Source organism: Sphingomonas sp. TDK1, assembly GCF_001650735.1.
Classification (GTDB): Bacteria; Pseudomonadota; Alphaproteobacteria; order Sphingomonadales; family Sphingomonadaceae; genus Sphingomonas.
In genome coordinates, this window is sequence record NZ_LXVY01000016.1 from 56051 (window position 1) to 107761 (window position 51711).

General features: G+C 66.4%; 42 protein-coding genes, 2 tRNA genes and 1 riboswitch (1 of these 45 running past the window's edge). Of the genes, 17 read left to right on the forward strand and 27 right to left on the reverse strand.

All coding sequences use genetic code 11. The features are described 5' to 3' along the window. The 4 genes in view from A7X12_RS10320 to ccmC are tightly spaced (each overlapping or abutting the next) and all read right to left on the reverse strand, a layout consistent with a single transcriptional unit that may run on beyond the window. Positions 1–609, reverse strand: partial view of a heme lyase CcmF/NrfE family subunit gene (locus tag A7X12_RS10320; protein WP_064311547.1) — the 5' portion only. Its footprint begins 1320 nt before the window's first position; the window shows 609 of its 1929 coding nt (coding positions 1–609); it begins with the start codon at positions 607–609; the stop codon falls past the left edge of the window. Further along, positions 606–1040 (reverse strand): cytochrome c maturation protein CcmE, encoded by a 435-nt coding sequence (gene ccmE / locus A7X12_RS10325; RefSeq protein WP_064311548.1) that lies wholly within the window; start codon positions 1038–1040, stop codon positions 606–608. Before ccmE ends, A7X12_RS10320 begins: the two co-directional genes overlap by 4 nt. Beyond that, complete coding sequence (locus tag A7X12_RS26590) at positions 1037–1168, reverse strand: hypothetical protein (protein ID WP_269747813.1); 132 nt, start codon at positions 1166–1168, stop codon at positions 1037–1039. Before A7X12_RS26590 ends, ccmE begins: the two co-directional genes overlap by 4 nt. Beyond that, positions 1165–1884 (reverse strand): heme ABC transporter permease CcmC, encoded by a 720-nt coding sequence (ccmC, locus tag A7X12_RS10330; protein ID WP_198161990.1) that lies wholly within the window; start codon positions 1882–1884, stop codon positions 1165–1167. The genes A7X12_RS26590 and ccmC overlap by 4 nt, the downstream gene beginning before the upstream one ends. A 111-nt stretch (positions 1885–1995) precedes the next feature. Next, a riboswitch (yybP-ykoY riboswitch) is annotated at positions 1996–2179 on the forward strand. A 10-nt stretch (positions 2180–2189) separates the two neighbouring features. Between ccmC and A7X12_RS10335 the strand changes: the two genes are divergently transcribed. Continuing rightward, the gene (locus tag A7X12_RS10335; RefSeq protein ID WP_064311585.1) at positions 2190–2762 is read left to right on the forward strand and encodes a TMEM165/GDT1 family protein; all 573 of its coding nucleotides are present in this window, start codon (positions 2190–2192) and stop codon (positions 2760–2762) included. Between the two features lie 179 nt (positions 2763–2941). Here the strand turns inward: A7X12_RS10335 and A7X12_RS10340 are convergent, their stop codons facing one another. From A7X12_RS10340 to A7X12_RS10350, 3 genes are all read right to left on the reverse strand, one after another. Next, complete coding sequence (locus A7X12_RS10340; RefSeq protein WP_064311550.1) at positions 2942–3991, reverse strand: Glu/Leu/Phe/Val family dehydrogenase; 1050 nt, start codon at positions 3989–3991, stop codon at positions 2942–2944. 32 nt (positions 3992–4023) lie between these two features. Next, positions 4024–4100, reverse strand: a tRNA-His gene (locus tag A7X12_RS10345). A gap of 57 nt (positions 4101–4157) precedes the next feature. Further along, positions 4158–5333, reverse strand: a complete 1176-nt coding sequence (locus A7X12_RS10350; protein ID WP_232318452.1) for an ATPase, T2SS/T4P/T4SS family — start codon at positions 5331–5333, stop codon at positions 4158–4160. A gap of 117 nt (positions 5334–5450) precedes the next feature. Between A7X12_RS10350 and A7X12_RS10355 the strand changes: the two genes are divergently transcribed. After that, the gene (locus A7X12_RS10355) at positions 5451–6116 is read left to right on the forward strand and encodes a prolyl hydroxylase family protein (protein ID WP_064311551.1); all 666 of its coding nucleotides are present in this window, start codon (positions 5451–5453) and stop codon (positions 6114–6116) included. Between the two features lie 48 nt (positions 6117–6164). Here A7X12_RS10355 and A7X12_RS10360 read toward each other — a convergent pair whose 3' ends face one another. The 6 genes from A7X12_RS10360 to lon form a co-directional block, all read right to left on the reverse strand. After that, positions 6165–8852, reverse strand: coding sequence for a TonB-dependent receptor domain-containing protein (locus A7X12_RS10360; protein ID WP_064311552.1), 2688 nt, complete (start codon positions 8850–8852; stop codon positions 6165–6167). A gap of 86 nt (positions 8853–8938) precedes the next feature. After that, positions 8939–10591, reverse strand: a complete 1653-nt coding sequence (locus tag A7X12_RS10365) for a hypothetical protein (protein ID WP_064311553.1) — start codon at positions 10589–10591, stop codon at positions 8939–8941. 188 nt (positions 10592–10779) lie between these two features. Further along, positions 10780–11670 carry a DMT family transporter gene (locus tag A7X12_RS10370; protein ID WP_064311554.1) on the reverse strand — a complete coding sequence of 297 codons (891 nt, stop codon included), beginning with the start codon at positions 11668–11670 and terminating at the stop codon, positions 10780–10782. Positions 11671–11803: 133 nt separating this feature from the next. Further along, positions 11804–11878 (reverse strand) — tRNA-Val (locus tag A7X12_RS10375). A gap of 111 nt (positions 11879–11989) precedes the next feature. Beyond that, on the reverse strand, positions 11990–12262 hold the full coding sequence (locus A7X12_RS10380) for an HU family DNA-binding protein (RefSeq protein WP_064311555.1): 273 nt from the start codon (positions 12260–12262) through the stop codon (positions 11990–11992). A 160-nt stretch (positions 12263–12422) separates the two neighbouring features. Next, positions 12423–14879, reverse strand: coding sequence for an endopeptidase La (lon, locus tag A7X12_RS10385; RefSeq protein ID WP_064311556.1), 2457 nt, complete (start codon positions 14877–14879; stop codon positions 12423–12425). A 215-nt stretch (positions 14880–15094) separates the two neighbouring features. Between lon and A7X12_RS10390 the strand changes: the two genes are divergently transcribed. From A7X12_RS10390 to A7X12_RS10400, 3 genes are all read left to right on the forward strand, one after another. Then, the gene (locus A7X12_RS10390; protein WP_064311557.1) at positions 15095–16813 is read left to right on the forward strand and encodes a M1 family metallopeptidase; all 1719 of its coding nucleotides are present in this window, start codon (positions 15095–15097) and stop codon (positions 16811–16813) included. Beyond that, positions 16810–17412 (forward strand): methyltransferase family protein, encoded by a 603-nt coding sequence (locus tag A7X12_RS10395; protein WP_064311558.1) that lies wholly within the window; start codon positions 16810–16812, stop codon positions 17410–17412. The genes A7X12_RS10390 and A7X12_RS10395 overlap by 4 nt, the downstream gene beginning before the upstream one ends. Positions 17413–17517: 105 nt before the next feature. Further along, positions 17518–18114 carry a hypothetical protein gene (locus A7X12_RS10400; RefSeq protein WP_064311559.1) on the forward strand — a complete coding sequence of 199 codons (597 nt, stop codon included), beginning with the start codon at positions 17518–17520 and terminating at the stop codon, positions 18112–18114. A gap of 4 nt (positions 18115–18118) precedes the next feature. Here the strand turns inward: A7X12_RS10400 and A7X12_RS10405 are convergent, their stop codons facing one another. From A7X12_RS10405 to A7X12_RS10420, 4 genes are all read right to left on the reverse strand, one after another. Further along, complete coding sequence (locus tag A7X12_RS10405) at positions 18119–18712, reverse strand: GNAT family N-acetyltransferase (protein ID WP_064311560.1); 594 nt, start codon at positions 18710–18712, stop codon at positions 18119–18121. Positions 18713–18716: 4 nt separating this feature from the next. Next, complete coding sequence (clpX, locus tag A7X12_RS10410) at positions 18717–19982, reverse strand: ATP-dependent Clp protease ATP-binding subunit ClpX (protein WP_064311561.1); 1266 nt, start codon at positions 19980–19982, stop codon at positions 18717–18719. 144 nt (positions 19983–20126) lie between these two features. Beyond that, the gene (locus A7X12_RS10415; protein ID WP_010543021.1) at positions 20127–20783 is read right to left on the reverse strand and encodes an ATP-dependent Clp protease proteolytic subunit; all 657 of its coding nucleotides are present in this window, start codon (positions 20781–20783) and stop codon (positions 20127–20129) included. A 90-nt stretch (positions 20784–20873) separates the two neighbouring features. After that, positions 20874–23075 carry a family 1 glycosylhydrolase gene (locus A7X12_RS10420; RefSeq protein WP_064311562.1) on the reverse strand — a complete coding sequence of 734 codons (2202 nt, stop codon included), beginning with the start codon at positions 23073–23075 and terminating at the stop codon, positions 20874–20876. A 179-nt stretch (positions 23076–23254) separates the two neighbouring features. On the opposite strand from A7X12_RS10420, the gene A7X12_RS10425 reads away from it, so the two are divergent. Then, positions 23255–24427: a cellulase family glycosylhydrolase gene (locus A7X12_RS10425; RefSeq protein ID WP_232318453.1), complete on the forward strand. Its 1173-nt coding sequence runs from the start codon at positions 23255–23257 to the stop codon at positions 24425–24427. Positions 24428–24448: 21 nt separating this feature from the next. Here the strand turns inward: A7X12_RS10425 and glf are convergent, their stop codons facing one another. After that, positions 24449–26758, reverse strand: a complete 2310-nt coding sequence (gene glf / locus A7X12_RS10430) for a UDP-galactopyranose mutase (RefSeq protein WP_232318454.1) — start codon at positions 26756–26758, stop codon at positions 24449–24451. A 160-nt stretch (positions 26759–26918) separates the two neighbouring features. Beyond that, positions 26919–27617, reverse strand: coding sequence for a pirin family protein (locus A7X12_RS10435; RefSeq protein ID WP_064311563.1), 699 nt, complete (start codon positions 27615–27617; stop codon positions 26919–26921). Positions 27618–27737: 120 nt separating this feature from the next. Here A7X12_RS10435 and A7X12_RS10440 point away from each other — a divergent pair, with 120 nt between their 5' ends. Further along, entirely contained in the window at positions 27738–28667 is a 930-nt protein-coding gene (locus A7X12_RS10440; protein WP_064311564.1) for a LysR family transcriptional regulator, read from the forward strand. A gap of 46 nt (positions 28668–28713) precedes the next feature. Here the strand turns inward: A7X12_RS10440 and A7X12_RS10445 are convergent, their stop codons facing one another. The 5 genes from A7X12_RS10445 to A7X12_RS25505 all read right to left on the reverse strand — a co-directional run bounded on the left by A7X12_RS10445 (position 28714) and on the right by A7X12_RS25505 (position 31258). After that, positions 28714–29079: a nuclear transport factor 2 family protein gene (locus tag A7X12_RS10445; protein WP_064311565.1), complete on the reverse strand. Its 366-nt coding sequence runs from the start codon at positions 29077–29079 to the stop codon at positions 28714–28716. A gap of 106 nt (positions 29080–29185) precedes the next feature. After that, complete coding sequence (locus tag A7X12_RS10450; protein ID WP_064311566.1) at positions 29186–29992, reverse strand: transporter; 807 nt, start codon at positions 29990–29992, stop codon at positions 29186–29188. Positions 29993–30058: 66 nt separating this feature from the next. Then, a complete protein-coding gene (locus A7X12_RS10455) occupies positions 30059–30541 on the reverse strand; it encodes an OsmC family protein (RefSeq protein ID WP_064311567.1) in 483 nt (160 codons plus the stop codon). Then, positions 30538–30933: an OsmC family protein gene (locus tag A7X12_RS10460; protein ID WP_064311568.1), complete on the reverse strand. Its 396-nt coding sequence runs from the start codon at positions 30931–30933 to the stop codon at positions 30538–30540. Before A7X12_RS10460 ends, A7X12_RS10455 begins: the two co-directional genes overlap by 4 nt. Before the next feature lie 10 nt (positions 30934–30943). Beyond that, positions 30944–31258: a hypothetical protein gene (locus tag A7X12_RS25505; protein ID WP_064311569.1), complete on the reverse strand. Its 315-nt coding sequence runs from the start codon at positions 31256–31258 to the stop codon at positions 30944–30946. A 216-nt stretch (positions 31259–31474) separates the two neighbouring features. Between A7X12_RS25505 and A7X12_RS10470 the strand changes: the two genes are divergently transcribed. The 3 genes from A7X12_RS10470 to A7X12_RS10480 all read left to right on the forward strand — a co-directional run bounded on the left by A7X12_RS10470 (position 31475) and on the right by A7X12_RS10480 (position 33697). Continuing rightward, a complete protein-coding gene (locus A7X12_RS10470; protein ID WP_064311570.1) occupies positions 31475–31894 on the forward strand; it encodes a DoxX family protein in 420 nt (139 codons plus the stop codon). Between the two features lie 135 nt (positions 31895–32029). Beyond that, entirely contained in the window at positions 32030–32338 is a 309-nt protein-coding gene (locus A7X12_RS10475; RefSeq protein ID WP_064311571.1) for a UBP-type zinc finger domain-containing protein, read from the forward strand. Between the two features lie 66 nt (positions 32339–32404). Continuing rightward, positions 32405–33697 (forward strand): MFS transporter, encoded by a 1293-nt coding sequence (locus A7X12_RS10480; protein WP_064311572.1) that lies wholly within the window; start codon positions 32405–32407, stop codon positions 33695–33697. Positions 33698–33731: 34 nt separating this feature from the next. Here A7X12_RS10480 and A7X12_RS10485 read toward each other — a convergent pair whose 3' ends face one another. Further along, positions 33732–36020: a glycoside hydrolase family 3 N-terminal domain-containing protein gene (locus A7X12_RS10485; RefSeq protein WP_064311573.1), complete on the reverse strand. Its 2289-nt coding sequence runs from the start codon at positions 36018–36020 to the stop codon at positions 33732–33734. 155 nt (positions 36021–36175) lie between these two features. Between A7X12_RS10485 and A7X12_RS10490 the strand changes: the two genes are divergently transcribed. The 3 genes from A7X12_RS10490 (at position 36176) to A7X12_RS10500 (ending at position 41743) form a co-directional block, all read left to right on the forward strand. After that, the gene (locus tag A7X12_RS10490; RefSeq protein WP_064311589.1) at positions 36176–37210 is read left to right on the forward strand and encodes a LacI family DNA-binding transcriptional regulator; all 1035 of its coding nucleotides are present in this window, start codon (positions 36176–36178) and stop codon (positions 37208–37210) included. 2 nt (positions 37211–37212) lie between these two features. Then, positions 37213–40260 carry a TonB-dependent receptor gene (locus A7X12_RS10495; RefSeq protein WP_064311574.1) on the forward strand — a complete coding sequence of 1016 codons (3048 nt, stop codon included), beginning with the start codon at positions 37213–37215 and terminating at the stop codon, positions 40258–40260. Positions 40261–40324: 64 nt separating this feature from the next. After that, positions 40325–41743 carry a glucoamylase family protein gene (locus A7X12_RS10500; RefSeq protein ID WP_064311575.1) on the forward strand — a complete coding sequence of 473 codons (1419 nt, stop codon included), beginning with the start codon at positions 40325–40327 and terminating at the stop codon, positions 41741–41743. 11 nt (positions 41744–41754) lie between these two features. On the opposite strand, the gene A7X12_RS10505 is transcribed toward A7X12_RS10500, so the two are convergent. Then, entirely contained in the window at positions 41755–41973 is a 219-nt protein-coding gene (locus A7X12_RS10505) for a hypothetical protein (RefSeq protein WP_084445324.1), read from the reverse strand. 131 nt (positions 41974–42104) lie between these two features. On the opposite strand from A7X12_RS10505, the gene A7X12_RS10510 reads away from it, so the two are divergent. Then, a complete protein-coding gene (locus A7X12_RS10510) occupies positions 42105–42848 on the forward strand; it encodes a dienelactone hydrolase family protein (protein WP_064311577.1) in 744 nt (247 codons plus the stop codon). A 51-nt stretch (positions 42849–42899) separates the two neighbouring features. Here A7X12_RS10510 and A7X12_RS10515 read toward each other — a convergent pair whose 3' ends face one another. Beyond that, positions 42900–45062, reverse strand: a complete 2163-nt coding sequence (locus A7X12_RS10515; protein WP_198161989.1) for a M3 family metallopeptidase — start codon at positions 45060–45062, stop codon at positions 42900–42902. Positions 45063–45293: 231 nt separating this feature from the next. Here A7X12_RS10515 and A7X12_RS10520 point away from each other — a divergent pair, with 231 nt between their 5' ends. The 3 genes from A7X12_RS10520 to A7X12_RS10530 are packed head-to-tail and all read left to right on the forward strand — an operon-like array spanning position 45294 to position 51064. Next, a complete protein-coding gene (locus tag A7X12_RS10520; RefSeq protein WP_064311578.1) occupies positions 45294–48512 on the forward strand; it encodes an efflux RND transporter permease subunit in 3219 nt (1072 codons plus the stop codon). Continuing rightward, positions 48502–49665 (forward strand): efflux RND transporter periplasmic adaptor subunit, encoded by a 1164-nt coding sequence (locus tag A7X12_RS10525; RefSeq protein WP_064311579.1) that lies wholly within the window; start codon positions 48502–48504, stop codon positions 49663–49665. The genes A7X12_RS10520 and A7X12_RS10525 overlap by 11 nt, the downstream gene beginning before the upstream one ends. Beyond that, a complete protein-coding gene (locus A7X12_RS10530) occupies positions 49658–51064 on the forward strand; it encodes an efflux transporter outer membrane subunit (protein ID WP_064311580.1) in 1407 nt (468 codons plus the stop codon). The genes A7X12_RS10525 and A7X12_RS10530 overlap by 8 nt, the downstream gene beginning before the upstream one ends. Positions 51065–51711: the final 647 nt, after the last annotated feature.

Consider the following 51711-nt stretch of genomic DNA (forward strand, 5'->3'; position numbering starts at 1 on the left):
GGCGGGGCCGACGTCGCGCATCAGCAGCGCCGCGACCGCGAAACTGAACGCGACCGAAAGCCCGACATAGCCGAGATAGAGCGTCGGCGGATGGAAGGCGAGGCCGGGGTCCTGCAGCAGCGGGTTGAGCCCCTGCCCGTCCGCCGGCGCGGGGTTCAGCCGGGCAAACGGGTTCGAGGCGAACGCCAGAAAGGCGTAGAATCCGATCGCGATCGCCGCCTGCGCGGCGAGGGTCGCCGACAGCGTCGCCGCCACCAGCCGACGCTCGAACAGGGCGACGCCCGCACCGGCCACCGCCAGCACGGTGACCCAGAGCAGCATCGAGCCCTCGTGATTGCCCCAGGCGCCGGCCACCTTGTAGAGCATCGGCTTCTGCGAATGGCTGTTCTCCGCCACCAGCAGCACCGACATGTCCGAGGTGACGAACAGCCAGATCAGGAGCAGGAAGGCCAGCAGCGCGAACAGCGCCTGGACCAGCGCGATCTTGCGGACGCCGGGCAGCATCGCCGCGGGATCGGTCCCCCGTGCGGCAGCGGCGCCGAGCATCAGCTGCGCGATGGCAAAGGCAGTGGCGAGCCAGAGGGCCGCAAGCCCGGCTTCGGCGATCATTGCTCCAGCGACTCGCTCTTGTGCATCTTCCCCGCCATTTGCGGCGGCATGTAACGCTCGTCATGCTTGGCGAGCAGGTTGTCGGCGGCGAAGCTGCCGTCCGGCTGGAACTGGCCTTCGGCGACGACGCCCGATCCTTCGCGGAACAGGTCCGGCGTCACGCCGCGGAAACGCACCGGCACCACGTCCTTGCCATCGGTGACCTTGAAGGCAATCGACACGCCATCCTTGGCGCGAACGAGCGAGCCCTTCTCGACCATGCCGCCCAGCCGCACCGCCTTGCCCAGCGGCAGCGGCTTTCCGGCGACGTCGCCGGGGGCATAGAAAAAGGCCGCCTGGTCCTTCAGCGCGGAAAGCGCCAGCAGGGCCGCGCCGATGATCGCCGCCACCGCGAGCAACGCCAGCGTCAGTCGTTGATGCTTTGCCTTCACGGGCGACGCCCCAGCGCTTCGGCGGCGGCTTCCGCGCGGCGCATCGCCCACCAGCTCGCGGCGGCGACACCGCCGGTACCGATCGCCACCACCAGATAGGCGGCCGTCACGAAGCACCAATGGTTCATTGCGCCGCCCTCCGCCGCAGCCGGGCCTCGACCTTTTGCTGGGCGAGCAGTGCGCGCATCCGCATCAGCACGATCGCGCCGAACAACAAGCTGAACCCCGACAAGGTGAACCAAAGCGGCCAGAGCATCGAGGCGTCGATGCTGCTTCGGGTGAGCCCGATGCTTTCCCCCTGATGCAGCGTATTCCACCATATCACGGAATAGCGAATGATAGGCAATAGCACCGTTCCGGCGACGCCGAACAGCGCAGGGATGCGGCCGTCACCGCTCCGTTCGGCATCGGCGCGGGCGAGCGCGATCCAGGCGACATAGACGAAGAAGAGGAGCAGCATGCTCGTCAGCCGTCCGTCCCATTCCCACCAGGTGCCCCAGGTCGGACGTCCCCAGATCGAGCCGGTGATCAGGCAAAGCGCGGCGAAGATCGCCCCGACCGGCGCGATGGCGCGCGCGGCGACGATGGCCAGCGGGTGCCGCCAGATCAGATAGCTCAAACAGGCTACCGCCAGGCTGCTCCACCCGCCCATGCCCAGCCAGGCGGTCGGCACGTGAATATAGAGGATGCGGACGCTGTCCTTCTGCAGATAGTCGGCGGGCGTCTGGGTAAGACCGGCCCAGGCGCCGAACAGCGTCAGTGCAAGACCTACCCAGAACAGGGCAGGCGTCAGCGGCCGGGCGATCTTGAGGAAGCGCGCCGGATTGGCGAGGGCGTGAAGCATCGGCACACGCAGAGGATTAGCCGGGTTTCTCCCCCGATTCCAAGCAGCGATTGCATCGGTCCGCCCCTCCTTGCGCATAGGGTTGCAAAGCCGTGCAGCCTCCGCTACCCGGTCCCCGTCATCTGGGGAGTAGCCAGTCGGTGCCGCGCGCACCGGGCGCCCGCGTCAACATACTTGGTCGAGAGGCCATGGCGCAGGCGGAGCCGCAAGGTTCGGGCGAGACCAATGGCGTCGCATTTCCGCTCGTGCCGGGCGGGGAGATGCGATGTCGTTGGATTCGCATCCGCCCGGCCCCGGAGATTGCCTTGGAAGCCCTGCTCACCTCCACCGCGGTGGTTGCGCTCGCCGAAATCGGCGACAAGACCCAGCTGCTGGCGATCCTGCTCGCCACCCGCTTCAAAAAGCCGGTGCCGATCATCTGCGGCATCTTCGCCGCGACGATCGCCAACCACTTCCTGGCCGCGCTGGTGGGTGCCGAAGTCGCCGGTCTGCTCGACAGCATCTGGTTCCGCTATGCGATCGCCGCCTCGTTCGTCGCGATGGGCCTGTGGACGCTGATTCCGGACAAGCTCGACGAGGACGAAGCACCCAAGCCTGCCCGGTTCGGTGCGTTTCTCACCACCGCCATCGCCTTCTTCCTGGTCGAGATGGGCGACAAGACGCAGGTCGCCACGGTGGCGCTCGGCGCGCGCTTCCATGCGGTGCTGCCGGTGACGGCGGGCACGACGCTGGGGATGATGCTCGCCAATGTGCCGGCCGTATTCCTCGGCAAGGCGGTGATCGACCGCGTGCCGCTGACGACCGTGCACCGCATTGCGGCGCTGCTGTTCATCGCGATCGGCCTGTGGCTGGCGGCGCAGACGGCGGGCTGGTTGTAAGTGCCTAACGCCTCCCCGGGACGGACAGGGGGACCGCGCGGCGCACGCCGCGTGGTGGAGGGGCCGCCGCAGCACGCGGCGGTTGTCCTTCAAACGCGAAAGACCGCGCCTTGCGGCGCGGCCCCTCCACCATGCTGCGCATGGTCCCCCTCCCCGTTCCGGGGAGGAATTTCAGAAGATTACCGCCCGATCAGGCGCTGGGCGATGCGGTCGGCGACGTCGCTCGACGGATCGCCGGTCGCTTCGCTCTCGTCCCACACCTGGTTCAGGCGCACCGGGATCTTCTCGACCCGCGCATCGACCTCGGAGCGGTCGCCCTGCCCCAGATATTCGAGCGCGACGTTGATGATGCCGCCCGCGTTGATCACATAATCCGGCGCATAGACGATGCCGCGCGCATGCAGGCGGTGGCCGTCCTCGCGCGTCGCGAGCTGGTTGTTCGCGCCGCCGGCGACGACGCGCACCTTCAGCGCCGCGATCGACTGTTCGGTGAGGATCGCGCCCAGCGCGCACGGGCTGAGGATGTCCGCCTCGTGCGTCAGGATCGCATCGGCGTCGATCGCCTCGGCGCCCAGCTCGGCGGCCAGGGCCTTGGCGCGGTCACCGTGCACATCGGCCAGGGTCAGCTTGGCGCCGTCCGCCGCCAGCAGCCGGGCAAGCCCGCCGCCGACCGAGCCGACGCCCTGGATCGCGACGCGCACGCCCGCCATCGTATCGACACCCAGCCCGCGCTTGGCCGCTGCCTTGACGCCGAGATAGACGCCGCGCGCCGTCACCGGGCCCGGATCGCCGCCCGCGTTGCCCGCCGCCACCGGCAGGCCGGAGACATGCTTGGTCTGGGTCGCGACGACCTTCATGCGGGCTTCGGACATGCCGACGTCTTCGGCGGTCACATAGCGGCCATGGAGCGACTCGACCGCGCGGCCGAACGCTTCCAGCTGCGCCTGGGTCACTTCCGCGCCCGGCTTGTCCGCGAGGATCACGCCCTTGCCGCCGCCCATCGGCAGATCGGCCATCGCGTTCTTGTAGCTCATCCCGCGCGAGAGGCGGAGCGCATCGGTGATCGCGGCGCGGTGATCGGCATAGTGCCAGAAGCGCACGCCGCCGGCAGCCGCACCCAAGGCGGTCGAGTGGACCGCGATGATCGCGCTAAGGCCGGAAGCCCGATCCGAGAAGAGGTGAACGCCCTCGTGGTCGTCGAAATCGGGAAAGCCCCAGTCGGTGATCATGGATGGATCCGCGCTGTGATGAAGGGGGGAAGTGGGGCGACCAACGGGAATTGAACCCGCAACCTCTGGTACCACAAACCAGCGCTCTAACCAATTGAGCTATGGTCGCCGTGAAGGAGTGCGCGCTTAGCGGGCTCCGAAGCGGAGCGCAAGAACCTTACGCGCATTATCCTCGCGAAATTTTAACAGCCTCCTCCGGCGTCGTCACGCCCGACCGCGCAAGCGCCCGCGCCGCGGAGCCGAGATTGGGTGCGCTGATGAACGCATGCCGCGCCAGAATCGCCGCGTCCCCGCCATCGTTGATCAGCCGGCGGATCGTGGCATCGCCCCGAATCGCCTCGAACACGCCGGTATGCCCGGCAAAGCCGCTATGCCCGCACGCCTCGCACCCGACAGGCGCATGCACGATCGTGCCGGGATCGAAGCCGAGCAGCGCCGAGACCGAGCCGGTTGCCTGCACCGGCTCGCGGCACGCTGCGCAAAGCCGCCGGATCAGCCGCTGCCCCAGCACCAGACTCAGCGCGGAGGCGAGATGAAAGGCCTCGATCCGCCAGCTGCGCATCTGCTGGATCGCCGCGACCGAATCGGCCGCCGCCACGCCGGCGAGCACCAGCCGCCCCGCCTGCGCCGCCTGCACCGCCGCTGCCGCCGCCGCGCGATCCTCAAGCGAATCGATCATCAGCACGTCGATGTCCTGCTCCACCGCCGCGCGCACCGTCTCCGCCGCCGCAACGGTGGACGCATCGGCCCAGGCCACGCCGGGCAATTCGCCGAGCACATGAGCGGCCACACCCAGGCCGGGTCGCGTCCGGGTGGCGGCAAGGCCCAGCAGCGTCTGCAACGTCGTGCTGCGCCCGTGCCCCGCCGGTGCCGCGACGAGCACCAGCCCGGCCCCGTCGAGCGCCGCCCGCACCTGCTGCGCGAGCGGACAGCTCATCCCCAAGGCTTCCAGCTTGCGGTGGCCGGTCTTGCGCGCGGCACGCTGCAACACGATCCGCTGCCCGCGCCGCAGCGGCAGCATCGACACGTCGAGCGGCTCCTCGTCCCACGCCAGGCGGCCGCGCTGGGGCAAGGGCGATGCAGGCGAAAGGCCGGCCGCCGCCGCGATGCGCCGCACCAGCACGCCCCCCTGGAGGGCGTCGAGCTCGCGATAGCCATGGAGCAGCCCCGCGGAGCGGAACGCGATGTCGATCCCGTTCCCGCTTGGCTCCAGATGAATGTGCGAGGCTTCGAGCTGCGCTGCGTCCTGCAGCAGCACGCTCAGGGGGAGCTGCCCCTCGGAAGCACGCCGCGATGCCTCCAGTTCGGCAGCTTCCAATTCCTGATCCCTTTCGATCTGCACGACGCCCCCCGTTGGACGCCGCTCCGCTACGCATAGTTTATGACGCTCGACCTGCATATTTGTGACAGTCGCGCGTCATGGTGGCGCACCGCCCCCGGTTTTGGCAGAAGTCCGCCGATGCAGACCTCCCTCTCTCCCGATCTGGGCAGTGGCCACCCGTCCGAAGCGGTGGTCGAGCGGATCCTGACCTATCCCGGCGTGCAACGGGTGCCGAGCCCCAAGGTAACGCTGTTCGTCGCGCGCAACTTCCTCGACGCGGGGCAGTGCCGGGCACTGATGGCGCGGATCGACGAAGAGCGCCGCCCGTCGACGCTGGCAAATGCCGGCGACGACTATGCGTTTCGCACCAGCGAAACCTGCGATCTCGCCGCCGACGATCCGCTGGCGATCGATCTCAAGGCACGCATCCTGGGCTTTATCGGGCTCAACCCCGATCATGCGGAGCCGATGCAGGGCCAGCGCTATGCGGTGGGCCAGGAGTTCAAGGCGCACACCGACTATTTCGATCCCGGCAGCGAGGATTTCGAGAAATATTGCAGCGTCGCCGGCCAGCGCACCTGGACGGTCATGCTGTACCTGAACACGGTGGAAGCCGGCGGCGCCACGCGGTTCAAGGCGATCGACAAGATCGTCCAGCCCGAGCCCGGCAAGCTGCTCGCCTGGAACAATCTGCGGCCCGACGGCACGGTGAACCCCGCGACCATCCATCACGCGATGAAGGTGCGCGCGGGCACCAAATACGTCATTACCCAGTGGTTTCGCGAGCGCCCCTGGGGCTGGTGAGCGGAGGGCCCGTGCGCCTCGGCGCCGGGCCCTCCCCCCTTCCCGGCGTCAGAAGCTGGTCGAGAGCGACAGCTGCACCGTCGTTCCCGGCGAATAGCGGTTGTAGACCACCGTCCGCGTGCCGTTCGACTGCAGTTCCTTGTACCGGCGGCCGGTCAAGTTGCGCGCCTCGAACTTCACGTCGAACTGATGGCCCGCCACCATCACGCCCTGGCGCGCGACGAAATCGAGGTTGAACCCCGGATATTCATACACGTCGGGCTGGTTCTGGTTGGCGATGCCCCGGCTGGTGACGCGCTTGCTGGCATAGGAGAGGATGAAGGTCTGCTGCGACAGCAGCCCGCTCTTCTCCATGCCGAGCTGCAGGTTCACCAGATGATCCGACTGGCCGGTAAGCGCCGCGCCATCCCGGAAATAGTCGGTCGCGTTGGTCGACGACGCCGCGTAGACGGCGGTGCGGTCGCCCTGCTGCACCTTCAGCTTCGACTTGGTGTAGGTGTAGTTGGCGATCAGCAGCAGGTCACGATCGGTAAAGAAGGGCCCGCTCAGCCAGTCGCCCAGCCCGAACTTCTTCTGCGCCTCCACCTCGGCGCCGTAGAGGTCCGCCTTGGGCGCGTTGGCATAGCTGGTCACCAGCGTGTCGCTGCCGGTGATGAAGGCTTCGATCGGCTTGTCGATCCGCTTGTAGAAGGCCGCCGCCGACACGCGCTGGTCGTTGCTGATATACCATTCGAAGCGCCCCTCGCCGTTGTACAGCGTGCTGTCCTGCAGCAGCGGGTTACCCTGATACTGGCGGTTCGTTTCCGGATCGAAATAGAATTGATAGATCAGCTCGCGGAACTGCGGCCGGGCGATCGTCTTCGATCCGTTCAGGCGGAACTGCATCTTCGGGCGGAACTGCCAGGTCAGCGTGGCCGCCGGCAGCCAGTAGTCGTTGTTGAGGTTCGTGCCCGCGGTGCTGGCGCCCGGCGTCTTGAACACCTGCGCCGGCGTCACCTTTTCCTTCGCCGTCTCGTAGCGCACGCCGGTGTCGATCGAGAGCTCGGGCGTGATCTGATAGACCGCCCGGCCATAGCCGGCATGGTTGCGCAGCGAGGCGTTGAAGGCCGGATTGCCTTCGTTGGTCTCGATCAGCTGGATCTTGTAAAAGTCGATGATCCCGCTGCCGAGCAGCAGGTCCGGGCGCAGCATGGCGACGGCGTTCGGGAAGGTGCTGGGCGCGCTGAACTGGAAGTCGCGACGCGAGCTGAAGCGCTTGGTCTTCAGATAGCTGTAGCCCACCGAGAGGCTCAGGTCGGTGATCGGCTTGAACGTCAGGTCCGCCCCCGCCGAGTAAAGGTCCTCGTTCAGGTTGGAATAGCTTACGGTCGCGTCGCCGCCATTGCCGTTGTTCAGGCGGTTGATGAAATATTTGCCGTACGGATCCGCATCGACGTTGGTGCGGACATATTCGAAGAACAGCTCGCTCGGCGACTTGCGCTTGGAATTGGCATAGCTGCCGCGCAGGTCGAGGCTGAGGTTCGGCGTCAGCTTGAACTCGCCGACCAGCTGGGTGTCGATCAGCTGGCGCTCGAACCAGCGCGTATCCTGTTGCTGGAAGTCGGTCACATCGTTGCCGTGGCGCTTGCCGATGCCGAGGCGCGAATTCTTCAGCGTGTCGCGGATATAGACGCTGGTCCAGCGCAGCTTGTTGTCGCCGAACTCGAAGCCCATGCCGAACAGGCCGTTCAGCACCACGCGATTGTCGGTCAGCACGCGCTCGAAATCGCTTTCGAGCACGGACAGGTCCTGGGTGATCGAATATTGCTGGCGCGAATCCCGCACCGTCCACTTGTTGCTGTAGCCGGCGGTGGCGATCAGGCCGAGCGTGTTCTCGCCCACGTCCCACGACTTGCCGGCAGACAGGCTGGCGGACCAGTTGGGCGGCAGGTTGGCGTTGCGCTGGAGCAGGCCGTTCTTGCCGGTAACCAGCTGCTTGGCGATCGCGCCGCTATCGACGGTGCCGGAGCTGAGCCGCGCGCCGCTGTCGAAATAGCCCTGGAGCGCGGGTGGCAGATTGCGGCTGCCGTCGTCGAAACCGGTCCAGTCGTGGCCGCCGCCGGCATAGACATAGCCCAGCTGGCCGGTCGTGCGGCTGTTGCCGCCGATGCCGCCGCTGATGGTGACGAAGCCCTGCTTGGGCGCGGCATTGGTGGTCAGGTTGATCACGCCCCCGCCGAATTCACCCGGATAGTTGACCGAGTAGCTCTTCTGGACGAGCGACGAGGATACGACGGTGGTCGGGAACAGGTCGAGCGGCACGACGCGCTTGAGCGGTTCGGGGCTCGGCAGCGGCGAGCCGTTGAGCAGCGCCAGCGAATAGCGATCGCCCAGGCCGCGCACGAAGACATAGCCGTTGCCGACCACGCTGAGGCCGGTGACGCGGCCGAGCGCGCCGGCGATGTCGCCTTCACCGGTGCGCTGGATGTCGGCCGCGGAGAGGACCGACACCACCTGCGGAATGTCGCGCGTGAGGTTCGCGCGGCGGCCGGTGACGACGATCTCGCCGGGGACGGAGACGTCCGGCGTATCCTCCTGTTGCGCATCCTGCGCGGCCACCGGCTGGTCGGCGGCGCTGGTGGCCGGGCCGGTCTGCGGCTCGGGCGTGGCGGGCGCGGTCTGCGCGCGCGCGATCGCGGGCGCGACGAGCGCGGAAGAGAAGAGCAGCAGGCTGGCAAGCCCCAACGACTTGGTCATCGTGAACCCCTAGTTCGTACATCGGGAAAGGGCGGAGCGTGCCCATCTCGGCCACGCCCCGCCCTCCGGTCAGGTCAGGCTTGGCCTCAGGTCGTCGGCAGCGCGGTGCACGAGCGGCCGGTCACGGTCGCGTTGTCGAACGCGGCATAGCCCGAGTTGCAGGTCCAGCCGGCGTACCAGGTGTCCTGCGCGTTGCGGACGGCGCCGACCCAGGTGGTCGTGTCGAAGAAGCCGGTCGAGTCGAGCGTCTTCGGATCGGTCGCGACCAGCGCGGTCTCGGCGGTGCCGTTCACGAACAGGTTCGCCAGCGTGTTGACGAAGCTGTCGCTGTTGTTGTTCGAACCCGCGCCGAACGCCGTGGCGACCTGGGTGGCGTTGTAGGTGCCGGTGCCCAGATACTTGGTCGCGTTGCACTGCAGCGCCACCGAACGGGCCGTCAGCGTCGCCGGCGTGGTGCCCGAACCGTTCATGCGGAGGCACTCGTTGTTCGGCGAGATGATCAGGCCGTTGACCAGCGTCAGGTCGGCATTGCCGCGCAGCAGGATCGAAGCGAGATCGTTCGATTCGTTGTTGCTGCTCACCTGGCTCTGGATGCCGGTGAAGTTGGCGACCTTGGTCACCTGGCGCGGCGTGTCGGATTCGGCGCCGTTGCTGTCCACTTCCATCAGCGCATCGCCCTGGCCCGGACGCTGGATCAGCAGGACATACTGGAACAGGCCCTGCAGACCGGTGTCGATGTCGAGGCTGTCATCGTCGGCGCCGGTGGCGATATAGTGCTTGAAGCGCACCGAGCCGCCGAAGAATTCCGCACCGTCGTCCGAGCTGTTGTGGCTCTGGATATAGTCCAGGGTCGTGCCGCTGCCGATGCCTTCGGTGGTCAGCGCCTGCAGCTCCTTGTCCGCGCCGAGCACATAGCCCGAGAAGCGGATCTGGACATACTTCATCGTACCGGCATTGTAGGCGCTGTCGGCGCCGCCGAACACGGCCGGGTCGGCCGAGCCTTCGGTCGCGCGCTCGCAGGTGCCCGCGCCGGTCGAGCCGGTGTTGCAGTCGGTGATCGGCGCGCGGCCCATCAGCACCACCCCGCCCCACTGGCCGAACGACGCATCGTTGTTGATGCCGATGACGTTGTCACGGCTGGTGAAGATGATCGGCGCGGCGGCGGTGCCGGTCGCGTTGATCTTGTTGCCGCGATTGACCGCCAGCCACGAGGTGCCGGTGCCGCCGAACAGGATCACGCCCGGCTGGATGGTCAGCGTCACGTTGGTGTCGGCAGCGAGCTGGCCGCCGGTCAGCGAGAAGCCGTTGGCGGCGGTGCAGCCCACGGTCGAGCTGGCGCGCGGGGCGCCCGAGGTCGGTGCCGAGAAACCACCGTCGCAGCCGACGTCGACGCGGCCCTTCATCTGGTAGAGCAGGCCGGCGATCTTGGGCAGCTCGACGCTGCGCGAAATGATCGAGGGCAGCGTGCAGACACGCCAGGTGCCGGTCGGGCCGGTGATCGTGCCATCGTCGGTCAGGCCCTTGGGATCCGCGATCGTCGGACAGCCGGTGGCCGGAGTGACCAGGGTGGCGGTCGGCGTCGGGGTCGGGCTCGGCGCGGGCGTCGGTGCCGGATTGTTGATAATCACGTTGCCACCCGTGCCCGGCGAAGCAATGTCGTTCGCGCCGTCGCACGCCGAAAGCGCGGCCCCCGCGCAGCTCGTCATCAGAATAAGGGCAAGGCGTTTGAAGCTGGCCATAATGTCTCCGTTCCGGCGGACGCCGGTATGTGCGCGAATGCGATTCTTGCGGGATCGACTCGGCTGTTCCCCCGTCGGCCGCAGGGCCGCGCTAGGCGGAAGACATGACTCCAACATGCGAGGTCAGAGACATTTCAGAGGCAAATAAATTACAGTTCGGAGACAAGGGCTTGGTTAGGCCTTGTCCGTCAAAGCCCCGCGGTGAGGACGACCCCGATGCAAACGGCCACACCAGCAACCGCCTGACGCGCGCTCAGCGCTTCCCGAAATAGCCGATGCCCTGCCAGGGCCGCAATCGGCATCTCCACAACGCCGAGCGACCGCACCGCCGCCGCCGGAGCCAGATTAAGCGCGAAAAACCAGCCGGAAGACGCCAGGGCCCCGAACAGACCGGCACCCAGCGATCCCCGCCACCCGGCGAACACCGCACACAGAGCCGCCGGATCGCGCCGCAACAGGAACAGGACGAGGCCGACCGTCTGCACCGCCTGCACGAGGGTGACGCTTGTCATCGCCGAGAAGAACGGATGCCGCGGCTCCAGCGCGAGGCCGGCATGACGAAAGCCGTTGAGCGCCAGACCGAACAACAGGCCCGAAATCATGCCGAACACCACCCCCGGCAGCAGTCGCCCTTCACCGCCGACCTTGCGCGGCCAGACCAGCACCGCCAGCCCCGCGGTCGTCACCGCCACGCCGATCCACCCCAAGGCGCTCAACCTGTCCCCGAACACGACGAGGCCGGCCAGCGCGGCCAGCGGCACCGAACTCTGCTGCAGCGCGGTCCCTACCGCGAACCCCGCATGGTGCATCGCCTGGAGCAACGCCGCGGTCGCCAGCACCTGCGCCAGAGCCCCCAGCAGTGCCGGCCACCAGAAGGTCCAGCCGAAAACGGGGTGTAGCTGCGCAGGTCCGGCAAGCAGAATGGCGAGCAGCATCAGCGCCGTCGAGAAAGGCAGACCGAACAGGAAGCGGACCAACGTAGCGCCCCATGGCCCGCTCGAGGCCATCATTCCGCGCTGAAAAGCGTTGCGCGCCACCTGGAACGCCGCCGCCGCGACCGTTGCACCCGCCCACAACATCGAACTCGTCTCCTCCGCGCCCCTGCGCGGCAATCAGCGAGACCGGCACTCGGGATGGCGAGCCCCTATCGCCTCGCAAAGTGCCGAACAACGAAAAAGCCCGTCGAACCGGGGTCCGACGGGCTTTTCGATATGGTGGGCGCGGCTGGGATTGAACCAGCGACCCCTGCGGTGTGAACACAGTGCTCTACCACTGAGCTACGCGCCCATTGGCCTGGCGGTAAAAACCGTGTCGGCCGAAACGGGAAGCGGGCCTTTACGGTGCGCTCGCGGGTCTGTCCAGCCCCGTTTCGCACCCCGCCCGCAAATTTTTCGGCGCTTAGTTGACCGAGTCCTTCAGCACCTTGCCAGGCTTGAACTTGGGCTGGTTCGAAGCCTTGATCGTCATCTCCTCGCCGGTGCGCGGATTGCGGCCGGTCGAGGCCTTGCGCTTGCTGACCGAAAAGGTGCCGAAGCCCACGAGGCGCACTTCGTCGCCCTTCTTGAGCGCGCCGGTGATCACGTCGAACACCGCTTCGACGGCCTTCACCGCGTCACCCTTGGCCAGACCCGAAACATCGGCGACCTGACCGATCAGCTCTTGCTTGTTCATGCTGGTGCAAACCCCCTTGAATTTTATGCGGGATACCGCGTGGATTAGGATTGGATAGCCGAATGAGTCGCGGCGGCTGCGCTGGCGTGCGAGTCAGCACGGGCGAGCCGCCGGAGTCAAAGCCTTTCGGCTTGAATTGCGTCAGAAAAGTTACGGAATGTCAATGATGCAGCGCGTCTCCGATTGCCGGAACGCCGGCCGGCGGCTGCGTAGCGAGCTCATCTGCATCCGACCAGTCGATTGCGGTGAGCGGCTCGGTCAACGCCAGCCGCAGCACCTCATCGACATGGGCCACCGGAACAATTTCCAAGCCTTCCCTAATATTCGCAGGGATTTCGGCGAGGTCCTTCTCATTCTCTTCCGGAATCAGCACCTTCTTGATGCCGCCCCGCAACGCCGCGAGAAGCTTCTCCTTGAGGCCGCCGATCGGCAGCACGCGGCCGCGCAGCGTAACTTCGCCCGTCATCGCCACGTCCTTGCGGACCGCCACCCCGGTAAGCGTCGAGACGATCGACGTGACCAGCCCGATGCCCGCCGACGGACCATCCTTCGGCACCGCGCCTTCCGGCAGGTGGACATGGATGTCCTTGCGCGCGAACAGGCTCGGCTTGATGCCGTAGCTCGGGCTGCGCGCGCGAACGAAGCTGAACGCGGCTTCCACCGATTCCTTCATCACGTCGCCCAGCTTGCCGGTCGTCTTGATCGCCCCCTTGCCGGGCACGGTGACGCTTTCGATGGTCAGCAGCTCGCCGCCCACTTCGGTCCAGGCGAGCCCGGTGACCGCGCCGATCTGGTGCTCCTCCTCGCCCACGCCGAAGCGGAATTTCCGCACGCCGGCATAGTCCGAAAGATTCTCGGGGGTGATGGTGACCTGGGTCTCCTTGCCCTCAAGGATCTTGCGCAGGCTCTTGCGCGCGAGTTTGGCGATCTCGCGCTCCAGCGTCCGCACGCCGGCCTCGCGGGTATAGTAACGGATCAGGTCGCGCAGGCCTTCGTTGGTGAGCGTGAACTCGCCGTCCTTCAGCCCATGCGCATCGACCTGCTTGGCGACCAGATGTCGCTCGGCGATCTCCACCTTCTCGTCCTCGGTATACCCTTCCAGCCGGATGATCTCCATGCGGTCGAGCAAAGGCTGGGGCAGGTTGAGCGAGTTGGCCGTGCACACGAACATCACGTCCGAAAGATCGATGTCGATCTCCAGATAATGGTCGTTGAACTTGCTGTTCTGCTCCGGGTCCAGCACCTCGAGCAGCGCCGAGGCGGGGTCGCCGCGGAAGTCCTGGCCGAGCTTGTCGATCTCGTCGAGCAGGAACAGCGGGTTCGAGGTGCCGGCCTTTTTCAGGTTCGACACGATCTTGCCCGGCAGCGAGCCGATATAGGTGCGGCGATGGCCGCGAATCTCGGCCTCGTCGCGCACGCCGCCCAGCGACTGGCGGATGAACTCGCGCCCCGTAGCCTTAGCGATCGACTTGCCGAGGCTGGTCTTGCCCACGCCCGGCGGGCCGACGAGGCACAGGATCGGCCCCTTCAGCTTGTTGGTGCGCGCCTGGACCGCGAGATATTCGACGATCCGGTCCTTCACCTTCTCCAGGGCATAGTGATCCTGGTCGAGCACGCCCTGCGCCTCGGCGATGTCCTTCTTCAGCTTGGACTTCTTGCCCCAGGGCAGGCCCAGCAGTACGTCGAGATAGTTGCGCACGACGGTGGCCTCGGCCGACATCGGCGCCATCGTCTTGAGCTTCTTCAGCTCGCCCTGCGCCTTGGCGCGGGCTTCCTTGGAGAGCTTGAGCGTGGCGATCTTCTGGGTGAGTTCGGCAACCTCGTCGCCCTCGCCCTCTTCGCCCTCATTGCCCAGCTCGCGCTGGATCGCCTTGAGCTGCTCGTTGAGGTAGTACTCGCGCTGCGTCTTCTCCATCTGGCGCTTTACGCGGCTGCGGATCTTCTTCTCGACCTGCAGCACGCCCAGCTCGCCCTCCATGAAGGCGAACACCATTTCGAGCCGCTTCTGGGGATCGTTCTCGACCAGCAGCGCCTGCTTGTCGGCAACCTTGACCGAGATGTTGGCGGCGACCGCATCGGCAAGGCGCGACGGATCCTCCAGCTCGCCAAGCTGCACCGCGGTCTCGGCCGGGAGCTTGCGGTTGAGCTTGGCATAATTCTCGAACTGCTCGACGACCGAACGCATCAGCGCCTTCAGCTCCGCGCTGAGATTCTCGGGCGTCAGCTTCGAACCGGCCTCGTCGACACCTTCCTGCGCGGCTTCAAGGGGCGCGTCGCCCTCCTCGACCGGCTCCACATGGGCAGTGAGATAGGCGCCGGTCTCCTCGATGGAGAGAAGGTTGCCGCGCTCCTTGCCGGCAACGAGAACGCGCACCGTGCCATCGGGCAACTTCAGCAATTGAAGGACTTCGGCCGACACACCGGTATCGTACAGATCTTCGCGGCCGGGATCGTCCTCGGCCGGATCGAGCTGCGCGACGAGGAAAATCTCCTTGTCGGCAGCCATTGCCGCTTCCAACGCCGCAACCGACTTATCACGGCCGACGAACAGCGGCACGATCATGTGCGGGAAGACGACGATGTCGCGAAGCGGCAGGACGGGATAGGACTGCTTCATGAAAACTCCGGGTCGGTCCCCAGTTGGGGCACCATAGCCTTATATATGGGGCCTGAAACGAGCGCATCAATCAGAACGGGGCATAAACCCAGATTGCGGTGGAAAACGCCAGCCCGACCGTCGAATCTCCGCGCTCGCCATGCGGTGCAGCATCGCTATCATGCCGCGCAGCATGTTGATTCGTTGAGGGTTCGATCACCCGCAAGGCTCTGGGGATGAATTTGATAAAGCCGAAGATTGGGGCTGCCACCCTCGCGTTGCTGGCAGTCGCGGGCACTGCCCACGCGCAAAGGCGGGGCGAACCTCCGATCACGCCGACGACTCAGGCTTCGGGCGGAGCGATCGATCCGGCGCGCGCGGCCCTGCATCTGGAACATGCCGATCTCGCCATTGAGGTCGTCCCTTCCACGTACACGCTCCATGGCACAGCCACCCTGACCCTGCGGACCAATGCACCCCAAAACGAATTGCAGATCGATCTCGATCGCAATCTGCAGGTTAGCGCGATCCGCATCGACGGCAGGGCGCTGGCGCCCGCACAGTGGCGCAACCCAGAGGGGCGACTATTCATCGCCCTGCCCCGTCCCCTGAAGGCCGGCGACCGTGTGACGGCCGAGATCAGCTATGGCGGCACACCGCATGTCGCAGTGCGCGCCCCTTGGGACGACGGCCTGGTCTGGTCGACCACGCCTGGCGACAAGAAGCCTTGGGTCGCCACCACCGCCGAAGGCTATGGCTGCGACTTGTTCTGGCCCTGCCTGGACTTTCCGCAGGGTGAGCCCGATCTGGTCGACCTGCACATTACCATCCCCGCAGGCCTCAAGGCGCCGTCGAACGGCAAGCTGCTGCGGGTGGAGACGCTCGCCGATGGGCGGACCACCTGGCATTGGCGTGCCAAGAGCCCCAACCCGTATGACGTGGCGATCAACATCGCGCCCTATCAGGAGCTGACGGCCGAATATAAAAGCCGCTTCGGCAACAGCTTCCCGCTCCAATATTGGTATCTGCCGGGGCGCGAGGCCAAGGCGAAGGCGCTGTTCGCCGAGTTCGCGCCCACCGTCGACTTCTACGAAAGCGTGATCGGGCCCTTCCCCTGGGGCGACGAGAAGCTGGGCGTGGTCGAGACCCCGCATCTCGGCATGGAGCACCAGACCATCAACGCCTATGGCAACAACTATCGCAAGACACCGTCGGGCTTTGACGAGATCTTCCAGCACGAACTGGGCCATGAATGGTTCGGCAACCAGCTGACCGCGGGCAACTGGGACGATTACTGGCTGCATGAGGGCTATACCCAATATATGCAGCCGCTCTACGGCCAGTGGCGCGAAGGTGATGCCCGCTATGCCGCGATGATGGACGAGTTCCGCCTTGCCATCCGCAACAAGGCGCCCATCGTCTCGGGCAAGATCCGCGCCGAGGAAGAGGTGTATGAGGAGGACAAGGGCGGTCCTGGGCAGGACATTTATTACAAGGGCGCCTGGGTTCTCCACACGCTGCGCTATTTGATCGGCGACGACCAGTTCTTCGAGGTGACCCGCCGCATCGTGTATGGCCGGCCGGATCCCAAGCCCGGCAATTTCAAGCCGCGCTTCGGCACCACGTCCGAATATGTCGGCATCGTGAACCGGGTTACCGGCAAGGACCTGCGTTGGTTCTTCGACGTCTATCTTTATTCCGCGGCCCTGCCGGAACTCGTGCGCGAGCGCAGCGGCGATCGCCTGACCTTGCGCTGGAAGACGCCAGGCGACCGCCCCTTCCCGCTGCCGGTGGACGTCTCGATCGACGGCAAGGTGCAGAAAGTGGCGATGCCGGACGGCACCGCGACGCTTGCAGTGCCAGCCTCCGCGCATGTGGTGGTCGATCCGGACGCCCATATCCTGCGCCGTTCGGAAGCGGTGGAAGCGCTGCAGCAGTGGAGACAGCAACGATGATCGCCATCGTCGATCCCGCGCCAGTGGGCGCGCCGGGCCTGGTGGCGTTGCTGCTGGGCATGCTGCTGTTCGTCGCCGCCTTGGTCTTTGTCCGGTGGCGCAAGGGCGCGGCGCGAGAGGCCGTCGCGCATCGCAGCAGCAGCGCAAATCAGGGCATCGTGCTGCAAGCGACAGGCTTCCTTCTCGTAGCCATAGGACCCTTGCGCCCGAGCCTCCCGGCCGCTTCGGCGGCGGCGGTGGGGCAAGCGGTCGTCGTCGCACTGCTGATCGGCACCTGCGTCAGCCTGTTCATCTCGGCCGCCGTCGCGATGGGGCGCAACTGGAGCATCGGCGCCCGCACCCGGCGGGACCATGACCTCGTGACCTGGGGGCCCTTCGCCGTGATACGCCACCCGATCTATACCGGGCTCCTGGCGCTGCTCCTGGCGCTAAGCGTCGCCTTCGGTCATTGGCGCGGGTTGATCCTCGGCCTGCCCCTGTTCGCCTGGGGCACCTGGATCCGCATCCAGGCCGAGGAAAGCCTGTTGCTCGCCCATTTCGGCCGCCAGTACCAAGCCTATGCGGCACGCGTGAAACGCTTCCTTCCCGGGATCTTCTGAGCCGCATCCGGGCGCAGCCGCAGGCACCCCGGCTTGCATCCGTCGTCCAGCTCTGCAAACCTGTTCCGGCACCACGAGATCCATAACGACTAGCCGGGGTGACGAATGAAGATGCTTTGCGGCATGGTGCTGGGCTCCGTGCTGACGCTCGCTGCTTTGCCGACGATGGCGCAGGAAGACGTCCGTGCCGAGGGCGACTGGACACATGCGGCCACCGGCATGGTGTTCCCGGAGCGCCTGGGCAATGCGATGCGTACGCGCGTGCACGCTTATGATGCCGAGCAGCAGGACGTCAGCGCCGGCTATACCCTGCGCCGCAATGGTGACCTCGGCTTCGTGACGCTCTACGTCTATCCCGCCCCGCCCGAGCGGGACTGCGCGGCGAATTTCGCCGATATCGAGCGCAATGTTGCCCAGGCCTATGCCGATGTGAAGCTGGTGGAGCACGATCGCTGGCCCTCCCCTTCGGGCAGCGTGCCGGATTCCGCCTATCACGCGCGCTTCACCATGACCGGCACGCTCGACGGCAAGGAGCAGGCGCTCACTTCCGAAAGCTATCTGTTCTGCCCAGCAGGCGGCGCATGGCTGGTCGCCGCCCGGGCCAGTTGGGCACGAAACAGCGACCTGCAGCAGGCCTTTGTCGACTTATTGAAGGGGCTGGCATGGCCGGCCAAGCTGGATACGCCGCCGTCGGAAAAGTGACCGCTCAGGCGGCGGCGCGCCGCATCGACCACAGCCGGGGGCCGTTCGGAACGCGCCACTCCTCGCTCACCGCGAAGCCGAAGCGCTGGTACAGGCCCAGATTGCTCTCGGTCCCGGTTTCCAGATAGCAGGGCATCCCGGGCGGCACCGCCGCAAGGCCCGCGCGGATCGCCGCACCGCCCAGCCCGCGTCCCTGTGCGGCAGGATCGCAGCCGGCGATGTGCAGATAGTGGAACGGCTCCGCCGGAAAGCGATGCTCCACCGCTCCGCTGACCCGCAGCGCGCGCGGCAAAGCGCCCCGCAACGCGCCGATCAGCGCCGGCCCGTTCAACAGCATCTCGATCAGCCCGACCTTGGCCCTGCCCGGCGCGCGCCACAGGGTCACCGCCGCGCCCTCTTCGACCAGAAAGCCGCGCCCGCCCTTGAGGTCCGATGCCGTGAGCAGCGAAAAGAGGCGCGGCAATTGATGCTGCCGCGCCGACGGATCCGGGAGGATGAAGGAGAAGATCGGGTCTTCGGCAAAGGCCCGCGCGAGCATCGTTGCGATGGTCGCGCGGTCTCCTTCGCTTGCCGGCCGTACGGCAATGGATCGTTCCATGGGATCAGGCGGCGCTGCCGGCCTTTTCCTTCTTGGCGTAGATCCGCACCGGCTCCTTGCGGCCCTCGACCACATCCTTGTCGACCACCACTTCGTCGACACCGTCCATGCTGGGCAGGTCGAACATCGTGTCGAGCAGAATGCCTTCGAGGATCGAGCGGAGGCCGCGGGCACCGGTCTTGCGTTCGATCGCCTTCTTCGAGACGGCAGTGAGCGCGTCGTCGGTGAAGCCGAGCTTGACCGCCTCCATGTCGAACAGCTTCTGATACTGCTTGACCAGGGCGTTCTTCGGCTCGGTCAGGATCTTGATCAGCGCCTCGACGTCGAGATCCTCAAGCGTCGCGATCACCGGCAGACGACCGACGAATTCCGGGATCAGGCCGAACTTGAGCAGATCCTCCGGCTCGGTCTGACGAAGCAGCTCGCCGGTGCGGCGCTCGTCGGGTGCGGCGACATGCGCGCCGAAGCCGATCGACTTGCCCTGCAGGCGGTCGCCGATGATCTTTTCGAGGCCCGAGAAGGCACCGCCGCAGATGAACAGGATGTTGGTCGTGTCCACCTGCAGGAATTCCTGCTGCGGATGCTTGCGGCCGCCCTGCGGCGGAACGCTCGCGGTGGTGCCTTCCATCAGCTTCAGCAGCGCCTGCTGCACGCCTTCGCCCGACACGTCGCGCGTGATCGACGGGTTCTCCGCCTTGCGGCTGATCTTGTCGATCTCGTCGATATAGACGATGCCGCGCTGCGCCCGCTCGACATTATAGTCCGAGGCCTGGAGCAGCTTGAGGATGATGTTCTCCACGTCCTCGCCGACATAGCCGGCTTCGGTCAGCGTGGTGGCATCGGCCATGGTGAACGGCACGTCGAGGATGCGCGCCAGCGTCTGCGCCAGCAGCGTCTTGCCGCAGCCGGTGGGGCCGACGAGCAGGATGTTCGACTTGGCGAGCTCGACATCGGCACCCTTGGCGCCGTGATTGAGCCGCTTGTAGTGGTTGTGCACCGCCACCGAGAGGACGCGCTTCGCCTTCTTCTGCCCGATGACGTAATCGTCGAGCACGTCGCAGATTTCCTGCGGCGAAGGGACACCGCCGTCCTTCTTCGACACCAGCGAGGACTTGGTTTCCTCCCGGATGATGTCGTTGCACAGCTCGACGCACTCATCGCAGATGAACACGGTCGGGCCGGCGATGAGCTTGCGCACCTCATGCTGGCTCTTGCCGCAGAAGGAGCAATAGAGCGTGCTCTTGGAGTCACCGCCGCTGAGCTTAGTCATTCAATCCATCCTTCGCGCCTCGGGCGCGCTACGCTCGCCTGCCATCCTACACGCAGGCGAAGTTCCGGCAATCCATAATCGCCCCGCCCGCCCGACGTTCCATGCACCGGGAATCGTCAGGCGGCCGAGGATAGGTATATAGTGTTAATTAGCCGCTGCCGCATCCTCGCTCGGCACCGGACGCTTCTCATACACCTCGTCGACGATGCCGAAGGCCTTGGCCTCCTCGGCTTCGAAGAACGAATCGCGGTCCATCGTCGTCTCGATCTTCTCGATCGGCTGGCCGGTGTACTTCGCATACAGCGCATTCATGCGCGCACGGATCCGCAGGATTTCCTTGGCCTGAATCTCGATGTCCGACGCCATGCCCTGCGCGCCGCCCGAGGGCTGGTGCAGCATGATGCGGGCGTTGGTCAGCGCAACGCGGAGACCCGGCTCGCCCGACGCCAGCAGGAACGAGCCCATCGACGCCGCCTGGCCGATGCACACCGTGCCGACGCGCGGACGGATATACTGCATCGTGTCGTGGATCGCCATACCCGCCGTGACGACACCGCCCGGCGAATTGATGTACATCCAGATGTCCTTCTTCGGATTTTCCGACTCGAGGAACAGCAGCTGGGCGGTGATCAGCGAGGCCATATGGTCTTCGACCTGGCCGGTAACGAACACGATCCGCTCCCGCAGCAGGCGCGAATAGATGTCGAAGCTGCGCTCACCGCGGCTCGACTGCTCGATAACGATGGGAACGAGTGCGCCGGTAACGGGATCGATGGTCATCTGACCGGAAAGCGGATGCATGTGGGATGATCTCGTGGTTGTTGTATTGCCCGCGACTACATCGGCGCTCCTGCAGCCCAGCGCAAGAGGGGCTGTTCCGGAGGCGGACGCTCAGGCAGATCGCAGCACCGCGCTTCCTTGGCTTGCGCGCCCGATGCGCCGGCGGGTTTCGGGCGCGCTCGCGAAGGCTTGAAGCGCGGTGTCGAGCGCAGGCATGCGATGGCTGACCAGCGGCACGGCGGATGGTCGCGCCGCCTTCCAGCCAAGATCGCGACCCGGTACCGGTTCGACCAGCGCCATGGGCAGTGCACAGGCTCTCGCGATGGCGATGGCGAAATCCGCCCAGCTGACTGCCCCCTGGTTCGCGAGATGCAGGATGCCGCGCGTACCGTCGATCAGTTCGTCCAGCACCGCGTTACAAAGATGCGGCACATAGGCGGGTGACACGACCTGATCGTCGGCGGCGCGGAAGCGTCTGCCCGCCGCCAGCGCCTCGACCGCCTGCACCGCGAAATTCTGCGTGTCCCAGGGGGAAAAGAAGGCCGCGGTGCGTACGATGAGGTGACATCCCGGCAAGGCCCCGATCGCCGCCTCCATCGCCGCCTTGCTGCGGCCATAGGCATTCAGAGGCGTACAGGCGTCTGCCGCGAAATAGGCGCGTCCCGCCATGCCGTCGAACACCAGGTCGCTGGAAAAACTGACAGTCGGGATGCCCCGCTCGGAGGCAGCGATTGCCAGCTCCGTCGCGCCCACGCAGTTTGCGGCAAAGCACGCCGCCTCCGCGTCTTCCGCGTCATCCACCCGCACCCAGCCGGCCGCGTTGATCACCGCCCAGGGGCGATGCCCGGATAACGCAGTCGCTATCGAAACGCCGTCCCGCAGATCCAGGATCGTGCGGTCGGTAAGGATATAGGCGAGGTCGCGCATCTCGCACATGCGCGCGAGCGCCTGCCCCAATGTCCCCGTCGCCCCGACGATGAACAGGGGATCACGGCGTGAGGACGACTTGCTCGACTGCGCGCATACCTCTGGATTCGGGTGCTGCCGATGCACGACACGGTTGTCGCGCCGCCACCAGCCCGTACCGCCCATCGCCGGGTGCGCCGGCGGCCGGTGCGCGGCGAGCGCCTGCAGCAGCGGCACCATCGCGGTGGGCCGGGGCGTACCGCCTCGCACATCGAACACGCCGGGCTCGTATATGCCCGGGTCGGTCAGCAGCGTGTTCCAGCCCGAGGCGCCGAACAGCGACCAGGCTGTCACCGCCTGCACCTCCACGCCGTCTGCCCGCGCAGCCTGCGCGTCGCCCCAGGCGTCGCGCATCCAGCGCATCTGCTCCTCGCGGGTGCAGCCGTTGTGCACCTCGGTGATCGCAATCGGGATGCGGTAGCGCGCCCAGGCTTCCGCCAGCGCGTTGGCGAGCCCGTCCGGTGCCGGGTCGAGCACCCGCACGGCCTCGGTATCGACATAGGCGCTGCTGCCGTTGCCGCCGTGCATGGCAGGAGGATAGGCGGTGACACGCTCGTCCAGAAAGCGGTCGCTCGTCAGATAATGGTTGATGCCGATCAGGTCCGGCGGACAGGGGTCGGAGGCCAGCGCCTCCAGCTTGTCGGCCAGCCCGAACCCGGCCAGCCGCTCCCACAGGGCGTGCCCCGGCACGACGCGGCCGCAGAGGAGATCCCAGCCCATCCAGCGCCGGGCGTTGTCATAGGCGACCTGGGTCTGCGTTCTCGGCGTGCCATAGGTCTTGCCGAGGTCCTCCGTCTGGATCAGCCGTGCGTCGGCGTTCACCGCCCGCACCGCGGCCATCGCGCACGCGACACCCTCCACCTGGTGGACCAGCGCCCGCCAGAAGCCGCCCTCGTCGCGTGCGTGCGGGTACCAATGGCCGTACAGCGCAGCGAAGCGCGCGGTGGTCAGCGGCTCGTTGACCGGGGTCCAGTCCGCGATCCAGGGGTAGCGCTCGGCGACACGCGCGGCATAGTCGCCCAGCTTCGCGCCGAAATCCGGATCCAGCAAATTGGTGCGCGGGGGACCGCTGCCATGATGGACCAGTCCGGCGATCGGTCGGATGCCGAGCGCTTGGAGCCGCGCAAGGCGCGCATCGCTCCACGTCCAGTCGCAGGACTGGGGATCCCCGGGGCAGATCCTCTCCCACAGGATCGGAAAGCGAAGCGCGCGCACGCCCAGGCTGGCAATGAGATCCAGGTCCTCCAGCCGGTCCTGATGGCCGGTTTCCAGCGTCTGGTCGCGGAAGTGTTCGCCGACACGGTTCACGGTACATTCGGCACCGCCCCAAAGTTCGAGTGGTGGCATCGGGGTCCTCATGTACGGATCGAAGCCCTGTGCGCAGGGCGCAACAAGGCCGGGATGACGCCGCCGCTCCGTTCGTCGCAAAATGCGGGCCGGCGCCTCCGAAGAAGCGCGTAGCGGACACATCCGCAATTTCCTTCTGCGCTTATAAAAACCAAATGGTTATCAAGGGTTGGAACAGCATGTCGGGTAAATCGGTGGCGGAGAGCGGGACGATGGTCGGGCGCTGGACGGAAGCGGAGGCAAAGGCGTGGTTCACCCGGCAGCCTTGGGTCATGGGGTGCAACTTCACGCCTTCGAACGCGATCAACCAGCTGGAGATGTGGCAGGCCGCCACCTTCGACCTGGAAGCGATCCGCGCGGAGCTGGCGCTGGCGGCGGACGTCGGCATGAACGCGGTGCGGGTCTACCTGCACGATCTGCTCTGGGCCGAGGATCCGGATGGCTTCCTTGGCCGCATCGACGCAATGCTGGCGGTGGCCGAAGGCTTCGGCATCCGGGTGATGCTGGTGCTGTTCGATTCCTGCTGGCACCCGGATCCGGCGCTGGGCCCGCAGCCCGCGCCGAAGCCGGGCGTGCATAATTCCGGTTGGGTGCAGTCGCCGGGCGTCCCCGCGCTGCGCGACCGCAGCCAGCGCCCCCGGCTGGAGGGCTATGTGAAGGGCATTGTCGGGCGGTTCCGCAAGGATCGCCGCGTGCTCGCCTGGGACATCTGGAACGAGCCGGACAACGGGCCCGACGTGTCGCTCTGCGACGCGGGCGAACTGGAGGCGAAGGCCGATCTCGTACTGCCCCTGCTGGTCGACGCGTTTTCCTGGGCCCGCAGCATGCGGCCGGTGCAGCCGCTGACCAGCGGCATCTGGCTGGGCGACTGGTCCTCGCCCGAGCGGCTGACGCCGCTGCAGCAGGCGCAGACGGGCCTGTCGGACGTCGTGTCGTTCCACAATTACGGCACCGCCGAGGATTTCGCCCGGCGGATCGACTGGCTCGGCGTCTTCGACCGTCCGATGTGGTGCACCGAATTCATGGCGCGCCCCGCCGGCAGCACGTTCGAGGCGATCCTGCCGGTGGCACGCGCGAGGAATGTCGGCGCGTTCTGCTGGGGCCTGGTGCGCGGCAAGACGCAGACCCACCTGCCCTGGGCGGCATGGGAAAATCCGAACCTCGCGGGCCTGAAGGACAAGTGGTTCCATGACATCTTTGACGTCGGCGGCGTCCCCTATGACGATACCGAGGTCGAATTCCTCCGTTTGCTCCGCGCGCTCGAAGACAAGGCGCCGCACTGGCCGCTGATCGAAATCCCCGTCGCCAAGGACGCGCCCGGTTCCGGGGACGACGAGGCGAAGGCGGCCTGACCCAACCGCCCTCCCCACGCCCTATTCCGCCAGCGCCGCCGTGGTGCGCGGCGCAGCCTCCCGCTCCTCGGCGATGTGCCGGCGATAGGTTGCGAGCGCCTGCCCAACGACCTGGTCCATGTTGTAATAGCGGTAGGTCGCGAGCCGCCCGACGAACAGCACGCCCCTGGTCGCCGCCGCAAGCGCCTCGTAGCGCTTGAACAGCGCCTGGTTCTCGGGGCACGGGATCGGATAGTATGGATCCCCCTCGGCGCTGGGATATTCGTAGGTCAGGCTGGTGGTCGGCGCCTGCTGGCCGGTGAGGTGCTTGTACTCGGTCACCCGCGTGTACGGCACCTTTTCGTCCGGATAGTTCACCACCGCCACCGGCTGCGCCCAGGCGCGGTCCGCATGGACATGCTCGAAGCGTAGCGACCGATAGGGCAGCTTGCCGAAACGGAAATCGAAATATTCGTCGATCGGCCCGGTATAGACGATCTGATCGAAGCTGAACCGCCGCTTCGCCTCCTCGAAAGTCACGCCCAGTTCCAGGTCGATGTTCGGGTGATCGAGCATCTTCGCGAACATCGCGGTGTAGCCGTCGCGCGGCATCGCCTGGAAGCGATCGGTGAAATAGCGATCATCGGTATTGGTCCGCGTCGGCACGCGGGCAGTGACGCTCTTGTCCAGCTCGGAGGGATCGATCCCCCATTGCTTGCGCGTATAGCCCTGGAAGAACGTCTCGTAGAGCTCGCGCCCCACGGCCGAGATCACGACATCTTCCGAGCTACGGATCACCGGCACCGGCTCGGCGCGCGCGGCGAGGAAGTCCGCGGCCTCTGCCTCGGTCTCCAGCGACAGACCGAACAGCGCGTTGAGCGTCGTTCGGTTGATCGGGATCGGCACCTGCTGCCCGCGCGCTTCCGCCAGCACGCGGTGCTCATAGGGCCGCCATTCGGTGAAGCGCGAGAGATAGTCGAAGATATCCACGCTGTTGGTGTGGAAGATGTGCGGGCCATATTGATGGATCAGAATGCCCGCCGCGTCCTTGTGATCGAAGGCGTTGCCGGCGATGTGCGGCCGCTTGTCGATCACCAGCACGCGCTTGCCGGCATCGGCCGCAAGCCGTTCGGCCATCACCGAGCCGGCAAAGCCCGCACCGACCACCAGATAGTCGTAATGGAGGCTGCGCACCGGCTTGAGCAGCGGCTGGTCCGGCTCGGCAACCTGCCGGATCAGCCCCAGCATCCGCGCTGCGACCTGATCCCAGCTCTGTTCCGCCAGCAGCGCATCCGCCTCGACGCGCCACGCGTCGCCGGTGCCACGCAACGCCAGTGCCTGCGCGCAGGCATGGAGGAAGCCCGCCGCGCCGTCCGCCACGAACACGCCCGCGACGTCACCATAATGGCGAATCACGTCGGCGATCGGGGTGGACACCACCGGCAGGCCCGCCGCCAGATATTCCGGGGTCTTGGTCGGGCTGATGAAGCGCGTCGCGTCATTGATCGCGAACGGCATCAACGCCACGTCCCAGCCGCCCGCATAGAGCGGGAGTTCGGCATAGGTCTTCGCGCCTAGCCACGCGATGTTGGCACGCTGCGGCAGCTCGGCGAGGTCGATCTTCACGACAGGGCCGACCATCACGATCGTCCAGTCCGGTCGCGCATCGGCAAGCGCGGCGATCAGCCCGAGATCCATCCGCTCGTCGATCACGCCGTAGAAGCCCAGCCGTGGACGCGGCAGTCCGGCCTGACCGGCGACGTCCTGCACCAGCGCGCGCGCTTGCGCGAAATGGGCGGCATCGACACTCGACGGAAAGGCATGCACCGACGGATGGCTCTCGCGCTTCGCTTCGTAGAGGCTGTAGCCACCGGTGAAGACCAAGTCGGCCAGCCCGAACAGCTGCTGCTCCAGCAGCATCAGTTCAGGCGGCGCGAAGCGGAAATTCTTCAGCTCGTCCATGCAGTCATAGACCGTGCAAGCGGCCCCGAGATGCCGCGAGAAGGGCAGCATCATCGGCGTATAATACCAGCGGATCAGGTGCTCGCCGATGCCCGCGACATGCTCGTCGAGCAGCGCCTTCAGCGCCGCCGTCCGCCCCTCCGCGCCCAGATTGCCCGGCAGGTGCGGTACCGCCACCGTTACCCTCGCCCCTTCGTCTCGCAATTCCAGCCAGGGGGCTGTGCTGTCGTCGTCGATCGGCTCTTCCCAGAACAGCACGTCCATGTTGCGCGCGAAGCGGGTCATGAGATGCTGCGGTCGCTGGAAGACGAAATTCCAGCGAAGATGCGAAAAGCAGATTAGCGCGAAGTTGCTGCTGCCGGGGCGATGGATAGCGACATGGTTGGTCAAGGACAGTTTCCCTGTTGCGGTTAACAGGGAGAACCCGCCCAAGCTTCGGGCCGTTCCAAGATTACATCAGCAATTCTTTTAAATTAGCATGATACAAGTTAATGCAATGTCGCCACTCTGCGGCATGGCGGGCGGCACCGATGTGCCGCCCGCCTTTCGTTCAGGCCGCATCGACCATCACGATTTCGCTGTCTTCGATCGCAGTGATTTTCACCACCTCGGCATCCTTGATCGCGGCGCCGTCGCGGGCATTCACCCGTACGCCGTCGATTTCCACCGCACCGATGGCGGGCACCAGATAGGCGCGGCGATCGCTGCCCAGCGTGTACTCGGCCGTCTCGCCGGCGCGCAGGGTCACACCCACGACGCGGGCGTCGGTACGGATCGGCAGCGCATCGCCGTCCCCGTCGAAGCCGCTTGCCAGCACCACGAACTGGCCGGCGCGATCGGTCTTCGGGAAGGGGCGCGTGCCCCAGCTCGGCTTCTCGCCGCCGCGGGTCGGCTGGATCCAGATCTGGAAGATCCGGGTCGTCTCGTCCTCGCGATTATATTCGGAATGCGCGATGCCCGTGCCAGCCGACATCACCTGCACGTCGCCGGCAACGGTACGGCCGTGATTGCCCAGATTGTCCTGATGGGTGATGGCGCCGTCGCGGACATAGGTGATGATTTCCATGTCGCGGTGCGGATGCGGCGGGAAGCCGGTCTGCGGCGCGATCGTATCGTCGTTCCACACGCGCAGGTTGCCCCAGCTGGTGCGGGCCGGATCATAATAGTTGGCGAAGGAGAAATGATGCTTGGCATCGAGCCAGCCATGATTGGCGCCGCCGAGGCTCGAAAAGGGGCGAAGTTCGATCATCTGGGGTCTCCCTGAAGGGGTGCGCCGGGCTGCGGCGCGCTTTCGATGACCGGGATATAGGCGGGCTCGACTTCTCCAATCAGTGGGATAAGTTGGAGCGAAACGTTCCAGGAAATAGAAATGTCAAACGCGGGCATGCCCACCTTCGACCAGCTCCGCATCTTCCTCGCCGTGGTGGACAGCGGCAGCTTTGCGGGTGCGGGGCGCCAGCTCAACCGCGCGGTGTCGGTCATCAGCTACGGCATCGCCAACCTCGAGGCGCAGCTGGGCGTGCTGCTGTTCGACCGCGAGGGGACCAAGAAGCCGCGCCTCACCACCGCCGGCGCAGCGGTGCTGGCCGAGGCGCGCACGGTGGCGCAGGGTATCGACGGACTGCGGGCGAAGGTGAAGGGCCTGCTCGACGGGCTGGAAGCAGAGGTGAACCTCGCCGTCGACGTGATGCTGCCCACCCGCCGGCTCGGCGAAGTGCTGCGCGCCTTCCGCGCCGAATTTCCGACGGTGACGCTGCGGCTGCACGTCGAGGCGCTGGGCGCGATCACCAGCCTCGTGCTGGAGGGCAAGGCAGTGCTCGGCATTTCCGGGCCGTTGGCGCAGGGCATGAACGGCATCGAATGCGAGGCGGCAGGATCGGTGGCGATGGTGCCGGTGGCGGCGCCCGACCATCCGCTCGGCCGGATGGACCCGATTCCGCCCGGCGCGGGGCGCGACCATGTCCAGCTGGTACTCTCCGACCGCTCGCCGCTCACCGCCGGTCGTGACTTCGCGGTGATGAGCCCGCGCACGTGGCGGCTCGCCGATCTCGGCGCGAAGCACGCACTCCTGCGTGAGGGCATCGGCTGGGGCAACATGCCGCTGCCGCTGATCGAGCCGGACCTGGTCGCCGGCACGCTGGTGCGGCTGGCGATGCCGGAAAGCCCGGGCGGCATGTACCGCTTCGGCGCGATCTGGCGCCGGGATGTGCCGCCCGGACCGGCGGCGTCGTGGCTGCGCGCGCGGTTCGTGGAGGTGGGGCGCGAGGATGTGGATCTGGAGGGGCTTGGCGAGGCCTGAAGCGCTCGCTCCCCCCTCGCCCCCCGCCCCCCGCCCCCAGGCTGGGTCAGGGCGCCGTATTGAAGAAGAAATAGTGCTCGATCAGCTTGCCGTCTTGCGCGCGCGCCACGTCGACGCCGCTCACGAGCACCTCGCCCGGCGGGCCGCCTTTCCACCGCGCGGTCGCCACCCCGTGATGCCCGAGGCCCGGGCCATCAATTTCGAAGCGGAACCCTGGCGGCATATCAGCGAGAACGCCCGCAACCACATCCGAGATCGCCTGATGCCCGCTGACCGTGCGCGCCGGCTCGAAGATGCTCGCTTCCGGGTGGTAGATATCGGCGATCGCGGCAAGCCGCGCAGCATCGTCACGCTCATTCCACACCCGCTCGATGCTCGCGTGCAATAATTCGATTTCCGGAGCTTCGGTCATACGGTGATCCCCCGCTGGTAAACCTGCCCGCCATCTGCTGCCGCGGGCACATTATTTGACGATGGTGCAGCGCATACACAAGCCGCTCCCGTCCCGGGCCAAGCCGTCAGAACAGGATCGCCCCGCCCGCGACCAGCCGAACGTCGGGGGAATTGTGGTTCAGCCCCGCCACCGCCAGCAGGTCGAACTGCAACACCTTGGTCGGGCGCCATGCGGTCGACAGGGCGGCAAGCGCATAGGTTTCGTGGCCGTCGGGATCATTGTCCCGCTCCAGCGAGACCTCCGCCGTCGTCGTCACCTTCTCGCTGAGCTTGTAGCGCAGGCTGGTGATGCCGCTGACCGCAAAGTGCCGCCCCTGCCCGCTCTCGTTGGCGGCGGCGTCGGCCTCGCCGGTAAAGGCGACAGCGAGCTTCTCGGTCAGGTCATATTGCACCGGCACGATCGCGCCGGCGGACCAGGTTCCGTCACCGATCGGTGACCTGCCCGTCGGCGCGGTGACGAAGCCCTCCACGCCGGCGGAAAAGGGCGTGCCCTTCTCGCCCGCGAGATGCTGGCGGATCGCGAAACGCAGGTCCCCGGTGCCATGGATCGTGTCGATGGTGCCGCTGGCCTTGTCACGCGTGCGATCCCGGCCATAGCCGGTCCAGCCCAGCTGCACCTCGGTCTTCGAACCTATCCCCGCGCGCACCAGCAGATCGGCGGTGACGATCCGGTCCTCGCGCTGGTCGGCCTTATCGTCGCGCTGCCAGTCGACGAACGATGCCTCGACATGCACGCGGCCGGGCTCGGTGGTGCAGCTCGATCCACCGATACTCGGTCGGGTCGGGCAGAAACGCGGATCATCGTCTGCGAAGGCGTTGCCTGCCGCCAGCAGCGCCGCCCCGAGCCCAAAGATGCGCGCCGCCCGAACCATGTCTTCCCCCCAGAGCCTGTGGAGGGCCCAACGACATCGCGTCGGAAATGTTTCGACACACGTCCGTCAGGCGTCGCGGATTGCGTGTTCCAGGTCGGCGGCATGCGCCGCGGCGGGTTCGGTCGGCGCGGCTGCGTCGGCAAGCTCCGTCTCCACCCGTGCACCGCCGGTGAGCGTACGGTGGACCGGACAGCGATCGGCAATCTCCAGCAGGCGGGCCCGCTGCACGGCATCCAGGTCGCCCTCGATCTCGATCCGGCGCGTGAACAGGTCCGCGGGCTGCACGCCCGCCTGGCGCTGGTGGCCGGCAAGCGTCCGGATGCTCGTCACCGGCCACCCCTTTTGCAGCGCATAGACGCGCAGCGTCATCGTCGTGCACGCCGCTAGGGCGGAGGCGAGCATCTGATAGGGCGTCGGTCCGGTGCCCATGCCGCCGACCGACACCGGCTCGTCCAGCATCAGCGCCACGCCGGCCACCTGCAACGCCACCTGGAACTTGCCTGCGCCGGTATCCCGCGCGATCGCGTCCAGGGCCAGTTCGCTGCTCATGCCGTCTGCTCCACCAATGTCGTTTCGATCGCGATACCCTGCTTCAACGTCAGCGTCACCGGCGTGCGCTCGGCGATCTCCGCGAGCCGCGCACGGCCCGCCGCGTCCGGACCTGCGATGGTGAGGGTCCGCTTGATATGCCGCCCCTCGGCCACCCCAAGAATCCGCAGGTCGACATCGATCGAGTCGATTCGCCACCCCTTGCGGTCGGCGTACATGCGCAGCGTCATCGCCGTGCACGCCGCCAGCGCGGCGAGCAGCAGATCATAGGGCGCAGGGCCGGCATCCTGCCCGCCATTGCCGGGTGGCTCGTCGGCGACGATCGCGTGATGCCCCGCCTGGATCCGGGTTTCCATCCGCTCGGGACCGATATGGGCAGTCGCATGTACCATCGTCGTCGACTCAAATCGCCAGCAGCGCGATCGCTTCGATCTGCGCGGGGTTGAAGCCATGATCGGCGAGCACCGGCACCAGTTCGGCCGCGGGCATGCGCTGGCGACGCGTCGCGCAGACGAATTGCCGGATCGCCTCGAGCCGCGGATTGGCCAGCGGGGTGGACCGGCGCGAACCGAACAGCGCTTCCGCCACCCGGCCCAGCAGTGATGGGCGCGCCGTTGCGGACAACACGCTACACCCACAGGCAGCGGCGTCCTGAAAGGCAACGGAGACCGCTGCCCATTCGGTCTGGCTCAATTCGGGCGGTGCTTGACGATCCATTGAAACCTCCTTTGTCGCCCCCTTTGATAGCCCGCACCGGCCGTTCGGATCAGCCGGATAGTTCTGGCGCTTTCGTTCGAGAAAATCGAAAAGCCTCTTTTCGATATAGTAGAACGTATGGGTCGATTTTATTCCAGTTTTCAACGTATCTCGTCAGGGCCAATTTCCGGTCACCAGGCGAGGCAGATTGGTCCCCGCCACTTTCGGAGACACATCATGGCTACCGCCCCCCTATCCGCCACTGCCACCCCTACCAACGTTCAGTCGGCCCTGCCGCTGCTCGGCCGCATCGGGCTCGCGACGATCTTCCTGCTTAGCGGCCTATCGAAGCTGGCGGCACCGGCGGCGACCATCGGCTATATCGCGTCCTCCGGTCTGCCTCTGCCGCAGCTGGGCTTCGCCATCGCGCTGCTGGTCGAACTGGGCGGCGGCATCGCGCTGATCCTCGGCTACCGCACCCGCACCGTCGCCGCCATCCTGGCCGCCTTCTCGGTCGCGACCGCGCTGGCGTTCCACTCAGCGCTGGGCGACCAGAACCAGTTCATCCACTTCTTCAAGAACATCGCAATGGCGGGTGGCCTGTTGCAGGTCGTCGCGTTCGGCGCGGGTGGCTGGAGCCTCGACGCCCGCCGCTGAAACTGCCGCAGAAGCGCAGGCCGCACGGGCTAGTGGAACGGGGCCGCGCCGATGGTGCGGCCCTTTTCACATCCCAATCCTTCGTACAGGCGAAGACCTGCGCGGGCTGGGCTACACGGGGGCGAGGAGAGCGCCATGACCCGTTGCACGCACATGAATTCCGAGACAGTCCGGGACGTTACGCCGAGCGCGCTCGGCTGCGAGGAATGCCTGAAGACCGGCAGCTGGTGGGTACATCTGCGGCTGTGCCGGGAATGCGGTCATGTCGGCTGCTGCGACCAGTCGCCCAATCGCCATGCTACCGCGCATTTCCGCGAGACCGGCCACCCGATCATGGAAGGCTATGACCCTCCCGAAGGCTGGGGCTGGTGCTATGCCGACGGAATCGAAGTGGATCTGCCTGACCAGACGCCGCAGCGCGGACCGATCCCCAGCTTCTTCTGAAGGCCGCGTGGACAGCCGCGGACCACGCGCTAAGACGGTGCCGATGACCGCGCCTGCATCGCTACGATGACCCCATCCAGCCCGCCGCCGGCGCCCCGAGCCGCACTGCTGCTGTTCGGCGCCGGCGACTTCGCCTTCAACCTCTACTGGCAGGCGGTGAATCTCTACCTCCTGTTCTTCTATATCGACACGCTGCGGCTGGCGCCGGCGCTGGCTGGTACGCTGTTCCTGATCGGCGCGGGGTGGGACGGAATCGCCGATTTCACGGCCGGCGTGGTCGCGGAACGGATGCGGCGGCCCTATCGCTGGCTGATCGGCTGGGGCGCTTTGCCGCTTGGACTTGCCTTTGTGGCGATGTTCGCTGCGCCGCGCGGTGCCTGGGCGGCGGCGCTGATCGCCCAGCTCGGCTTTCGCACCCTCTACGCCTTCACCAACATTCCCTATGCGGCCTGGACGACCCGGCTGGCCGGAACCGGTGCGGAGCGATCGCTGCTCGCCGGCCTCCGCATGATTTTCGGCGCCGTCGCGGCGACGCTCGTCGCCGGCACCCTCCCCCGGCTGGTGACCGCATTGGGCAGCTATGCAGCGGCCGGCGCACTGCTGGCGACGCTGGGCGTGCCCTTGCTGCTGACGATCGCGTGGCGCGTGCCCGAACGACGTCCGTCGAGCGAGGCGGCGGTTCGCCCCCGGATCGGTTTGGCGCTCGCGCTGCTGGCGCGCAACCGCGCCTTCGTGGCGCTCAACCTCGCCGCGGCCGCGGGTGCCGCCGCGGCCGCGCTCACGACGCAATCGGTACTTTACTTCTTTCGCTACGTGCTCGCCAACGATCCGGCGGGGCCGCGCGCACTGGCGGCGATGGCGTTCGCAAGTCTGGTGGCAACGCCGCTCTGGACGCTCGCTGCACGCCACGCGGGCGCACGTGCGGCATGGCTGGCGGCCTGCGGCCTTGCACTTGCGCTGCCGGCCGGGTTCGTCCTCCTGCCAGCGCCCGGCGTGGTTGCCGCGACGCTGTTCCTGCTGGGGATGCAGGTAGCGTTCGCCGGCTTCGGGCTGGCGGCCTGGACGCTGCTCCCCGACAGCGTCGACTGGGGCGCGGCACGCAGCGGGGTCCGGGTGGAGGCGATCGCCTTCGGCACCTTTGCGCTCGCCCAGAAAGCGGCTCTGGCAGTGGCCGGCTTCGCGATCGGGACGATCTATCAGGCGAACGGGTTCATCGCCGGTGTCCCGCAAGGCCCGGCGAGCCTCGCGGCGATCCGCTGGCTGATGCTCGCCGGGCCGGCCGCGCTGCTGCTGGCCGCGCTGGCCGCGATCCTCGCCCTGCCCCTTCGGCGAGACACGCTGGCCAGACTGGCAAGGTGAAGGATTCTCCTCCGAGCGGGGGAGAATCGGGGCATCACACGAGTTCGAAGCTGCCGGACACGCCTTCCGCCTCTGCGGAGGGTGCGATCCAGAGTTGGAATGTGCCGGGCTCCACCGTCGGCTTCAGCGCTTGACCGATGAAGAGCAGATCGGCGCGCGTGAGCGTGAACTGCACCTGCTTCCGCTCGCCCGGCTTCAGAGCGACACGGCGGAACGCCTTGAGCTCGCGCACGGGACGGGTGACGCTGGCCGCCACGTCGCGGATATAGAGCTGCACGACTTCTTCCGCCGCGTGGCTGCCGCTGTTGGCGATCGTCGCCGACACCATGAGCTTGCCGTCGACAGTGAGCTTGCCCCCGCCCAGATCCAGGTCGCTATACGCGATCTTGCCATAGGTCAGGCCGTGGCCGAACGGGAACAGCGCCTGGTTCGGAAACTCGCGATAATGCGTCTTGTATTCCTGCAACGGCCCCGCCGGATTGGGTCGCCCGGTGGGCTTGTGGTCGTAGTGATAGGGCTCCTGCCCCGTCGCCTGCGGGAAAGACACTGGCAGCCGCGCCGAAGGCCCGACCGCGCCGAACAGCACGTCGGCGATCGCCGGACCGTCCTGCGACCCCAGGAACCAGGTAACGAGGAGCGCCGGCGCCTTCAGCACCGCGCCTTCCAGCGCGAGCGCCCGGCCGTTGCGCAGCAGCACCACGACCGGCTTGCCCGTCGCTGCCACGGCCTCCGCCAATGCCATCTGGGCGGGCGGCACGACGATGGCCGAGCGCGACTGTGCCTCGCCCGACATGCGGGCATGCTCGCCGATCGCCAGCACCACCACATCGGCAGCGCGCGCAGCGGCCACCGACGCCTCGATCCCCCCCGCGATGGGAGCGTCGAACCCGGCACCCTCGGTCACGCTCACCAGCGCCGGATCCTGAACGATCGCTTTCACGCCGCTTGCCAGGTCCACCGCTTCGGCATCGGTGCCATAGACGTTCCAGGGACCGATCTGGTCGTGCAGACCGCTGGCGAACGGACCAATCAGCGCGATCTTCTTGCCCGAACGTGCCAGCGGCAGCAGTTCGCCTTCGTTCTTCAGCATCACGATCGAGCGCGAACCCGCCTCCCGCGCGAGGGCGAGATTGGCACGGGTGCGAACGCGCGCCTTCTCCCGCGCCGGATCAATGCGGCGGAAGGGATCGTCGAACAGCCCCAGCTGCACCTTCAGCGCCAGCACCCGCCGCACCGCTTCATCGAGCCGCGCCATCGGCACGTCGCCCTTGGCGACCAGGTCCGGCAGGTGACGAATGTAGAAGCCGCTCTGCATACTCATGTCGACCCCGGCGAGGAAGGCCAGCTTGGTTGCCTCACGCGCGTCGGCCGCGAACCCGTGCGCGATCAGTTCCTCGTCCGCGGTGTAGTCGGAGACGACGACGCCATCGAAGCCCCATTCACGGCGCAGCACTTCGGTCAGCAGCCATTCGTTCGCCGTGGCGGGGATGCCGGAGAGTTCGTTGAACGAGGCCATCACCGCGGGCGCACCCGCCTCCAGCGCGGACTGGAACGGCGGGAAATAGATCTCGCGCAGCGTCCGTTCGGAAATGTCGACCGTGTGGTAGTCGAGCCCGGCTTCCACCGCACCATAGGCGGCGAAATGCTTGGCGCAGGCCGCGACGGCATCTGCCGCACCCAGGCCATGCGCCCCCTGGAAACCGCGCACCCGTGCCGCGGCCATCAGCGTGCCGAGCAGCACGTCCTCGCCGGCACCCTCCACGCTGCGGCCCCAGCGGGCATCGCGCGTGATGTCGACCATTGGCGCGAAGGTCCAGTCGATGCCAGAGGCGGCCGCCTCCACCGCCGCCACGCGGGCGGTGCGCTCGGCAAGGTCGGGATCGAAGCTCGCCGCCTCGCCCATCGGCACGGGGAAGACCGTGCGGAAGCCATGGATCACGTCGGCGGCGAACAGGAGCGGGATCTTGAGCCGCGACTCGCGCGTCGCCACGGTCTGCATCCGCTTGGCCATGGCCGCGCCGTTGCCGTTGAAGACGCCGGTCAGGCGCCCTGCCCGCACCTCCGCCAGCTGCCCGTCGAAGTTCGACGATGCACCCGCCGGATTGAGCGTCACCGCCGCGCCGCCCGACCAGGCGGCCGCCATCAGGGTAAGCTGCCCGGCCTTCTCCTCAACGGTCATTTTGGCGAGCAGCGACTCGACCGAGGCGGGCAGTTTCTGCGCGCCCGCCTGCAGCAGCATCGCCCGCGCCGGGCTGGCCGCCCAGGCCGCGGCAGCACCTGCCCCGATCAGTATCGCACGCCTGGAAATATGGCCGTCTTTCACGCGTTTCCTCCCTTGGCACGACCGCGCTTAGGCCGCCGCATCATCAATCTTGCAACCCGCTATTGCTTCATGTAACCGGTTACATCAAGAGCTTCAGGCCGCCACCTGCAAAACGAGCGGCGTCATCCAATATGAAGGAGGGGACGAACCACGCCATGCCGAACGCCACGATCCGTGATGTCGCGCGTGAAGCGTCGGTGTCCGTCGCGTCGGTTTCGCGTGCGTTGAACGGCGCCACCAACATTCGCCCCGAACTGCGCGATCACATTCGCGATGTGGCCAACCGGCTCGGCTATGTCCCTCATGCCGGCGCGCGGAACCTCAGCCTCGCGCGCTCTTCCACCATCGGCGTGGTCGTTCCCGATCTCCACGGCGAATTCTTCTCGGAATTGCTGCGCGGTATGGACCGCCAGGCATCCGAACTCGGCCTGCACCTGCTGCTGATGGTGATGCACGGCGAGGCGGATCGTGGCGTGACGGCGCTACATGCGATGCGGGGTCGTGTGGACGGCCTCGTCGTGATGGCACCGCAGATCACCTCGGACGAGCTGTTCGCGCATCTGCCGAAGTCAATGCCCTCGGTGCTGGTCAACTGCGCGCCGCATGACGGCGTCCGCCCCGAACTCCGGGTAGACAACGTTGCCGGAGCGGTTGCGGTCGTCGAGCATCTCGCCGCCGGCGGGTGCCGTCACCTCGTCCACATCGCCGGCCCGGTTGACAATATCGACGCGCGAGAGCGCTTGCAGGGCACCCGCGAAGCCTGTGCGCGGCTGGGGCTGGCGCTCCGCGTGGTCGCCGGCGATTTCCTCGAAGACTCCGGCACCGCGGCCATCGCGACGCTGCAGGCCGAGGGTGCCGCATATGACGCGGTGTTCGCCGCCAATGACATGATGGCGGTGGGCGCGCTGATGGCGCTGAAGCGCGCGGGCGTCGCGGTGCCGGAACAGATCGCCGTGGCGGGGTTCGACAACATCCCCCTCACCCGCCTGATTTCGCCGGCGCTCACCACCGCCAGCATCGACATTGCCGAATTCGGCGCGCGCGCCGTGGTGCGCCTCGCCGGACTGATCGACGGCGCCGCCGACGACACGCTCGAATGGCGCGCGCCGATCGTGATAGCGCGGGAGTCCACCCGCCAACTACCTAAAAACACAACAGAAAACCCGATCCGCCGGGGAGATAGAGAGTGACCATGAACAAGCTAGTATTGCGTTCCGCATTGCTGACGATGACCGTGCTGGGCAGCGGTGCCCTGCTCGCCCCCGCCCCTGCCATGGCTCAGGTCGGCCAGGCATCGCTGCGCGGCACCATAACCGCGCCCGCCAACAATCCCGTGCTCGAAGTCACCGCGATCGAAACCGCGACCGGCATCCGCCGCACCGCCACGGTCGGTGCCGACGGCAGCTACAACTTCGCCTCGCTGCGCCCGGCGACCTATCGCCTGGAGATCAAGCTGCAGAACGGCGTCCGCAACTCGGACGAGTTCACGCTGCGCGTCGGCCAGAATGCCGGCCTAGACCTTGACCTCTCCGCCAACAGTGCGCCGGCCGCCGATACCGGCGCGGCCGCTGCGGACGGCGGCGCGCCCGCACCCGCGGGCGGCGACGAGATCGTCGTCACCGGCAACCGCATCCGCTCGCTGGACGGCGGCCAGGTCGGCATCAACATCACCCAGCGGCTGATCGAGCAGCTGCCGCAGAACAACCGCAACTTCCTGGCCTTCGCCGATCTCGCCCCGGGCGTGCGCTTCATCGAAGGCGCCAACGGCACGTCGAGCATCAAGGGCGGCGCGCAGGACAGCCGCACCGTCAACGTGTTCATCGACGGCGTCAGCCAGAAGGACTATGTCCTCAAGAACGGGATCACCGGCCAAGACAGCTCGGCAGGCAACCCGTTCCCGCAGCTCGCGATCGGCGAGTATCAGGTGCTCTCGTCCAACTACAAGGCCGAGTTCGACCAGGTAAGTTCGGTGGCGATCACCGCCGCCACCAAGTCGGGCACCAACGAATTCCACGGCGAAGGCTTTATCGACTTCACCAACCAGGATCTCCGCGCGCGCCGGCCTACCGAACTGTTCCCGACCAAGCGCGATAAGGTGGATTCCAGCAACAAGCAGTTCGGTCTCGCGCTAGGCGGCCCGATCATCCAGGATCGCGCTCATTTCTTCGTCACCTACGAAGGCAAGCGGATCGACAGCCCCTATGACGTGCGGCCGGAAAACGGCGTGTCGACCAGCATCTTTCCGTCGCAATATCAGCAGTATTTCGGCACCTTCTCGCAGCGCTTCAACGAAGACCTCTATTTCGGCAAGATCGACATCGAGCCGAGCGACAAGGATCTGATCGAGCTGACCGGCAAGTATCGCAAAGAGTCCGGCTCGCAGATCGCGACGGGCGTAAGCGCATCCAACACGGCTACGTTGAACAAGGTCGACGAGAAGCGCTTCATGCTGCGCTGGCAGCGCAGCGAGGACAGCTGGATCAACGACGCCCGTATTTCCTATCAGGATACGAAGTGGGCACCGACGCCGGAAAGCTCTGGTAACGCCTATTTCTTCCAGGCATCGACGCGGAACAACGGCAACTTCACCCGCACCGATCTGCTGCGCTTCGGCGGCGGCGGCAGCCAGCAAAACAAGGGCCAGAAAGGCTGGACGCTACAGGACGACTTCACTTGGACGGGCTTTGACGGACACACCATTAAGGTCGGCGCGAAAGCGAGCTTCATCCGCCTGCGCTCGGTCGAACAGAACCGCGCCAACCCGCAATATACCTACGACATCAACGCGTTCAGCCCCACCGGCTTCAACGACCAGATCCCCTATCGCGTGGACTTCGGCGTCCCGACCGGCAACGGCCCGGTCGACATCCGCTCGAACAACTTCCAGTTCGGCGTCTATGCGCAGGACGATTGGGACGTCACGTCCCACCTGACCCTGAACCTGGGTCTGCGCTGGGATTACGAACGCACGCCCGCCTTCGTCAATTTCGTCACCTCTCAGGAAAACCTGACGGCGGTCTCGCCGACCAATTATCCAAACTTGGTCAACGCCGACTATAACATCAACGACTTCATCTCGAACGGCCACAACCGGAAGACCTTCACCGGCGCCTTCCAGCCGCGCCTGGGCTTCACCTATCGTATCGACGAGGCGGGCCGCTTCGCGGTGTTCGGCGGCTATGGTCGCTCCTACGATCGCAACCAGTTCGACTTCCTCCAGCAGGAAGTCAACCAGGGCGCCTATGCGGTGCGCAACTTCAACTTCCGCGGCGCGGACTCCAATCCGAACAATGCCTGTCAGGGCGCGGACGCATCGACCTGCGTCACCTGGAACCCGATCTATCTAACGCCTGAAGGCCGCCAGCAGCTGCTCGCCGACGCGACGGGCGGCGGACGCGAGTTCCGCTTCCTCAAGAACGATCTCAAGGTTCCCTATTCGGACCAGTTCAGCCTGGGTATCCGCGGCCGCTTCAACCAGATCGGCCTCGAGCTGGGCTACAGCCACATCGCCAGCCGCAACGGCTTCGCATTCCTGCTCGGCAATCGCCGGCCGGACGGCAGCTTCTTCTTCAACGATCCGACCAACCCGACGGACACGCCGGCGCCGCCCTTCGGCTTCTCGCCCCCGGGCTATCGCAGCATCATCCTCGGCACAAACGGGCTGAAGACCGACGCGGACTCGGTCTATTTCAAGGTCACCAAGGCCTATACGCAGGCGTCGCCCTGGAGCCTGGACGCGACCTACACCTATACCGAAGCCACCGAAAACCAGTTCGGCGACACCTATCTGCTCGATTTCCCGTCGATCGATAACTACCCGATGCTGCGCTCGTCGGGCGTGCCGCGGCACCGGCTGGTGATGGCCGGTAGCGTCGACCTGCCGCTGGGCTTCGCCTTCTCGTCGAAGTTCCAGATTGAATCGGCCACCTACCAGAAGGCACTGCTCAATCAGTCCAACCCGTTCCAGAATGTGATCGTCGGCCGCGAGACCGATGGATCGGGCGGCGGCTGGGGCCGGCGGCAGCTGGATATCGCGCTCACCAAATATGTGCCGATCCACTTCATCAGCGACCAGACGCGCCTGCGCTTCCGCCTCGACATGCTGAACGTCTTCAATGACTACAATTACATCACTTTCAATAACGACCCCGCCTCCACGAACTGGGGCGCGCGCAGCAGCTACGACGTGGGCGGCAATCCGCCGCGCACGGTGAAGCTGTCGGTCGGCTACTCTTTCTAACCCCTCCTCTGGGGCGGAGCTTCTCCCATTGCTCCGCCCCGCTTTTTTGCTCGAGGACCCTATCATGATCGATCGCAGGCAACTGCTCGGCTCCGGCGCGCTGGCGCTGGCGGGCCTGGCGGGAGCATGCTCCCAGCCGGGCATCCGTATCGCCGGCATGGGCGCGGCGTCCGGCGCGGACCCGCTGGTCCGCGATCTGCAGGAACGCACCTTCCGGTATTTCTGGGACACCACCGATCCCGAGACCGGCCTTGCGCCCGATCGCTGGCCGACCCCTTCCTTCGCCTCGATCGCGGCGGTCGGCTTCGCGCTCACCGCCTATCCGATCGGCGTCACCAACGGCTGGATCACGCGCGACCAGGCGCGCACCCGCACCTTGGCAACGCTCCGCTTCTTCGCCACCGCGCCGCAGGGCGACGGGCAGAGCGATGCGAGCGGCTATAAGGGCTTCTTCTATCACTTCCTCGGCGTCACCAAGGGGCGCCGCTTCGCTCGCGCCGAGCTCTCGACGATCGACACCGCGCTGCTGCTGGGTGGCGTGCTGTTCGCGCAGAGCTGGTTCGACGCCGACGATCCCGCCGAGGCGGAGATCCGTACGCTGGCCGACCAGCTTTATGCCGCGGTCGACTGGACCTGGATCACGCCGCGCCCGCCTTTCGTGTCGATGGGCTGGCATCCGGAAAGCGGGTTCATCCCTTCGGACTGGAACATCTACAACGAGGGGCTGCTGCTCTACGTGCTGGCGCTGGGCTCGCCGAGCCACCCATTGCCGCCGGAAACCTGGGACGCCTGGACGGTCCGCTTCGACGCGCAATGGAGCGACAAATGGGGGGAAGCACACCTCCATTTCGCGCCCTTGTTCATCCACCAGTACAGCCATTGCTGGATCGATTTTCGCGGCATCCACGACAAGTTCATGGCGGCGAAGGGCATCGATTACTTCGAGAACAGCCGCCGCGCGGTGCGGGCGCAGCGCAATTACGCGATCGCCAATCCCGGCGGCTGGACGGGCTATGGCGAGAATATATGGGGCCTCACCGCCTGCGACGGTCCCGGCGACTTCAAGCTGAAGCTGGGCGGCCGCGAGCGCGAATTCTTCAGCTATTCGGCGCGGGGCCCTGACGACCGCGACGACGGCACGCTGGCGCCGACTGCCGCAGCGGCCTCGATCGCGTTCGAGCCCGAACTGGCAGGCCGCGCCATCTCGACGATGCACGCCCGCTATGGTCGCGGCATCTATGGCCGCTACGGCTTTCTTGACAGCTTCAACCCCACGCTGACCCGCACGAGCGAGCCGCTGAAGCACGGCAAGATCGTTCCCGGCATCGGCTGGGTCGATGGCGACCATCTCGGTATCGACCAGGGACCGATCCTGCTGATGATCGAGAACCTCCGCAGCGGCCTGGTCTGGGAGGTGATGCGCCGCAACCCGCATATTCGTCGCGGGCTGCAGCGCGCAGGGTTCAAGGGCGGCTGGCTCTAGGGCGGCGCGCCCTAGTCGTCCTGCCGGTCCGTTTTCTTGGGCGCGACCCAGACATGGACCGGCACGACGACCTTGCCGGGTGCGGGCTTGCCGATGTCGACGCGGCTGGCCTGAACCAGTTCGCCATTGGCGAGAGTGAAGGAAGCCCAGGGCTTGGGCATGCGGCCGAACGTCATCTTCTGAATGGGTTCGCCGGTGTTCGAATTCATGATCGTAGCAATGACTGGCATGCCCCTGCCGCTATTCGGGCGGGCGCCGCGCTGTCCAGCGGGGGCGCCGACGAATCTGTGGATAGCGCCCCTTCCCCGTCGCGCGATCGGCGCTAAAGCCGCGAGCCAGAGTTTGGCAACGGGAGCAGCCCATGATCATCCGCAGCGACGAGACCCAGGATATCGAGGTGCCCGGCGGCGGCGCGATGCGGATGCACCTGTTCCGCCCGGCGGTGGAGGGTCGCTTTCCCGGCGTGCTGCTCTTCTCCGAAATCTATCAGGTGACCCCCCCGATCCGGCGGCTGGCCGCGATGCTGGCAGGCAACGGCTTCGTCATCGCGGTCCCGGAGGTCTATCATGAATATGAGCTTGCCGGCACGGTACTGGCCTATGATCCCATCGGCACCGATCGCGGCAATGCGCTGAAGATCACCAAGCCGGTCGCCGCCTTCGATGCCGATGCGACGGCGGCGCTGACCGCGCTGGCGGCGCATCCGACCTGCACGGGCGCGCTGGGCAGTTTCGGGGTGTGCCTGGGCGGGCACCTCGCCTATCGGGCCGCGCTCGACCCGCGCGTGTCCGGGGCCGTCTGTTTCTATCCTACCGACATCCATTCCGGCACGCTCGGCGAAGGGCGCAGCGACGACAGCATGGCCCGCATGGCCGATCTGAAGGCGGAGATGCTGTTCGCCTGGGGCCGGCAGGATCCCCACATTCCCTTTGCGGGTCGGGAGGCGATCCGGGCGCGGCTGGAGGAAACCGGCGTCGCCTATGCCTGGCACGAGTTCAACGCTCAGCACGCATTCCTCCGCGACGAAGGGCCGCGTTACGATCCCACGCTCTTCCTCCAGGCGATGGTGCTGACGATCGACTTTTTCCGCCGCACGCTCGGTTGAGGATCGGGTCCGGCCCGCCGCCTGGCGGGCCGGACGATCGCGCGGTACGCGTTAGGGGTTGATGCGCGAACCGTCGGCGTTGAGGCCGAGGTCCTTGAGCAGCGGCGCGACCTGGGGATCGGCGCCGTTGAACGCGCGGAACATCGGCGCATAGTCCTCGGTGTGGCCCTTGGAGAGGATCATCTCGCGGAAGCGCTGGCCGTTGGCGCGGGTCATGCCGCCATGCTGTTCGAACCAGTTGAACGCATTCGCGCTGAGCATCTTGGTCCAGCTATAGGCGTAATAGCCTGCCGAATAGCCATTGCCCCAGATGTGGAGGAAATAGCTGGAGCGGTAGCGCGGCGGCACGTCGGTCACGTCGAGGCCAGTGGCGGTGAGCGCCTTGGTCTCGAAGGCATCGGCGTCCTGCTTGCCGTCGGCGGCGGTCAGCGAGTGCCAGCTCATGTCCATCTCGGCGGCGGCCAGCGCCTCGCCGAAGGAATAGCCCGAATTGAAGGTCCCGGCGCGCTTGATCTTGTCGACCAGCACTTGCGGGATCACGCTGCCGTCCTTGTAGTTCACCGCATAGTGCGGCAGCACCTTGGGGTCGAGCGCCCAATGCTCGTTGAACTGCGACGGGAACTCGACGAAGTCCCGCGCGGTGTTTGTGCCCGAGACGCTGGGATAGGTCTGGTTCGCGAACAGGCCATGCAGCGCGTGGCCGAATTCGTGGAACATCGTCGTCACGTCGTCGAAGCTGATCAACGCGGGCTGCCCCGCCGCCGGCTTGGTGAAGTTGCCGACGTTGTAGATCACCGGCTTGGTGCCAAGCAGCTTGGACTGGTTGACGAAGTTCGACATCCAGGCGCCGCCCTGCTTGTTGTCGCGCTTCCAATAATCGAAATACATCAGACCGACAGTCGTGCCGTTCTCCTCGCGCACCTCGTACACCATCACGTCGGGCTGATAGACCGGGATGTCGGTGCGGCGGGTGAAGGTGAGCCCGTAGAGCTGGTTGGCAGCGTAGAACACGCCGTCGGTCAGCACCTTGTTGATTTCGAAATAGGGCTTCAGCTCATCCTGGTTGAGGTCGTATTTGGCCTTGCGAACCTGTTCCGAATAGAAATCCCAGTCCCACGGCTTGAGCTGGAAATTGCCGCCGGTCGCTTGGATTTGGGCCTGCAGCTCGGCCGCCTCGCGGTGCTGCTCGGCCGCGACGGGCGTGCCCAGCTGCTGCATGAAGGCGAGCGCGGTCTTCGGCGTCTTGGCCATCTGGTCCTGCAGCACATAATCCGCCCAGGTCGCGAAGCCGAGCAGCTTCGCCTTCTGCGCTCGGAGCAGCGCGATCTGCGCGATCGTGTCGCGCGTGTCATTGGCGTCCCCCTTCACCGCACGCGTCCAGCTCGCCTGGAACAGCGCCTCGCGCGTCCCGCGATCCTTGAGCGTCGCCAGCTCTGGCTGCTGGGTCGTATTCTGGAGCGTCAGGACATATTTGCCCGCCAGACCGCGCGCCTTCGCCGCATCCGCCGCCGCCGCGATCTCGGCGTCGGACAGACCGGCGAGCTTCGCCGTGTCGTCGATCACCAGCGCGCCCGCCTTGGCTGCAGCCAGCAGCTTCTGCTGGAACGCCGTCTCCAGCGTCGAGAGCTGGGCGTTGTACTTGCTGAGCGTCGCCTTGTCCGCCGGCGAGAGCTTGGCGCCCGCTCGCACCATGTTCTCATAGGTTAGGGTGAGAACCTGCAACTGCTCCGCATTCAGGCCAAGCGCGTTGCGCTGATCGTACAGCGTCTTCACCCGTGCGAACAGCGCCGGATCAAGCGCGATCGCGTCCTGGTGCGCGGCGAAGGCCGGCGCCAGGTCCGCTTGGGTCTTCTGCAGCGTGTCGTCGGTATTCGCGCTGACCACGCCGTAGAAGGCCATGCTCGCCCGCTCGAGCAAGCGCCCCGAGCGTTCCAGCGCCGCGATCGTGTTGTCGAACGTCGGCGCGCTGCGCACGCGGGTGATCGCGCGGATCTCGGCGCGCTGCTCGGCCATGCCGGCAAGCAGGGCCGGCGCATAGTCGCTGCTCTTGATGCGATCGAACGGCGGCGCCTGGAACGGCAGCGCGCTCGCCTTGGCGAAGGGATTGGAGGCGGGCAGCGGCGCAGCCGCGCTGGCGACGGCAGGACGGGCGGTCTGCGCGAGCGCAGTGGTCGACATCAGCAGGATCGTGGCAGTTGCAGCGAGCAGGCGCATGGAGACTCCATCATCACAAATCATGACTGCGATGCGCCTGCGCCGCTGGCGGGTCAATGGCCGGCACTGCGGATGCTGTCCCGCCGCACGGTCCCGTCCAAACCCACGCCCCCGAGGTGAAAATCATTTCATTCGCCAGCCGCTCGGCTGCGGCGCAAATGCCCCGGCGCCGGTGTTGCGGCGCACCACGTGCCCGATTCCGACTTGTCGTTTCTCGTGCGCAGGCTGCCCATGCTCCATCTCATCCGCATCGCGCTCAGCAAGCCGCTCACCTTCGTCGTCCTCGCGATCCTGATCGTGCTGGGCGGCGGCGTGGCGGCGCTGACGACACCGACCGATATCTTCCCCGACATCAAGATCCCGGTGATCGCGGCGGTCTGGACCTATCGCGGCCTGCCGCCCGAGGAGATGTCCGGCCGCGTCATCTATTATTACGAACGGCAGCTCACCTCGACGGTGAACGACATCGATCACATCGAGAGTCAGAGCCTTGCCGGTATCGGCATCGTCAAGATCTTCTTCCGCCCGAACGTCGACATCCGCACCGCCACCGCGCAGGTGACGAGCATGAGCCAGACGGTGCTCAAGCAGATGCCGCCGGGCATCACCCCACCGCTGATCCTCAACTACAACGCGTCGACCGTGCCGATCCTGCAGCTGGCGCTGTCGTCCAAGACGCTGTCCGAAGCGAAGATCTTCGATCTCGGCCAGAACGCGATCCGCCCGGCGCTCGCCTCGGTGGGTGGCGCCGCCGTGCCGTCGCCCTATGGCGGCAAGGAACGCCAGATCCAGATCGACATCGATCCGGCCGCACTCCAGGCGCACCATCTTTCCGCCGCAGATGTCGGCGCGGCGCTGGCGCAGCAGAACCAGATCGTACCCGCCGGCACCACCAAGATCGGCAGTTACGAATACAACATCCGGCTCAACAACTCGCCGGAAGTAGTAGGCCAGCTCAACGACCTGCCGATCAAGACCGTCGACGGCGCCACCGTGCTGATGCGCGACGTCGCTCATGTCCATGACGGCTCGCCGCCCCAGCGCAACATCGTCCGCGTCGACGGCCACCGCGCCGTGCTGATGACGATTTTGAAGAGCGGCGCGGCCTCCACCATCGCCATCGTCGACGGGGTCAAGGCGCTGCTGCCGAAGCTCGCCGAGACGCTGCCGCCCGACCTGAAGGTGCTGCCGCTCTCCGACCAGTCGCTGTTCGTTAAGGCGGCGGTCAACGGCGTGGTCCGCGAAGGCGCGATCGCGGCAGCGCTGACCAGCCTGATGATCCTGCTGTTCCTCGGCTCTTGGCGCTCGACCGTCATCATCGCCGCCTCGATCCCGCTGGCAGTGCTGGCGGCGGTCGCCGGCCTCGCCGCCGCCGGACAGACGCTCAACATCATGACGCTGGGCGGCCTTGCCCTCGCTGTCGGCATCCTGGTCGACGACGCGACGGTCACTATCGAAAACATCAACTGGCACCTCGAACAGGGCAAGACGGTGCGCGACGCCATCCTTGACGGTGCGCGGCAGATCGCACAGCCCGCCTTCGTCTCGCTGCTCTGCATCTGCATCGCCTTCCTGCCGATGTTCTTCCTGCCGGGCATCGCGGGCTTCCTTTTCGCGCCGATGGCCGAAGCGGTAGTATTCGCGATGATCGCCAGCTTCGTGCTCAGCCGCACGCTGGTGCCGACCATGGGCAATTTCCTGCTGCGCCAGCACGCCGGCGCGCACACCGCCGAGCACATGGCCAGCCATGACGCGATGGCCGGGACGCCGAAAAGCCGGAACCCGTTCCGCCGTTTCCAGCACGGGTTCGAGCGGCGCTTCGAAACGATCCGCCGCTACTATCTCTCGCTGCTCGGCTTCGCGCTGGCCCGGCGCAAGGCGTTCGTGCCCGCCTTCCTGCTGGTCGTGCTCGCCTCCTTCGCGCTGATTCCGATGCTGGGGCAGACCTTCTTCCCATCGATCGACGCCGGCCAGATCAACCTGCACGTCCGCGCGCCGGTCGGCACCCGCATCGAGGAAACGGCCGCGTTGTTCGACCGGATCGAAGACCGCATCCGCGGCGTGGTCCCGCCCGATCAGCTAGTGTCGATCGTCGATAATATCGGCCTGCCGGTCAGCGGCATCAACCGCGCCTATTCCAACACCGGCGGCATCGGCCCGCAGGACGGCGACATCCTGATCACCCTGTCCAAGGAGCACAAGCCGACCGAGTTCTATGTGAAGGCGCTGCGCAAGGCGCTGCCGGATGCCTTCCCGGGCTCCACCTTCTCGTTCCTGCCGGCGGACATCATCAGCCAGATCCTCAACTTCGGCGCCCCTGCCCCCATCGACGTTCAGGTCGCCGGCCCGGACAAGAAGGCCAACGAAGCCTATGCCCATCTGCTCGCCGAGAAGATGAACCATGTCGCGGGCATCGCCGACGTGCGCGTGCAGCAGGCGAACGATTATCCCGAACTCGCCTTCGACGTGGACCGCGCCCAGGCCAACCGCGTCGGCATCACCGAGAATGACGTGACCAAGAGCCTGTCGGTCAATCTTGCCGGCAGCTTCCAGGTCGCCCCCGCCTTCTGGCTCAACCCGAAGAACGGTGTTTCCTACCCGATCGTCGTGCAGGCGCCGCAATATCGCATCGATACCATGTCCGACCTGCAGAACCTGCCGGTCACCGGCACGCAGGGCAACGCCCAGCTGCTCGGCGGCATCGGCACGCTCCACCGCGAGCCAAGCGCGGCAGTTGTCTCGCACTATGCGGTGCAGCCGGTGTTCGACGTCTATGCGACGACGCAAGGCCGCGATCTCGGCGCGGTGGCCGCGGGTATCCAGAAGGTGATCAAGGACACCGAAGGCCAGCGGCCCAAGGGCGCCACCGTCGCGCTCCGCGGCCAGGTCCAGACGATGAACACCGCCTTTTCCGGCCTGCTGTTCGGCCTCGCCGGTGCCGTGGTGCTGATCTACCTGCTGATCGTCGTGAACTTCCAATCGTGGATCGACCCGGCGGTAATCGTCTCGGCGCTGCCGGCGGCGCTGGCGGGCATCGTCTGGATGCTGTTCGCCACCCATACGCCGCTCTCGGTGCCCGCGCTCACCGGTGCGATCATGTGCATGGGCGTCGCCACCGCCAACTCGGTGCTGGTCGTCAGCTTCGCCCGCGAGCGGCTCGCCGAGACCGGCAACGCGCTGATGGCCGCGATGGAAGCGGGCGCCACCCGCTTCCGCCCGGTGCTGATGACCGCGCTCGCCATGATCATCGGCATGGGCCCGATGGCATTGGGCCTGGGCGAAGGCGGCGAACAGAACGCGCCCCTGGGCCGCGCCGTGATTGGCGGGCTGATCTGCGCGACGCTCGCCACGCTGATCTTTGTTCCCGTCGTGTTCAGCATCGCGCACCGTCGCGACAAGCTCCGTCACCCCTCCGACCTCGCAGCCGAGGACCTTGTTTATGCAGAGTGAAGCTCCCCTCTCTCCCCAGACTCACGCACCGCGCGGATTGAAGACGGCCGGGATCGCCGCCGTGGTGATCGCCGGTGCGGTGATCGCGCTCGGCACGATGAGCCGTGCCCATGATGCCGGCGAGGCCCAGCACTGGTCCGATGCCCGATCGATACCGGTCGTGCATCTGGTGCCCGTCCAGGCCGCCGCAGCGACCGGCTCGCTCAGCCTGCCGGGCACGCTGGAAGCGTGGAACGCCGCCAAGCTGTACGCCCGTGTCGGCGGCTATGTTCGCGGCTGGGACAAGGATATTGGCGCCACCGTCGCGGCCGGCACCCCCCTCGCCCAGATCGACACGCCCGAGCTAGACCAGCAGATCGGCCAGGCGCGCGCCGACCTCGCCAGCGCCATCGCCAATGCGGGTCTAGCCAAGAGCACGGCCGCGCGCTGGAACGACCTGCTCACCACGCACTCGGTCTCGCAGCAGGAGGCGGACGAGAAGAATGGCGAGCTGGCAGTGCGCAACGCCGCGGTGAACGCCGCCCGCGCCAATCTCGGCCGCCTGCTGGCGATGAAAGGCTTCGCCACGGTCCGCGCGCCCTTTGCCGGCGTGGTGACCCAGCGCGCCGCAGACATCGGCGATCTGGTCGGTCCCAGCAGCGGCAACCAGCAGCCGCTCTTCTCGGTCGCCGATGTGCGCAGGATCCGTATCTATGTGAGCGTGCCGCAGGTCTATTCCTCGGCGATTCACCCCGGCCTCGCGGCGACGTTGAGCGTGCCCGACTATCCGGGTCGCAGCTTCACCGCACAGGTGGTCGGCCAATCGGGCGCGATCAGCCAGCAGAGCGGCGCCTTCCAGGTGCAGCTCGTGACCGACAATCCGGGCGCGCTGCTCAAGCCCGGCGGCTATGCCAAGGTGGGCTTCAATGTCGCGGGACAACCGGGCACGGTGCAGATCCCGTCGAGCGCGCTGGTTTTCCGGGCGCAGGGCGCGCGTGTCGCGCTGGTCGGTCCCGATGGCCATGTCCATCTGCAGGCGATCGCCATCGGCCGCGATCTGGGCCCTTCGGTGGAAGTGCTGGGCGGTCTCAAGCCCGGCGACCGCATCGTCGACAATCCGCCAGACTCGGTGAGCGAGGGCGAACTGGTGCGGGTGCAGCAGAGCCATGCGTAAGCGCCTCACCCTCGCCTGCCTGGCCATGGCGACGGCGCTGTCCGCCTGCGGCACCACCCCTGCCTATCGCCCGCCGGTGATCACCCCGCCGCAGGTGTTCAAGGAGGCCGGGCCGTGGGTCGCCGCCGCACCGTCGCTCCCGGCGGACAGAAGCTGGTGGACGATCTTCGGCGATCCCGTGCTGGACGGGCTGGAACGCAGGATCGCGACCGGCAACCCGACGCTGCAAGCTGCGCTCGGCCGCTATGAGGCGGCGCAGGCCTATGTGCGTCGGGCGGGCGCGGCGTTGCTTCCCAGTATTGGCGCGCGGGCGGACGTGACGCAAAACCGCCAGTCGGACAACCGCCCGCTGCGTGGCAACAACCAGCCGGACTATTATGCTGCCGATACGCTGTCGGCGGGGGTCGGCTGGGAACCCGATTTGTGGGGCGGCCTCCACGCGCGCGTCGCCGCCAGCCGAGCCGAGGCGCAGGCGAGCGGCGACGATCTGGCGGCGATCCGGCTCGCGCTCGAGACGACGCTCGCCCAGCGCTATGTCGAGCTGCGCGGGCTCGACGCCCAGACCCGGATGCTCACGGATACGGTGAAAGCCTATGCCGATGCCGATGCGTTGATCCGGCGGCGCTATGCCGGCGGGATCGCCTCCGGAATCGACGTGGCACGCGCCGGCGCGCTGCTCGCGGACGCCCGCGCCCAGCTCGCGGACATCGGCGCCACCCGCGCCCTGGTCGAGCATGCTATCGCCAGCTTGGTGGGCCAGTCGGCAAGCGGCTTTTCCCTTGCACCCACAGCTGGCCAACCGGCGCTCCCGTCGCCGCCGCCCGCGCTGCCCTCGACACTGCTGCAGCGCCGCCCGGACGTTGCCGCCGCCGAGCGCCGCATGTTCGCGGCCAATGAAGAGATCGGCGTCGCGCACGCAGCCTTCTTCCCCTCGATTACGCTGGGGGCCAGCGGAGGCGTCCAGAACACCGCACTGGCTGGTCTGGTCGCCGCTCCCAATACAATCTGGTCCATTGGGCCCAGTGCGCTGCTTTCCATTTTCGACGGAGGCAGGCGCCGCGCCGCACTGGCGGTTGCCCGTGCGCGCTGGACCGAGACGACCGCGGACTATCGCGTGCGCGTGCTTACGGCGTTTCAGCAGGTCGAGGATGGCCTTGCCCAGCTACGGCAGTTCCAGGAGGAAGCCGACGCCCAAGACGACGCGGTGCGTCTAGCCGGGAAAGCAGAGCAGTTGGCGCTGAACCGCTACGAGAAGGGTGTCGTCACCTATCTGGATGTGGCGACGGCACAGGCAGCGGCCCTGCAGGCGCGACGGAAGGCGCTGGATCTCGATACACGCCGGCTCGATGCCTGCATCCGCCTTGTCGGCGCGACTGGGGGCGGTTGGCACGAAGGGTAGGTGACGTGGGTTTGATAGCTGCGTGCCCGCAATAAGCGCGGCGCGCAGCGTCGCGCGGATGCACGCACCTTCCCATCTCCGACACACATATCGGAAAAGCCAACGTGCAGCACGCGGCGCAAATCGTTTGCATATCCTCGCTACGTCCGGCGCCCTGGGATAACCACCGAAGTCACAGTCAAAATACAATCACACATCCCGATTCGATGAATACGCGAACCGGTTGTCAAATACGTAGTTTTCTACATATCGTTTCCGTTCATCATAAATTACATATCAAACACGATTAACATCCATTTTTTATTACGTTTCGATACGACAACGAATAAAAATGCAGATCGTTTGCGGTAATTTTGAACTTTCCAGCAACCGCACTCGCCGAAATCGCTCTACAATTGCGAGTATGTCGTAATAGCGGGGCGGAAATAAGTATTTCTACTTATGGTCGTCTCAATATTAGAGGTGATCATGCCGAACATATTGGCAATGCCATCATCACCATCGGTTAAGAGCGGACGCGATCTTCAAGTCCCGCTGCCGGAACCATATTCGAGCGGCGAAGCCGCCGAGATCGACAAGCGGACGGTCGAAGAGGCCGGTTTCAGATTCAACCAGCGTTCGAAATCCCTTCGTTTCGCGGCAGCGGA

What these genes read in the sequence shown, in the direction of transcription:
- A7X12_RS10525 (WP_064311579.1), top strand. Translation starts at nt 48,502, where the DNA reads ATGCAGAGTGAAGCTCCCCTCTCTCCCCAGACTCACGCACCGCGCGGA.
- A7X12_RS10420 (WP_064311562.1), bottom strand. Translation starts at nt 23,075, where the DNA reads ATGCCACCACTCGAACTTTGGGGCGGTGCCGAATGTACCGTGAACCGT.
- A7X12_RS10450 (WP_064311566.1), bottom strand. Translation starts at nt 29,992, where the DNA reads ATGGTTCGGGCGGCGCGCATCTTTGGGCTCGGGGCGGCGCTGCTGGCG.
- A7X12_RS10360 (WP_064311552.1), bottom strand. Translation starts at nt 8,852, where the DNA reads ATGACCAAGTCGTTGGGGCTTGCCAGCCTGCTGCTCTTCTCTTCCGCG.
- A7X12_RS10440 (WP_064311564.1), top strand. Translation starts at nt 27,738, where the DNA reads ATGTCAAACGCGGGCATGCCCACCTTCGACCAGCTCCGCATCTTCCTC.
- A7X12_RS10480 (WP_064311572.1), top strand. Translation starts at nt 32,405, where the DNA reads ATGACCCCATCCAGCCCGCCGCCGGCGCCCCGAGCCGCACTGCTGCTG.
- lon (WP_064311556.1), bottom strand. Translation starts at nt 14,879, where the DNA reads ATGAAGCAGTCCTATCCCGTCCTGCCGCTTCGCGACATCGTCGTCTTC.
- A7X12_RS10515 (WP_198161989.1), bottom strand. Translation starts at nt 45,062, where the DNA reads ATGCGCCTGCTCGCTGCAACTGCCACGATCCTGCTGATGTCGACCACT.
- A7X12_RS10405 (WP_064311560.1), bottom strand. Translation starts at nt 18,712, where the DNA reads ATGGAACGATCCATTGCCGTACGGCCGGCAAGCGAAGGAGACCGCGCG.
- A7X12_RS10490 (WP_064311589.1), top strand. Translation starts at nt 36,176, where the DNA reads ATGCCGAACGCCACGATCCGTGATGTCGCGCGTGAAGCGTCGGTGTCC.
- A7X12_RS10355 (WP_064311551.1), top strand. Translation starts at nt 5,451, where the DNA reads ATGCAGACCTCCCTCTCTCCCGATCTGGGCAGTGGCCACCCGTCCGAA.
- A7X12_RS10470 (WP_064311570.1), top strand. Translation starts at nt 31,475, where the DNA reads ATGGCTACCGCCCCCCTATCCGCCACTGCCACCCCTACCAACGTTCAG.
- A7X12_RS10460 (WP_064311568.1), bottom strand. Translation starts at nt 30,933, where the DNA reads ATGGTACATGCGACTGCCCATATCGGTCCCGAGCGGATGGAAACCCGG.
- A7X12_RS10495 (WP_064311574.1), top strand. Translation starts at nt 37,213, where the DNA reads ATGAACAAGCTAGTATTGCGTTCCGCATTGCTGACGATGACCGTGCTG.
- A7X12_RS10455 (WP_064311567.1), bottom strand. Translation starts at nt 30,541, where the DNA reads ATGAGCAGCGAACTGGCCCTGGACGCGATCGCGCGGGATACCGGCGCA.
- A7X12_RS10530 (WP_064311580.1), top strand. Translation starts at nt 49,658, where the DNA reads ATGCGTAAGCGCCTCACCCTCGCCTGCCTGGCCATGGCGACGGCGCTG.
- A7X12_RS10380 (WP_064311555.1), bottom strand. Translation starts at nt 12,262, where the DNA reads ATGAACAAGCAAGAGCTGATCGGTCAGGTCGCCGATGTTTCGGGTCTG.
- A7X12_RS25505 (WP_064311569.1), bottom strand. Translation starts at nt 31,258, where the DNA reads ATGGATCGTCAAGCACCGCCCGAATTGAGCCAGACCGAATGGGCAGCG.
- A7X12_RS10500 (WP_064311575.1), top strand. Translation starts at nt 40,325, where the DNA reads ATGATCGATCGCAGGCAACTGCTCGGCTCCGGCGCGCTGGCGCTGGCG.
- A7X12_RS10415 (WP_010543021.1), bottom strand. Translation starts at nt 20,783, where the DNA reads ATGCATCCGCTTTCCGGTCAGATGACCATCGATCCCGTTACCGGCGCA.
- A7X12_RS10475 (WP_064311571.1), top strand. Translation starts at nt 32,030, where the DNA reads ATGACCCGTTGCACGCACATGAATTCCGAGACAGTCCGGGACGTTACG.
- A7X12_RS10370 (WP_064311554.1), bottom strand. Translation starts at nt 11,670, where the DNA reads ATGTTGTGGGCGGGTGCAACGGTCGCGGCGGCGGCGTTCCAGGTGGCG.
- A7X12_RS10395 (WP_064311558.1), top strand. Translation starts at nt 16,810, where the DNA reads ATGATCGCCATCGTCGATCCCGCGCCAGTGGGCGCGCCGGGCCTGGTG.
- A7X12_RS10510 (WP_064311577.1), top strand. Translation starts at nt 42,105, where the DNA reads ATGATCATCCGCAGCGACGAGACCCAGGATATCGAGGTGCCCGGCGGC.
- A7X12_RS10435 (WP_064311563.1), bottom strand. Translation starts at nt 27,617, where the DNA reads ATGATCGAACTTCGCCCCTTTTCGAGCCTCGGCGGCGCCAATCATGGC.
- A7X12_RS10390 (WP_064311557.1), top strand. Translation starts at nt 15,095, where the DNA reads ATGAATTTGATAAAGCCGAAGATTGGGGCTGCCACCCTCGCGTTGCTG.
- A7X12_RS10425 (WP_232318453.1), top strand. Translation starts at nt 23,255, where the DNA reads ATGTCGGGTAAATCGGTGGCGGAGAGCGGGACGATGGTCGGGCGCTGG.
- A7X12_RS10520 (WP_064311578.1), top strand. Translation starts at nt 45,294, where the DNA reads ATGCTCCATCTCATCCGCATCGCGCTCAGCAAGCCGCTCACCTTCGTC.
- A7X12_RS10365 (WP_064311553.1), bottom strand. Translation starts at nt 10,591, where the DNA reads ATGGCCAGCTTCAAACGCCTTGCCCTTATTCTGATGACGAGCTGCGCG.
- A7X12_RS26590 (WP_269747813.1), bottom strand. Translation starts at nt 1,168, where the DNA reads ATGAACCATTGGTGCTTCGTGACGGCCGCCTATCTGGTGGTGGCGATC.
- ccmC (WP_198161990.1), bottom strand. Translation starts at nt 1,884, where the DNA reads ATGCTTCACGCCCTCGCCAATCCGGCGCGCTTCCTCAAGATCGCCCGG.
- A7X12_RS10340 (WP_064311550.1), bottom strand. Translation starts at nt 3,991, where the DNA reads ATGATCACCGACTGGGGCTTTCCCGATTTCGACGACCACGAGGGCGTT.
- clpX (WP_064311561.1), bottom strand. Translation starts at nt 19,982, where the DNA reads ATGACTAAGCTCAGCGGCGGTGACTCCAAGAGCACGCTCTATTGCTCC.
- A7X12_RS10505 (WP_084445324.1), bottom strand. Translation starts at nt 41,973, where the DNA reads ATGCCAGTCATTGCTACGATCATGAATTCGAACACCGGCGAACCCATT.
- A7X12_RS10400 (WP_064311559.1), top strand. Translation starts at nt 17,518, where the DNA reads ATGAAGATGCTTTGCGGCATGGTGCTGGGCTCCGTGCTGACGCTCGCT.
- A7X12_RS10445 (WP_064311565.1), bottom strand. Translation starts at nt 29,079, where the DNA reads ATGACCGAAGCTCCGGAAATCGAATTATTGCACGCGAGCATCGAGCGG.